This is a genomic window from Kribbella sp. NPDC004536 (assembly GCF_042873835.1).
In the GTDB taxonomy this organism is placed as follows: Bacteria; Actinomycetota; Actinomycetes; order Propionibacteriales; family Kribbellaceae; genus Kribbella.
Genome location: NZ_JBIALY010000003.1, coordinates 617,093 through 672,670, shown reverse-complemented (window position 1 = coordinate 672,670; position 55,578 = coordinate 617,093). Strand labels below are relative to the sequence as shown.

Sequence of the window (55,578 nt, the reverse complement as noted above, 5' to 3'; positions counted from 1 at the left end):
GAGGATGCCGAGGAACAACGGCACCAGGATCGTCGACACCAGCACGAAGTCGACGACAGCCGCGCCCCGCTCGCCGCGGGCTCTCCGCATTACTTATTGGTGACCGAGGACAGGGCGTCGCTGAGCATCTTGGCGAGCTGGTCGCCGGCCAGCTTCCAGATCGCGACGACCAGGCCGGCCGTCATCACGGTGATCAGCACCCAGCCGGGTACGTCGCCGCGCTCGGTCCGCGCCGGACGTGGCTTCAGCAGCAACGTCAGGAACAGCCTCGTCAGGTACAGGGACATGACCTCTCCTCAGTTCATCCGGCGATCAGCCGGATTCCGACAGCGCCCGGGTAGAAGGCGAACGCGATGGTCACCGGAAGGACCAGGAAGATCACCGGGACCATCATGGCGACCTCACGGCGGGCACCGGACTCGATCAGCTCGCGGCGCCCGGCTTCCCGGATGTCACCGGCCTGCGCGCGCAGCACGTCGGCCAGCGGGGTGCCACGCTCCAGCGCCACCGCCAGCCCGTCCGCGAAGCGCGACAGCGCCAGCAACCCGGTCCGGTCCGCGAGCGCGTCGAGCGCGCGGACCAGAGTCTCTCCTGCCCTGGTCTCGGCCAGGACACGTTTCAGTTCGTTCGCCAGCTCGCCGCGGGACGTCCGCGCAAGCCGGTCGAGTGCGGCGGCCGGGCCTTCGCCGGCGGCGACCGACAACGCCAGCAGCTCGGCAACGGTCGGCAGCTCCGCGAGCAGCCGTCGCTCACGTCGCCGTACCTGGGAGGTCAGGTAGGTGTCGCGACCGAGTACCGCGGTGATCCCGAGCACCAGGCAGAACACCAGCAGCGCGACCGGATCGCCGAGGCCCACCGCGACCGCGACGATCGAGATCACCAGCCCGGCGCCGAACGCGATCGCGCCCCAGAGCAGCTGCTCGATCCGGAACTCCTCGACCGTCCGGTCCAGCCCGGCCCGCTGGAGTCTTCGGCGGATCGTGTTCGCACCGCCGAGGATCCGTTCCAGCCGTTGCGCAGCGGATCGCAGCGACGGGCCGAACAACCGCAGGATCGCGTAGAACGGCGACCGCGAGTCGATCACCCCGACGAACACGTCCGGCGCCCCGAGATCCCGCAGGTACGGCGAGATCCGCTCGTCCACGGTCGGCTTCCGCAGGAACGGCAGCCGTACGACGACGAGCAGCAGGCCGCCGCCGAGCACCGCGCCGAGGAAACCACCGAGCAGCATCGGGTTCATCGCAACACCCGCTCGGGTTCGGGCAGCCGGCCGATCCGCAGCATCACCCGGTACGCGATCACGCAGACGACGGCGCCGACCGCGATGATCGCCGCACCGACCGGCGAGTTGTACCGCTGGATGACGTCGCCCTGGAAGGACAGCAACAACAGCACGAGCCACGGCGCCGCGACCGCGACCCGGGCTCCGTTCACCGACCACGACTGCCGGGACTCGAGCTCGGACCTGGTCCGCGCGTCGTCGCGCAGGAACGACGACAGCGAGCGCAGCAACCGTCCGAGGTCGCCACCACCGACCTCGCGCGCGATCCGCAACGCCTCCACGACGCGGTCGCCGACCGGATCGGCCAGCCGCGCCTTCAACCGGTCGAGCGACTCGGCGAACCGGCCCGTCGACGCATAGTCCGCACCGAACCGCCGGAACGGGTCGCGCAACGGCATCGGCCCGCGCTCGCCCACCTGGGCCAGCGCCTCCGACAGCGACAGGCCCGCCCGCACGGCGGACGCGATGTTGTCCACCACGTCCGGCCACAGGTCGCGGAACTCAGCCAGCCGCTTCCGTGCCCGGGACCGGACGATCGCGATCGGCAACCAGCCGGCCATCAACGCGAACACCAATGCCACTGGCAACGTCTTCGACACCACGAACATCAGCAGGAACGCGACCAACGCCAGGACCACGCACGCGCCCATGAACGCGCCTGGCGTCAGCCCTTCGATCCCCGCGCTCGCCAGCAGGTCCCGTGCCTTGCTCCGCAACCGTCCGTCCGCGCCCGGCACCACCTCGGCCGGCGCCACGAACGCAGCGATGATCAGCAACAGCCCGACCCCGAAGAACAGCCCGATCAACAGCCCCATCAGCTCGCCGCCCCTCGCGGCAGCTCGGTAAGCAGACCGGCCACGTTGTACCCGCCCTGCTGGAAGCGCTCCGGATGCGGCAGCTGCCCCTCGGCGCGACGCAGGTACCCGTCGTAGGTCTGGAACAGCGTCTCGGTCTCGATCGCCTGCTCCTCGACGCGCCCGGTGACCGCGACGATCTCCCGCACCCGCCGGCGCCCGTCCGCCGCGACCCCGAGGTGCACGACGAGGTCGACGCAGCCGGCCACCGTCGGCAGCACGAAGCGGGAGCCGATGTTCTCCCCGGCGAGCAACGGCAGCGTGCACATCTTCGTCAGCGCCTCGCGCGCCGAGTTGGCGTGGATCGTGCACATCCCCGGCAGGCCACTGTTCAGCGCGAGCAGCAGGTCGAGGCACTCCTCGCCGCGGACCTCGCCGACGATCACCCGGGACGGGCGCATCCGCAGCGACTCCTTCACCAGGTCGCGCAGCCGCACCTCGCCGGTGCCCTCCAGTCCGGCCTGCCGGGTCTGCATCGAGACCCAGTCGGGGATCGGCAGCTTGATCTCGAAGACCTCTTCGCAGCTGATCACCCGCTCGCTGCCGGGAATCGAACCGGCCAGCGCGTTCAGCATCGTGGTCTTGCCGGCCTGGGTGCCGCCGGACACCAGCACATTGAGGCCGACGGCAACGGACGCCTCCAGCACGGCGGCCGCGTGCGGGGTCAGCGAACCGAGCTGCACCATGTCGGTCAGCCGGGTCGCGCGGACGGTGAACTTGCGGATGTTGATCGCGGCGTACCGCTGGGTGATGCCGCCGAGCACGATGTGCACCCGGCTGCCGTCCGGCAGCCGGGCGTCGGTGAACGGCTGGGAGACGTCGATCCGCCGGCCGGTGGTCTTCAGCATCCGCTCGACCAGATCGCTGACCTCCTCCTCGGTCAGCACGGTCGTGGTCAGCTCGTGCCGGCCCTCGCGGGCGATGAACACCCGGCTCGGCTCGTTGATCCAGATCTCCTCGACGCTCGGGTCGTCCAGGTAGCGCTGCAGCGGCCCGAAGCCGGCGACCCGGTCGTGCACCTCCCGGCTGATCGCCTCCAGATCGCCGATCGGCGGCACGACCCCGGTAAGGCTGCGCTCGTCGTACTCCCGGACGACGGTGGCGACGATCGCGTTCACGGCGCCGGGGTCGCGGAGCGGGTCGATCCCCTCCCGGCGGACCACGTCGCGGACCTGGGCGTCGATCAGCTCGATGGCGCCGTTCCAGCTGGAACGGTGCGCGTCGAGCCTGTCCGCAGTCATCGATCTCCCCGTGTAAGTCCCGTCCGGCGACCACCCTCGGTCACCATTCGCGACATCCTTTCAACTCCTGCGCACCGGGCGCCACTCGTGTTCGCCGTGCCTGTGGATAACCGTGACACGCGGATGGCTCACTCACCGTATCGAGCGGGTCACGGCAGGTCCAGAATTCTGCAGCTTGTTGCAATCCGGCAGGTAACAGAATCGCGACTCGCGGCGTCGAACCGGGTGAAAGAGGGCTCGGGGAGGGGTGCTGTGACACGGTCGACGCACGATTTCGAGGAGTTCGCGAGGGCGCGGACCCCGCAGCTGTACCGGTCCGCCTGGTTGCTGGCCGGAGAGCACCACCTCGCCGAGGACCTGGTCCAGGAGACGCTGGCCAAGCTGTATCGGGCGTGGCGGCGGGTGGAGCAGACCGACAACCCGGCGGCGTACGCGCAGACTGTGCTGGTCCGCACCTACATCTCGCAACGACGTCGCAGGAGCTCGACAGAACGTCCGGTGGAGCACACGCCCGACCGTGCGGATCAGCCCGGCGACCATGCCCTCCGCTTGTCGTTGCTACAGGCACTGGCCGAGCTGTCCCCTCTCGACAGAGCAGTGCTGGTACTGCGGTACTTCGAGGACCGTAGCGCGGAGCAGGTCGCGTACGACCTCGGCAAGAACACCGGTGCGATCAGAACCCGCACGTCCCGCGCCCTGGGCCGCCTCCGCGCGGTCCTGGGCGACGAAGCCGTCCATCTGGCCGCACGATGACCCGGGAGCCCCGCCGATGACCCATGACCTCCCCGACCTGATGCGCCGGGCCACCGAAGACCTCCAGCCGGACACGACAGCACTCGTTGCCCGCGGCATCCGTCGCGGCAGGGTACTGCGCCGCCGCCGGACCGTACTGGCCGGGCTGTCCGGCGTGACCGCAGTACTGGCCACGGTCGGCATCTTGATCGGTGCTAACCAGGCCGTGAACACCGGAGTCCCACCGGCGACGACCCCGACCGTCAAGCCGTCTCAGGCTGCTGTGGCCGGACCTGTGACACCTGCTCAGACTCTCGCGACGCTGACTGGGCTGCTGCCGGCCGGTCTGACCCCAGCGAGTAGCACAACCTCCGGCGGCTACGGCTTGGGCACCAACGAGGCCACGGTGCTCCTGGACGACGGCGCAGGTGCCTCTCTGCTCACCTTGAGCATCACCACCGCCCAGGCGATCACCGACTGCAACCCGTTCCCACCCAGCTCCTGCACGATCAAGCCCGACCACAGCGTGCATGTGCGCTACAACAGCTCGGCCGGCGCGCTACGGCAGACAACCGTGGAACTGTTCTATCCGAACGGCACGCAGATCAGCTTGAGCAACTACAACGCCAAGAGCGAGAAGAGCAGGCCGACCCGCCCCGCGCCGCTCCTGACCGCCACGCAGCTCGCCAAGATCGCAGCGAGCAAGCGGTGGGCGTTTCCGCCACCACAGGCGCCCGACTTCCAGCCCCCTCCCGACCCGAACGATCCGGCAGCCGGTCACCCGCCCGTACCGGTCAAGCAGACGCTGGCGACCCTCAAGAACGTCCTGCCCGACGTCAAGCTGTCCCGGCCGAAGACCTGGACCGGCGGATTCAACGCGGCCTCGTACGTCGTGGACGGTACGTCGATCATCACCGTGCTGGTGCAGATCGACGTACCGAAGACGGCCTGCGGAGAGGGATACGCGGACTGCACGGTCCGTACCGATCACGCGGTCGTCAGCTGGACCAAGGAGGAGAAGGAGATCGCCCGTCGCGGTGGAGCGTCCTGCAACAAGGTGGAGATCGCGTACCCGGACGGACGCCGGATCTCGATGGACAGCTGCAACGCGGTGCAGACGGAAGACGCGGCTCCGGCCAGGGCGAAGCCGGCGTTCACCACCGACCAGTTGCTGACGTTCGCCGGTAACGCTGCGTGGAAGTTCCCTGGTTCCTAGCGGTGGACGAGCGTGTGCTCGAACGAGTACCGGCTGGCTCGGTACAGGTGGGACCCGTACTCAACGGGCTGCCCGTGGTCGTCGTAGGTGATGCGTGTGGTCGCCAGGAGCGGCGACCCCGGTTCTTCCGACAACAGACGGGCCTGCTCGACAGTCGCAGGTGTCGCGGAGATGGTCTGGTGCGCGACCTTCAATCGCACCCCCTCTGCTCGCAGCAGTTGGTAGAGCCCACGCTCGGCAAGCGTCGCGGGGTCGGTCTCCAGCATCTCCGGCGGCAGCCAGTTCCGCATGAGTGCGAGTGGTTCGCCATCTGCACGCCGGAGGCGTTCCAGCCTGAGTACCCGGTCGCCCTGCTCACACTGCAGTGCGGTAGCAACCTCCGCTGTTGCAGGAGAGATGCCGAAGCGCAGTACTTCGGTCTCGGGTTTGCGGTGCGCGGCGGTGAGGTCGTCGTACAGGCTCGTCAGCTCGAGCGAACGGCGGACCTGTCCGGAGCTGCCGACGACCTGGGTGCCGACGCCACGCTTGCGGACCAGCAGGCCTTGGTCGACCAGTCTGGCGATCGCCTGGCGGACGGTCGGCCGGCTGAGTCCGTACGCTTCGGCCAGGTCCACTTCGTTGCTCAGCCGGGAGCCGACGGGCAGTTCGCCGCCCTGGATGGCCGCCTCCAGCTGCTGCGCCAGCTGCACGTGCAACGGCGTACGGCTGTTCCGATCGACCTGGACCTGGACGGTACTCATGGCCTCATCCTGAAGGCTGGACCGGAATCCGTCGAGCCACCGTGGGGATTTGATCAGACCCCGTCGACCGGTGAACGTTCGGTGAACCGAGTCCGGATCACGGCCAACCGCTGTCCGGCGGCGCCGCCCGTCAGGCAGGATGGCACGTTCGCCGCCGCGACCGGGAGCTACCCTTACCGGCGGAACACGCCCCCTGGACGAACCCGCCGTACGGCATGCCGTGCGGCCGACCTCGAAGGAGAAGGCATGGAACCGCTGCGGATCGGCATCCTCGGTGCCGCCCGGATCGCCGGCCGGGCCATCGTCGAGCCGGCCAAGCTGACCGGCGCCCGGCTGGTCGCGGTCGCCGCGCGCGACACCGACCGGGCCGAGGCCTTCGCCGCCGAACACGGGGTCGAACGGGTCCATGCGTCATACCAGGCACTGATCGACGATCCCGAGATCGAGGCGATCTACAACCCGCTGGCCAACGCGCTGCACGGCCCGTGGAACCTGCGGGCGCTGGCAGCCGGCAAGCATGTCCTCACGGAGAAGCCCTCGGCCAGCAACGCTGCCGAGGCGCTGCAGGTACGAGACGCCGTCCACTCCTCCGGACTGGTGTTCATGGAGGGCTTCCACTACGCCTACCACCCGGTCATGCGGCGGCTGCAGGAACTGGTCGCCAAGGGCGAGCTGGGCGACCTGCAACACGTCGAGGCGACCATGGTGATGCCCCCGCCGGCCGACGAAGACCCGCGCTGGTCACTGCCACTGGCTGGCGGCGCGGTGATGGACATCGGTTGCTACGCGCTCCACGCGCAGCGCATGTTCGGGCAGTACGCCGGTGGTGCGCCCAAGCTGCTCAGTGCGCGTGCTGGTGAACGCAAGCGGCTGCCCGGTGTGGACGAGTGGCTCAACGCAGACCTGGAGTTCCCGAGCGGTGCAACCGGTTCCGTACGCACCAGCATGGCTTCCGAGAACCTCGACTTCAGCCTCAAGGTCGTCGGTAGTCGTGGCGAGGCCCTCGCGCCGTTCTACGTCCTGCCGCAGAACGACGACCGGGTGATCGTGACGACCAAGGAAGACACCTGGGTCGAGCACCTCGGCACGCGTACGACGTACACGTACCAACTGGAGGCGTTCGTCGGCGCGATCCGCAACGGTGCCCCGCTGCTCACCGACGCCGACGACGCACTGGCCACGCTGCAGCTCATCGACGAGTGCTACAGCGCCGCCGGGATGACCCCACGGCCTTCTTCCACGATCTGATCGTTGCGGCCGGCAACTGCATGCGCGAACGCCTGGATGAACGGGTGCGGACGGGTGCCGTCGCCGGCCAGCTCCGGCTGGAACAGAGTGGCCAGGAAGAACGGGTGACCGGGTAGCTCCGCGATCCGCGGCTCGCCCTCGTCGTCGTACCCGCTGAACACCATGCCGTGCTCCCGCAACAGGTCGAGCCTGCTGCTGTCCAGACCGTACGCACAGTGGTAACGCTCCATGGAGCGCTCCACGCCCAGCAGCCGAGCCGCCCTGGTGTTCGGCGTGACCTGTACGGCGCCCTCGTGCCCGACGAGTGAACACTGCATGGGGACGATCAGCAGGTCGTCGGCGTCCGGCGTACTCTCACCGTGCTGTACGCCCGTCGCACCGCAGACGTTGCGTGCGAACTCGAGCATGGCGTGCTGGAAGCCGGCACAGGTTCCGAGGAACGGGATGCCCTGTTCGCGGGCCGTACGGACAGCCTGGATCGCTCCGGCTTCACTGCGGTACGGGCTGCCCGGGAGCAGCCAGACCCCGTCGAAGCCTTCGACCGACTCGCCGGTGGGGATCCAGTAGACGTCGAGGTCGAGGTGGTCACGTTCTTCGAGCTGCCGGAGCAGACCGGGAATCCGAGCGTGCGAGCGAACATGCGGTGAGCGGTCACCGACCAGGGCGAGGCGTCCGGAGTAAGCGTTCATGGATCCATCCTGAGTGCGATCCGGGCATCAGCGCCAACGATGATCTCTGCATCCTCGATCAGAGATACTGATACTCGTGGATCCTCATCTGCTGCGGACCTTCGTCACGGTCGCCGAACGCGGCTCGTTCTCGGCCGCCGCCACCCAGCTCGGCTACACCCAGTCGGCCGTGTCCCAGCACATCGCCGCCCTGGAGACCGACCTCGGTACGCCGCTGCTCCGCCGCCGCCCGGTCGTCCCGACACCGGCCGGCGAGCGCCTCCTCGAACATGCCGGCCCCCTGCTCCTCCGCCTGGACGCCGCCAGAGCGGACGTACGCCGAACCGTCAGCGCCCCACCCAGCACGCTCACCCTCGCGGCCTCACCGCTCGCAGCAGCCTCCCTCGTCGGCTTGCTGGCCGAGGTCCGCCGTACTCACCCCGGCACGGAGATCACGCTGACTGTCTGCGGTCGCAGTGACGTGGTAGCAGGAGTAGCCGCCGGCACGTTCGCTCTGGGCGCCACCGACGGCATCGCCGCGCCCATGGATCCGCTACACCTCTCCGACGCCGTACAACTCCTCACGACTCCGCTGGCGCACGAAGACCTGGTGATAGCCCTTCCGCCGAACCATCCACTGACACGTGGTGTGTCCTTGCAGGAACTGGTTGACGCTCGTTGGATCGACGCACCCGACCTCGCCGCGCCGCTACCCGCTCTTCGTGCTGCCGCGGGCTCCGACGCGCTCCGTCCTGCCTTCACCTACAACGGCACGAACCTGCACACCCTCCACACGCTGATCGCCGCCGGTCACGGTCTCGCCGTACTCCCGCGCTCCGCAGCCGCGCAGGAGCTCGCCACCGTCCCGCTGACCAGCCCCCGCCTGGTACATCGGACCGAGCTCCTGCACGGCCACCTCACCGAACCAGCAGCCGAAGCCCTGGCCGCGGCACTCTCAATCGCGGAGTAGTTGCTCCAGGCCCCTACAACCCATCGGCCGGTCGAGTACGCCGACAGCCTCCCGCTCCGCGAACACCGCCCGATCCGCGTCCCCTGGATCGATCGCCTCACAGATCGCGTTGTAGGCCCAGTTCAACCACCCGGAGATCCCCACCGCGAACGCGCCCAGGTCCAGCTTCGGCCAGTTCGCCCCGTATCCCTCCCGAAACGCCCGCAGTCCTTTCGCATTGACGTCCGGCCGCATCACCCACTGCGTCAGCGCCGCCGCGACCTCGAGCTCCGGGGTCAAGGCTCCAGCGAAATCCCATTCCATGACGACAACTTGCCCGCCACGGCCCAATCGCACATGCGTCGGGATCAGGTTCCGATTGCAGAGCCACGTCTTCTCGGGAACCTCCAGCTCCACTGCCGCGAGCTCCCGCCACTGCGGCAACATCGCCTCGAGCCGATCGGCCCAGGGTTTCCCCGCCGACCGCGCCCGGCCGAGCAACTCGGCCCACTCGTCCTCCGAGCGCCGGTACGTCAGATACGCGTGGATCGGCTCCGAGCTGGGAATCGCCAACGAGTGCAGCCTTCCGAGCACCTCCCCTGCCAGCTTGGTGGTCCTCGCGGACACCGGCAACGCCGGCGACAGCCCGACCTCGAGCCACTCGTGCACCCGCCAGTTCTCGTCCCGCACGCTCTCGATCAGCAGCCCTCGCGGACTCCGCACCGAGACCGGTGAACACACCCCCACCGCCCCGGCCGCGTCCTTCAACCGAGCACCAAGCTCAGCCTGTTCAGGAGTGATCCAGGCGTAAACCGTGACGGCCAACCACCGCCCACGGTCCGTCGTGACCTCCCAGCACCGCCCCATCGCCGTGAGGACGACAGGGGTCGCCGGCGCCACCACCCTTCCGAGCCCGAACGCCTCGGCCAGCTCTTCCGCCAGCCCGTCCGGCGCCGCGGGCGCCTCCGCCACGCGACGCTCGACCTCGGCCTTCAACGCAGGCCAGTCGCGTTCGCCGTACTCCGCAGCCAACGCCCGCTGCGCCTCAGCGAGCGACGTCTCCGCCCTGGACTCCCGCAACACTCCCAGCAGGTCCTTCGCTTCCTTGCGCAGGAACTCGATACTGGGCCGATCCGGCAGGAGTTTCACAACGCGTCCTCTCGCGCCCGGACTCGCACGGGCCTCAAGAGAGCGTCACCCACCGCACTCGGTTGTGGAGTTGAGGTGGCTTCCAGCCTTCCGGCGAGTCTCGGCGCGCCCTCACGCGCCCCTCGAAGCTACCCAACGAGCCGGTGGGTGGTCAATCAGTCGTGGGTTGGGAAGCCCAGGTTGATTCCTCCGTGGGACGGGTCCAGCCAGCGTGAGGTGACGACCTTGCCGCGGGTGAAGAAGTGGACGCCTTCGGTCCCGTGCGCGTGGGTGTCGCCGAACAGCGAGTTCTTCCAGCCGCCGAACGAGTAGTACGCCATCGGCACCGGGATCGGCACGTTGATGCCGACCATCCCGACCTCGACCTCGTTCTGGAACCGCCGCGCCGCACCGCCGTCGTTGGTGAAGATCGCCGTACCGTTCCCGTACGCGTTCGAGTTCACCAGGTCGAGCGCCGCGTCGTACGACGTCGTCCGCACCACGGACAGCACCGGCCCGAAGATCTCGTCGGTGTAGATCGACATCTCCGGCGTCACCTTGTCGAACAGCGTCGGCCCGAGCCAGAAGCCGTCGTCGGCGCCGTCGAAGTCTCCCTCGCGTCCGTCGACGACCAGTTCCGCGCCGGCTTCGACGCCGGCCGCGACGTACGCGGCGACCTTGTCCCGGTGCGCGCCCGTGACCAGCGGACCCATGTCGCACCCGCGCGTGCCGTCACCGGTCCTGAGCGTGGCCATCCGCTCCTTGATCTTGCCGATCAGCTCGTCCGCGATCGGCTCGACCGCGACCAGCGCGGAGATCGCCATGCAACGCTCACCGGCCGACCCGAACCCGGCGTTCACCGCGGCGTCCGCGGCGAGATCGAGGTCCGCGTCCGGCAGCACGATCATGTGGTTCTTCGCGCCGCCGAGCGCCTGTACCCGCTTGCCGTTCTTCGTACCGTTCTCGTAGACGTACTTGGCGATCGGTGTCGACCCGACGAACGAGACCGACTTCACGTCCGGGTGCTCGAGCAGCCGGTCGACAGCCTCCTTGTCGCCGTGCACGACGTTCACCACGCCGTCCGGCAGGCCGGCTTCCTTCCACAGCTCGGCCATCGCGTTCGCCGCGGACGGGTCCTTCTCGGACGGCTTGATCACCACACTGTTGCCGCAGGCAACCGCAATCGGGACGAACCACATCGGCACCATGGCGGGGAAGTTGAACGGCGAGATCACGGCGCAGACGCCGAGCGGCTGGCGGATCGAGTACACGTCGACGTTCGTCGAGACGCCCTCGCTGTACCCGCCCTTGAGCAGGTGCGGGATGCCGCAGGCGAACTCGATCACCTCGAGACCGCGGGTCACCTCACCGACCGCGTCGGACAGCACCTTGCCGTGTTCGGCGGTGATCAGCGCCGCGATCCGCTCCTTGTTCCGGCTGACCAGCTCGCGGTACGCGAACAGGATCTGCGCGCGCTTGGTCAGCGAGGTCTGCGCCCACGCCTTCGACGCGTCATGCGCGACCTTGACGACCTCGTCGACGGTCGCCGCCGAGGCGAGGTCGAGCTCGCCGGTGACCTGGCCGGTGGCCGGGTTGTAGACGTTGCTGGTCCGCTCGGCGACCCCCGTCCACGGGCTGCCGCCGACGAGGTGGGTGATGCGCTTGGTGTCAGTACTCACGATGCTTCCTCACTGCCATGGTGTCTTTATCCGAGGACCTTGCTGCGGTCGGCCAGTGCGACGTCGACCGGTTTGCCGCTGCTCAACGACTCGATCCCGGCCTCACAGACGGCCGCCGCGGCGTACCCGTCCCAGGCGCTCGGCCCGTCGATCTCGCCGCGCGCGGTAGCGTCGATCCACCGCTGTACCTCGAGGTCGTACGCCTGCTCGAACCGGACCCGGAAGTCGGCCGGCATCGCGCCGCCCCAGTGCTCGCCCGCGCGGGTGAAGACGCCGGACCCGAGCCCGATCGTCGCGCTGCCCCGCTCCGCGACGGCCTCACACCGGACCTCGTACCCGACCTGGAAGTTCACGAACACCTCCACGTCGGCCATCGCACCGCTCGCCAGCTCGAACACCGCCAGCTGCGGATCGAACGCGCCCGCGGCGACCAGGCTCGTCGGCTTCGGCGTGTACACGGTGATCCGGGTGATCTCCTCGCCGAACAGCCAGCGGGCCACGTCGACCTCGTGCACCATCGAGTCCCGGACGATCATCTCGCTGCGGAACGACGGCGGGACGGACCTGTTCCGGTGCACGTTGTGCAGCAGCAGCGTCCGGCCGAGGTCACCCGAGTCGAGCAGCTGCTTCAGCGCCGCGTACTCCGGATCGAAGCGGCGCATGAACCCGACCTGGATGAGCTGCCGTCCGACCTTGTGCTCGGCCTCGACGACGCGCAGCGCCGACGCGGCGTCCATCGTCAGCGGCTTCTCGCAGAGCACCGGCTTCCCGTGCTCGAGACACGCGAACAACTGCTCGGCATGCGCGAACCCCGGCGACGCGAGGATCACCGCGTCGACGTCGTCGGCCGCGATCAGGTCCAGCGGATCTTCCACCACCCGGATCCCGTCTCCGTACGACGATCCGCCTGCGTGCCGCGCAGCACTGCCGACGCCTTGGGTCTCCGGCAACCGGTCCGCGAGCTCCTCCGCGCGGGCCTGATCGGCGTCCGAGACCGCGACCAGCCGCGCTCCCGACGTCTTCCGTACGACGCGCTCGGCGTGGTCGGCGCCCATCACCCCGACACCGACGATGCCGACCCGCACGTCACTCATCGTCCCTCCCCTGTGGTTCGTCCACGACCACTCCAGGATCGATCTCCCGCAGCTCGTGACTCAAGGCCTCCAGCTCGGAACCGCCCGCCATCTCGGTGGTCAGCTGCTCCAGCGTGATCTCCGACCGGTGCGTGTCCAGCGCCACCCGGCCGAGCTTCAGTACGACGAAGTGGTTGCCGACCAGGTACGCGTGGTGCGGGTTGTGGGTGATGAAGATGACCCCGATCCCGGCGTCCCGCGCCTTCACGACGTACTTCAGCACCACGCCGGACTGATTCACGCCGAGCGCCGCGGTCGGCTCGTCCAGGATCAGCACCTTGGCGCCGAAATGGATCGCCCGCGCGATCGCGACGCACTGCCGCTGACCGCCGGACAGCTTTCCGACCGGCTGCTCGAGGTCGGGGATCGAGATCCCCATCTTCGACAGCTCCTCCTGGGCGATCCGCTTCATCCTGGTCGCGTCGAGCTGCCGGAACGGACCCTTGGTGATCTCGTTACCGAGGAAGAAGTTCCGCCAGACCGACATCAGCGGCGCCAGCGCGAGGTCCTGGTAGACGGTCGCGATCCCGCTGTCGAGCGACTCGCGCGGCGAGGAGAAGTGCCGCTCCTCGCCGTTCACCGACATCCGGCCCGAGGTGTAGTCGTGCAGGCCGGCGATGATCTTGATCAGCGTCGACTTGCCCGCGCCGTTGTCGCCCAGTACGCAGGTGATCTCGCCCTGCCGGACCGCCAGCGACACCCCGCGCAGCGCGTTGATGTTGCCGTAGCTCTTGCCGACGTCCTCGAGCAGCACGATCGGTGAGTTCGGGCTGGCCGCGGCCTCGTCCGCGAACGACTCCGTGGTGGTCATCGTGCCTCCGCCCTGTTCTTGACGACCAGGTTCACAATCGTTGCCAGCAGCAACATCGCGCCCAGGAACGCCTTGAACCAGTCCGGGTTCCAGCCGGCGTACACGACGCCGAGCTGGACCATCGCGAAGATCAGCGCTCCGACCGCGCCGCCCAGGACGGAGCCGTACCCGCCGGTCAGCAGGCAACCGCCGACGACCGCGGCGATGATGTACAAGAACTCCTTGCCGACACCTTCACCGGATTGCACGACGCCGTTGGAGTTGAACAGCAACTGCATGCCGGTGAACCACGCGAAGAACCCGACCGCCATGAACAGCCCGATCTTCACCTTCTTCACCGGTACGCCGACCGCCCGCGCGGCCGCCGCGTCGCCGCCGGCGGCGAAGATCCAGTTGCCGATCTGCGTCTTCAGCAGCACCCACGCGGCGATCGCCACGAACACGATCCACCAGACGACGATGATCTTGACCGTGATGCCGCCGAGTTTGAACTCCGAGGCGAACACAGCCTTGGCCGCGCCGAACCCGTCCATGTCGCCGATCGAGTTCGACGCGACGGCGCCGGAAGCACTCCGGGTGACCGCGATGTTCAGGCCCTGCAGGATGAAGAACGTGCTCAGCGACACCAGGAAACTGGGCAGTCCGGTCCGCATCAGCAGCCAGCCGTTGAACGCACCGATCGCCAGCGAGAACACCAGGGCGACGACCACGCCGACCCAGACGTTCAAGCTGAACTGGTAGGAGAAGAGGCCCGCGGTCAGGCCGGACGTCGTCACCGCGACGCCGGCCGACAGGTCGAACTCGCCGCCGATCATCAGCAGCGAGACCGGCACCGCCATCACCCCGATCAGCGCGGCCTGGTACAGGATCGTGCCGGTGTTGTCGATGTTGCGGAACGGCGGCGCCGCGATCAGGAAGAACACCAGGATCACGGCCGCGCCGACCAGCGACCCGATCTCGGGCCGGCTGAGCAGCCGGGCGCCGAGGGACCGGGCGGAGACGCGGTCGTCCGCCGATGCGGGTGAGGTGATGGTCGATGCCATGGCGCTACCTCAGCGGGTTCCGGCTTCGGCGTACTTCTGGACCGCCGCGATGTTCGACTTGTCGATGAACGCCGGACCGGTCAGTGTCGCCTGGCCACCGCCGATGGTGTCGCCGTTGTTCTTGTACAGCCAGATCGCGTCGATCGCGAGGTAGCCCTGCAGATACGGCTGCTGGTCGACGGCGAACTGCACGGTGCCGTCCTGGACCGCCTTGGCCATCTCCTTGCTCATGTCGAAGCTGCCGACCTTCGCCGACGAACCCGCGTCCTTGACCGCCTGGACCGCGGTCAGCGCGATGCCGGCGTTCAGCGCGACGACGTAGTCAACTGACTTGTCGGCCTGCAGCTTCGAGGTCAGCGTCGCCTGGGTCCCGGGCTGGTCGGTGCCGTTGACGTTCACGTTCTCGACGTTGCCGAACTTGTCCTTGATGCCCTGGCAGCGGGCCTCCAGGCTGACGTTGCCCTGCTCGTGGATGACGCACAGGACCTTCTTGGCGCCGAGTTCCTTGAGCTTCTCGCCGGTCGCCTGGCCGGCGATCCGCTCGTCCTGGCCGAAGTACCCGAGCGCGCCGGTGGTCTTCCACTGGTCCAGGCCGCCGTTCAGAATCGTCACCGGGATACCGGCCGCGATCGCCTTCTTGACGTTCGGGATCACCGCGTCCGGCTTGTTCAGCGTGACCGCGATGCCGTCGACCTTGGAGTCGATCGCGGTCTGCACCAGGTTCGCCTGGGCGGCGCCGTCCGGATCGGCGGAGTACTGCAGCTCGATGTTGTCCTTCTTCGCGGCCGCCTCGGCGCCGCGCCGGACGATGTCCCAGAAGGTGTCACCAGGCCCTGAATGGGTGATCAGGGCAACCTTCATCCGCGGCGTGTCGGCGACGTTACCGCCGCTGCCGCCGGAGCTCTGCTCCTTCTGCTTGCCGCCGGAGGAGCTGCACGCGGCCAGAGCCGCGGCAAGTGCGACGGCCGCGATCGCGGCCACCGCCTTCTTCTGCCACCGAACCATGACTTGCTACCAGCCTTTCGGGTGTTCCGCTGAGTTGCTTGGGACCAGAGAGTTTCACACTCTGCTGGCCGTCATCCCGATTCGCCACCCCCATGTGACTTCAGATACGTGAGTGTGCGCTGCGCGATCGGCATCGGCACGTCGGGCGCGCACGGATACATGTCCTGCTCGACGATCGCGAACACGTCCACGTCCAACTTGGCAAGCGCTTCCAGCACTGGTGGCAGCTCTGGTACGCCGTACGGCGGCTCGCAGAACACACCGCGTCGTACCATCTCGTCGACACTGACACCGTTGCCGCCCGCAAGGACCTCGGGGTCCACCTGCTTGAGATGTACGTAGCCGATCCGGTCGGGGTACTTCCGGATCAGCTCGAGATTGTCGCCGCCGCAGTAGCTGATGTGGCCGGTGTCCAGGCACAGGTTCACGTACGCGCTGTCGGTCTCTTCGAGGAAGCGCTCGACCGTGTCCTGGGTATCGACATGCCCGTCCGCATGCGGGTGGTACTGCGTCTGCAGCCCGAACTCCTCCTTGAGGCGCCTGCCAAGCTCCGTCACCGCCTGCCCGTGCTTGGCCTGTCCCTCGTGATCCAGCCGTTCCTCGACGATCTCGCCGTTGTCGCCACGCCACATCGACGGCATCACGACCAGGTGCTTCGCTCCCATCGCCGCAGTCAGCTCGGCCGTCTTCACGACGTCGCGCCAGGTCGGCTCCCACCCGTCGGGACGGTGCAACTGCTCGAACGTCGTCCCGGCGGTCATCGTGAGGCCGCGCTGGTCGAGCTCGTCCTTCAACCGGACCGGATCCGTCGGGAGGTAGCCGTACGGACCGAGCTCAATCCGCGTGTATCCGGCCGCGGCGGCCTCGTCGAGGAACCGCGTCCACGACGTCTGCTGCGGGTCGTCGGCGAACCAGACACCCCACGAGTCCGGCGCCGTACCGATACGGACCATCAGCTGTCCCCCTCGGTCGGGGACAGATACGGACGCTGCGCCTTCTTGCTCTCCTCGTACGACGCCGCGGCGGCCTGCGTGCTCCGCAGTTCCGAGACCTCGCTGACCGGGACGTCCCACCACGAGTCGCTGTCCGGGCCGCCGATCAGCGGATCGGTGGTCACGTGGATCGCGATCGGACCGGTCGCCGCCTTCGCGGTCCGGATCGCCTTCTCCAGCTCGGACCTGCTCCGTACGTCGATCACGTCGACGCCGAAGCTGCGCACGTTCGCCGCGAGGTCTACGGGCAGGTAGTCGCCGTCCAGCCGGCCGTCTCCGGTGCGCTTGCGGTAGGCCGTACCGAACCGCTGGGAGCCGAGCGACTCCGAGAGCGCGCCGATCGACGCGAAGCCGTGGTTCTGCACCAGCACCACGATGATCTTCAGGTTCTCCTGGACCGCGGTGGCCAGTTCGCTGGACATCATCAGGTACGACCCGTCGCCGACCAGGACGAAGACGTCGCGATCCGGTGCGCCGAGCCGGACCCCCAGGCCGCCGGCGATCTCGTAACCCATGCAGGAGTAGCCATATTCGACGTGGTATCCCTTCGGGTCGCGGGTCCGCCACAGCTTGTGGAGGTCGCCCGGCATCGAACCGGCCGCACACACAACCACATCAGACGCCGCCGACAATTCGTTGACGGTGCCGATCACCTCGCCCTGGGTGAGCAGTCCTTCGGCCGCGGTCCGGTCGGCGGCGGGCCGGAAAACTGCGTCCACAGTTCCGTTCCAGGTCCTGGTGAGTTCCTGGGTCTCGGCTGTGTAATGGGCATCCACGGACCACTCGCCGAGCGCAGAACCCAACGAAACAAGGGTTTCTCGCGCATCGGCCACTACGGGGAGGCCTGCATGCTTGGCACTGTCGAAACGCGCGACGTTGATGTTGAGGAACCGCACGTTCGGGTTCTGGAAGGCCGTCCGCGACGCCGTCGTGAAGTCGCTGTAGCGGGTGCCGATCCCGATCACGAGGTCGGCGTCCCGGGCCAGCGCGTTGGCTGCCGTGGTCCCGGTCGAGCCGACGGCACCCACCGACTGCGGATGATCCCAGCTCAGAGATCCCTTACCTGCTTGGGTTTCCGACACCGGCACGCCTGTGCGCTCGGCGAACTCCCGCAACGCGTCCTCGGCGCCGGAGTAGTGCACACCACCGCCGGCCACGATCAGCGGCCGCTCCGCGGACCGTAGGAGAGCTACGGCCTTGTCGACAATCGATGCCTCCGGCAAGGGCCGCGCGACGTACCAGGTGCGCTCCTCGAAGAGCTCGTCCGGCCAGTCGTAGGCCTCGGCCTGGACGTCCTGCGGCAGGGCCAGCGTCACCGCGCCGGTCTCGACCGGATCCGTCAGCACCCGCATCGCGTTCATCAGTGCCGACGGCAACTGTTCGGGCCGCCAGACGCGGTCGAAGTACTTCGACACCGGGCGGAACGCGTCGTTGACCGAGAGGTCACCGGCGCCGAAGCTCTCCAGCTCCTGCAGCACGGGTGTCGTCACCCGGGTCGCGAACACGTCCGAAGGGAGGATCAGCACCGGCAGCCGGTTGATCGTGGCGAGTGCCGCACCGGTCACCATGTTGGTCGAGCCCGGACCGACGCTCGCCGTACAGGCATAGGTCTGCAGCCTGTCACGCGTGCGGGCGAAGGCCGCCGCGGTGTGCACCATGGCCTGCTCGTTCCGGGCCAGGATGTACGGCAGCGCCTTCGGGTCCTGGAGCTCCGACTGCAGCAACGCCTGGCCGACCCCAGCCACGTTGCCGTGACCGAAGATGCCGAGGCACCCCTCGATCAACCGCTGCCGGGCCCCGTCCCGCTCCGAGTACTGGACGCTCAGGAATCGCACCAGCGCCTGCGCGACCGTGAGACGCACCGTCATGAGTCTTCCCCTCCAAAAGGCAACCGAGGATCGATATGTTGCGAACTCCACAACTCACGGACCCACGCGTGCTGCGGATCGTCAGTGATCAGCCACTGGCGTTCGGTGCCGGGGCCTGCCATCACGTTCAGGTAGTACATGTCGTAGCCGGGCGGCGCCATCGCCGGCCCGTGCCAACCGTGCGGGACCAGCACCACGTCACCGCTGTGCACCTCGGCGAGCACGTCGATCGGGCGCTCCGGCGTACCGTAGACCCGCTGGTAGCCGATCGGATCGTTGCCCTTGACACCTTCCGGTACGTCGTCGGACAGCTGCAGCTCGAAGTAGTAGATCTCCTCGAGCTCGCTCTCCTTCCCCGGCCGGTGCTCGTCGTGCTTGTGCGGCGGGTAGGACGACCAGTTCCCGGCCGGCGTGATCACCTCGCAGGCGATGATCGAGTCCGCCTCGAGAACTCCGGGCGTACCGAAGTTGCGGACCTGACGGGACGCGACCCCGGCGCCCCGCAGCTCGGTCTCGACATCCTCGACACCGATCCGACGGAACGGGTGGTCCGCGGCTGCTTTCGCGTGTGGGAAGGCGATCCGCGCGCCACCGGCGCTCACCACCGCGAAGGTCGAGTTCCGCGGCACGTAGGCGAGATCCGTCGCGCCCGCGAACACGTCCGCCCGGCCGCCGAGCGGCACCGACTCACCGTCGACGATGACCTCGGCCGAACCGTTCAGCGGAAGGACGATGTACTCGCAGTCCCCGGTGTCGATCTCCACCGACTGCCCGGGCAACAGCGTCCGGACCAGGAGGCCGCTGTGATGCCACTGCGGCTCGCTCGGCCGCACCACCACGTCGTACCCGTCGTCCACCGCCGTACCGGCCGGCCGAACCCATTCAGTCATCCCAACCGTCCTTCGTCAGAAGCCCCGAGCCTCCGGGGACCGGTCATCAGTTGCTGCCGTGCACCAGCGCGGCCGCGTGATCGACCGCCGCGGCCACATCACCGTCCGGCGGGAACAGCAACGCCCGTCCCACCACGAGTCCACGGACCGACGGCAGCTCGAGCGCCTTGCCCCACGAGGCGTACGTCGCTTCCGGAGCCGCCGTCGGATCGCCACCGAGCAGCAACGTCGGGAGGGTCGTTGCCTCCATCACCCGTTCGAGTTCGTCGACGACCGGCAGCTTCAGCCACGTGTACGCACTGGTCGCACCGAGCCCGGACGCGATCTGGATCGACTTGATCACCGAGTCGGGATCGAGCAGGTTCGTCACCCGCCCGTCCTCGCCCCGCGTCGACCAGAACGGCTCGACCATCGCCATCAACTTGTGCTCGGCCAACCCGGTCACCGCCGCGGCGCTGCTCTCCAGCGTCGCCACGGTCCCCGGATCGGCCAGATCGATCCGCGTGAGCATCTTCCCGCCGTCAAGGCGTCGCGCCGCGATCTCGTCCGCCGTCCGGTAAGCCGTGAACCGATCGTCCAACTCGAAGGAGGCCCCTTGCAGACCGCCCCGGTTCATGGACCCGATAACGACCTTGCCCTCCAACGCCCCGAGCAACAACAAATCCTCGAGCACATCAGGAGTAGCCAGCACGCCATCGACCCCAGGCCGCTGCAACGCCACCACCAGCCGGGCCACCAACTCCACCCGGCTCCCCATCGCCATCCGATCACCACGAACTCCCAGCGCCCCCCGAGCCGGATGATCCGCAGCCACTATCAACAGCCGCCCGTCATCCCCCACCAACGCCCGAGTCCGCCGCCCCAACCACCCCTCGACCACCCGCTCCGGAAACCGAACCCGAACCTCAGTCAACTCCCCCAACCGCCCCCGAACCCCCTCCAACAAATCCCCCCGACCACCAGCAACCACACCGCCCGCAGCCCCACCACCCGCAACCGCGCCCCCACCACTTCCCGCGGCCCCACCACCCGCAACCGCACCCACCCCAGCAGCCGCAACCACCACCGCCTCGCCACCAACTTCAGCACCGCCGCGAACCTCAGCACCGTCCCCGGCCTCAGCACCGCCGCGAACCTCAACACCGTCCCCGACCTCAGCACCGTCCCCGACCTCAGCACCGCCACCCGACCGGACAACCGTGCCACCGCGCACGCCTTCCGCAGTGTCATCGTCTGCGCCCTGCGCCGGGCCGCCGCCAGCCTGCCCAGCGTCACTCACCGACTCGGACTCCTGCTGACCGCGCTCGGCCCCACCACCAACCGCCGGATAAACCTGAGTCTCAGCAAACGCATCGTCGCCAGCGTGCTCGCCCCCAACACCCCCGCCGTCCGCCTTCAACCCACCAGCCACAGCCCCCGCCAACCCACCAACAACAACCCCACCCACAACCGAACCCACACCAGCCGCAACCCGCGCAGCACCTCCACCAGCTGCACCAACTGCGGCTCCACCACCGGTCGCCCCACCAGCCGCCGCAGCAGACGAACCCACGCCACCGGCCGACTCGGCCACATCACCAACGCCCGAGGCGGACGGACCGGGCCCGCTGAAACCACCCGCACCTACAGCATCCGCAGCATCCGTGCTCACAGCGCTGCCCAGCGAAGGCCTGTCACTCACGCCCTCTCCGTCAGCCGCCGGACCACCCAGCGGCAGCTCCCCCGGCCCCTCCTCCGCCCGCACCTGCTCGGCCGCGGCATGATCGGCCCGCTCAACCTGGTCCTGCTCAAGGCCGACCCGCTCAACCCGAGCCTGCTCAGCCCTTGCCCGCTCGACCTGAGCCTGCTCATCCTTGGCCCGGTCGACTTGGGCCTGCTCGTCCCGGGCCTGCTCAGTCCCCTCTGCTCGCGACGGCTCGACCCCCGCCTGCTCCGCCTGCAAGGGCTCAGCCTGCAACTGCCCGTCCCGAGCCCGATCAGCCCAGGTCTCATCGTCCAGCGACCGCTCATGCCGCATCTGCGCGCCCGGCACCTGCTCAACCCCAGCAGGCGCCGCGTCCTCCCGCCCAGAGCCAGCTCCCCCGGGCCCGGCCTGCGCCGCGCCCAGGGATGCCCCATCAACGGAAGCCGCCTCAGCGCGAACCTGCTGCACACCAGCCCGCCCTCCACCAGACTGCTCTACCGCGATCTGGTCTGCGGCCAACTCTGCGTGACCCTGCTGCGCCCGTGCCCGCTCCGCGCCAGCTTCCTCCACGCGAGCTTGCTCCGCGCCGGCCTGCTCCACGCGAGCTTGCTCCGCGCCGGCCTGCTCCACGCGAGCTTGCTCTGCGTCAGCCTCCTCGCCGCCGGCCCGCGCCGCGCGAACGTGCTCCGCGCCAGCCTGCTCCGTTCGAGGCTGCTCGACGCCAGCCTGCTCCACACCAGGCTGCTGCGCGCGGGCTTGCTCCGTACCGGCCGCCTCCGCGCGAGTCTGATCGGCCCGGGCTGGATCTGTCTGGGGCTGTTGTGTGTCGGCGACCGGCTGGTCGGCTGGACGTTGGGTGGACGGCTTGCGGGGCGAGAGGGTCGCCTGTTGGGTGCCGCGGAGGGTCTGCCCGGTCAGCTGATGTCCGGGCGGGGCTTGAGGAGTATCAGCGTTCCGCGCACCTGTGGACTGCTCTGCTGGAAGGTTCAGGTTGGCAATCACCGTGGTCTGACCGTCCGCACTCACAGACGGCGAGGCGCTCATGAGAACCGTCGCATCATCGGGCCCGGGGACGTCGCTCCGACTTACTGCAACAGTCGGCTCGTTCGCCCCAAGGTTCACGTCGGTCGGATCCGCGATCACGGTGACGTCATCCGGCCCAGCCACATCAGCCCGCCGCGCCGCGCTCGTCGGCTCATCGGCCCCAAGTACCGCAGCCTGTCTTGCCCCGGCCGTCGGTTCATCAGCCCCAGGTACGTCAGCCCGTCCCGCGGCGACCCCCCGGACCCCCGCCCCAGGTACGTCACCACCGAGCGCTGCACCCTCGCGGACATTAGCTCCGGGTGCGTCGTCTCCGAGCCCCGCACCGTCGCGAACGCCAGCCCCAGACACATCGCCTTGGAGCCCTGCACCCTCGCGAACATCGGCCCGAGGTGCGTTGTCTTCGCGCGCTGCATGCTCGCGGGACGCAGCCTCGGGTACGTCGCGTCGGGGCGCCGCATTTTCGCGGGCGGCATGGGCGGGTGTGTCTGCACCGCGTTGCGCGGTCGTGGGATCGTTTGGTGCTGGTACGCCGGAGCGGTGGGCCGCAGTGCTGTGGGTGTCAGGTGCTGGAGCGGTAGGTCGGCTCGTGGCGATCGTGGGGTCGTTCGCGCCGAAGTCTGGGTCTGAGATGACGGTGATGTCGTCGGCGCCTGGTACGTGGGGTGTCCCGGGGTGGCGGGAGATCACAGTTGGGTCGTTCTGTTCGGCGTACGTTGCTGCGCTCAGGTCGTGGGGACGGTGTGCGATCACCGTCGGGTCGTTCGGCTCAATACCACCGGCCGTCGCGTCACTCGGCCCCATACCGCGGGACGTTGCATCGCTTGGTGCTGGGCCGCGGGGCGTTGGGTCAGTGTGCCCTGCGGCGCGAAGCGTTGGGTCGCTCGGCGGTGTGGTGCGCGTTGTTGGGGTGCTCGGTGTTGGGGTGCTCGGTGACGTACCGGGAGGTGTTGGTTCGTTCGGGGTCCGGCCTCGGAGCATGCGGTCGTTCGGGGACGGGGTGCGGGTGGGTGGGGTGGTTGGGGATGGGGTTACCCACCAGGTGGCGGCTTGTGGGGCGGGGTCTGGTGCGGGGCGGGGGGTGGTTGCCGCGGGTGTGATGAGTGTGGGGTCGTCGGGGGCCGGCGACCGGGTGGCTTCGAACGTGGGGTCGTTGGAGCCCGGAGTGCGCGTAGGGGTGGTGGACCGGATGGTCCGGTCGCTGGAGACCGCAGGGCGCGTCGACCGGATCGTCGGGTCATTGGGCGCTGTCGGGTGGGTGGACCGGATGGTCGGGTCGTTAGAGGCCGTGGGGCCCGTCGAGCGGATGGTCGGGTCATTCGAGGCGGTGGGGTGTGTCGACTGGATCGTCGGGTCGTTGGACGCCGTGGGGCGGGTGGACCGGATGGTCGGGTCGTTGGACGCTGCGGGGCGCGTCGACTGGATCGTTGGGTCGTTGGGGGCCGCGGCGTGGGTGGAGCGGATTGTCGGGTCGTTGGACGCCGTGGGGCGCGTCGACTGGATCGTTGGGTCGTTGGGTGCGGCGGCGTGGGTGGAGGGGGTGGTGCGCGGGACTCGGATGGTGGGGTCGTTCGGGCCTGGGGTTTGGATGGTGGCGTCCGGGTCTTCGGTGGGGCGGGGGCGGATGGGGAGAGGGCGGGCGTTCTCGGAGTACTGGTCTTCGTCCTGGGGGGTCATGCTTCGGCTCCCAGGTGGGCGAGGACCTCGGCGGTCGTGGGCATGGCGGTGGAGCATTCGAGGCGGGAGGCGACGATCGCGCCGGCGGTGTTCGCGAAGCGGATGATCTCCTCGAGCGGCCAGCCGGCGAGGAGGCCGTGGCAGAGCGCGCCGCCGAAGCCGTCGCCGGCGCCTAGGCCGTTGACCACTTCTACTGGGTACGGCGGTACTTCGACGCGCTCGTCGCGGGTCCGGGCGAGGGTGCCGCGGGGGCCTTGTTTGACGACGGCGAGTTCGAGGCCGCGGTCGAGGAGCGCTTGCGCGGCCTTGTCCGGGTCGGTCTCGCCGACGGCGACCTCGCACTCCTCACGGTTGCCGACAGCAACCGTGCAGTGCTCCAGCGCCCGCGCAACCTGCTCGTGCGCCTCCGAAGGATCCGCCCAGAACATCGGCCGGTAGTCGAGGTCGAGCACGGTGAACGCGTCGTCGGCAGGCTTCCGGCCGCGGGCTTCCCAGGCCGTGAAGTGGGCGGTGCGGGAGGGGTCGGCGGAGAGGCCGGTGACGGTGGACCAGTAGATGCGGGCGTTGCGGATGGCTTCGAGGTCGAGCTCCGACGGGTTGATGACCAGGTCGGGGGCTTTGGGGAAGCGGTAGAAGTACAGGGGGAAGTTGTCCGGGGGGAAGATCTCGCAGAACGTGATCGGGGTCGGGAGGCCGTCGACGGGCGTGACGAAGCGGTCGTCGACGCCGAGTTCGCCCAGCGCGCGGTGGATGAAGGTACCGAACGGGTCGTTGCCGGTTCGGCTGATCACCGCCGACCTGCGGCCGTGCCGGGCCGCGGCGACGGCGACGTTGGTCGCGCTGCCGCCGAGGAACTTCCCGAACGAGGTCACGTCCTCGAGGTGCGTGCCGAGCTGCAGCGGGTACAGGTCGACCCCGATCCGCCCGATCGTCAGTACGTCCAGCTGTCCGTCCACCATCAGACCTTCCCATCCCGCCGGTCCGTCGGGACCTCGCGTCCCGCGGAACCACGCAGCGTCATCGGACCGTCGCGGCGATCCCGTGCAAGTGGGCGATGCTCGCCCGTACGTCGGCCACCGGGCCGTCGTCGGCCGGCCGGGCCTGCAGGATCGTGTCCTGTTCGAGGACGTACCAACCGTCGTACCCGGACTTCTCGAGCGTGCCGACGATCGTGGCGATGTCGATGTCGCCCGAGCCCAACGGCCGGTAGAGACCTGCCCGAACGGCGTCCGTGTACGTGACCTCGCCCGACTGCACCCGTACGGCCCAGGCGGCGTCCACGTCCTTCAGATGCGTGTGCCGGATCCGCGCGGCGTTCTCGACGGCCAGCGCCACCGGGTCGACCCCGCCGATCAGCAGATGCCCGGTATCGAGCGTCAGACCGATCGACGAACCCTCCAGCACCCGCGCGACGTCGTCGGCGTTCTCGACCATCGTGCCGACATGCGGATGGATCGTCGCCAGCACCCCGCGGGACGCGGCCAGCGAAGACAGCTCGTCGAGCCGGCGCAGCAACGTACTCCAACCGGCCGAGTCCAGCACCGGACGATCGTCGTACCCCTCGGCACCTGTCGCCGCAGCGAGCACCAGCGTCCCCGCGCCGGCCGCCACGAACCCCTCCAGAGCCGAAGAAACCTCAGGAGCGGGGTCGACAGCGGGATCATGCAGTACGACAGGAACGAACCCGCCGACCGCCCGCAGGCCGGCGTCGGCGAGCGTCTTCGCCTTGTCGGACGGGTCGTCGGGCAGGAACCCGTCGGGCCCGAACTCGGTCGCCGCCAGCCCGACCTCGCGCATCTCGGCGAGTACGGTCGCGGCGTCGTACTGCCATCCCCAGCCGGGCACCTCGCAGACACCCCACGAGATCGGGGCCCCGGCGATCCGGGCAGCAAGTTCAGTCATCTCGAAACCCTTCACAGCGTGACGATGCGGTTCTCGTGGCGGGACAGTTCGCAGGCGTCGGCGATCCGGAACGCGGCGAGCGCGTCGCGGACGGTGCACGGTACCTCGCGGGTGCCTGCGACGACCTCGGTGAACGCGGTCAACTCGGCGACGTACGCCGGCTGGAACCGATCCATGAAGGTCATGTGCGGCGGTCCTTCGGGGAACGTGACACCAGGTTCGGCCGAACGGAGCGCGGTGTGGGAGTCGAGGCCGACGGCGAGCGAACCGAGGCTGCCGTGGAGCTCCATCCGTACGTCGTGACCGGCGCCGTTGTACCTGGTACCGCTGACCGCGACGAACGTGCTGTCGTCGAGGGTGAGCAGCGCCGCGGCCGAGTCGACGTCGCCGTACTCGCCGAAGAAGGCCTCGCCACGGTTCGCGCCGGTCGCGTACACACTGACCACCTCGCGGCCGGTGACGTACCGGATGATGTCGAAGTCGTGCACCGTGCAGTCGCGGAAGAAGCCGCCGCTCTGCGGGATGTACTCGTGGTGCGGCGGGAACGCGTCGTTGGTGTTCGCGCGAATGTGGTGCACGAACCCGAGCTCACCCGACTGCACCGCGGCCCGGGCAGCCTGGTACCCGGCGTCGAAGCGGCGCTGGAAACCGATGTGTACCGGCACCGTCGACGCCTCGACCAGCTCCACCACCCGCGACGTCTCCGCCAGGTCGAGCGCCACCGGCTTCTCGCAGAACGTCGGTACGCCGGCCTCGAGCCCCGCCGCGATCAGCGAGGCGTGCGCGGCCGTCGCAGCCGCGATCACGAACCCGTCGAGGCCGGACGCGAGCAGCGCCGGTACGTCCGGGGCCGACGACACGCCGAGCTCCTTCGCGATCGCCTCGGCCCGGGCCGGGTCCGCGTCGGCGACGACCACCTGATCCACCGCCGGCAAGTCCTTCAGCGTCGCGGCGTGGAACGCCCCGATCCGCCCGACCCCGACCAACCCGATCCGCATCCGCGCAGCCCCTCTCAAGTCTCGAGCGCGCGACGGCGCGCCGGTCCGCCCGTCAGCTTTCCGGCCCCGCCCCGGGGTGTCAATACTTTGTTAACACATTCTCACGTCTGGACATGAGCAGGTACGATCCGCCCATGACTGCGCTGATGCCGATCCAGCTCGATCGGAGCAGCCCGGTGCCGTTGTACCACCAACTGGCCGAGCAGCTGACCGCTGCCATCACCGACGGGCGGCTGCGGCCGGGTGATCCGTTCGAGAACGAGATCGGCATGTCCGACCGGCTCAGCCTGTCCCGGCCGACGGTCCGCCGGGCGATCTCCGAACTGGTCAACCAGGGCCTACTGGTCCGGCGGCGCGGAATCGGAACGACCGTCGCGAACCAGATGGTGCACCGCAAGGCCGAGCTCACCAGCCTGTACGACGACCTCGCCCGCGAGGGCCGGACGCCGCGGACCGAAGTACTCACGCTGGACTGCGCCGCGCAGGACGAACGCGCCGCCGCCGTACTCGAACTCCCGCCCGGTACGCCGCTGGTGTCGATCGTGCGACTTCGGTACGCCGACGACCTGCCGCTCGCGATCATGCGCAACTGGTTGCCTCCGGCCCTCAAAGACCTCACGCTCGAACAGCTCACGAACGAGGGCCTGTACGCCGTCCTCCGCGCCCGCGGCATCCGCCCGACGGTGGCCCGCCAGCGCATCGGCGCCCGCAACGCCACCGCCGAGGAACGCCGCACCCTGCACATGTCCAAGGCCGAGCCCCTCATCACCATGACCCGCTCCGCCTACGCCGCCGACGGAACCCCGGTCGAATACGGCAGCCACTGCTACCGAGCCGACCAGTACTCCGTCGACGTCGTCGTCTCGGAACGTTAGGCCTGGTTGGCGATCAGGGTTCGGACCAGGCGGAGGCCTACTGATAGTTGGGCTAGTTCGGGGCCTTCGGTTTCGACGATTTCTTCGAGCATGGAGGAGGCGCGGGACAGGGCTACGGCGTTCTGGTCCTGCCAGGTGATGACGCGGTCCTCGGGTTCGGCGGAGGCATCGGTGCCGGCCAGGACCTGGCGGGTCAGGCGGGCGTGGACGGCGTGCAGGTCGTCGCGGAGGGCGGCGCGGGCCATCGTCTGCCAGCGGTCGGTGCGGGGCAGGCCGATGATCCGTTCCAGGAAGCGGCCGAGCTGCAGCCGCTCCCCGAGCGCGAAGTGCACCTTGGCGACCTCGAGGATGTCGATGTCGTCGCGGGACGCGGTCTCCACGATCCCGAGCCCAGCGTACGCAGGCGGCAGGACTGCGATCCGCGTCGCGAAATCCTCCGGAACCCCCTTCTGGACAAGGGCTTCGCGCCGCTGCTCGAACAGCGCGAGCTCACGGCCCCGCAGTACGTCGGGCAGCGCCGCGGTCAGCTTCGCGATCCCCGGCCCGAAGAACTCGATCAGTTCCTCGATGTCCACCGGTGGCCGCCTGTTCGACACCAGCCAGCGGGTCGCCCGCTCGACCAGCGTGCGCGTCTCCAGCCGCATCCCGGTCTGCGTCTCGGCGTCGACGACATTGTCCAGCTCAGCGTTGCGCGACAACAGCTCCGGCTGCGCGAAGATCCGCGACGCCGCGAGGTTCGCACGCACGACGTCCTCCTCGGTGCCGCCGGTCTCCAGCGAGAGCCGGTGGTACGCGGTGATGCCGGACGTGTTCACGAACTCGTTGACGACCTGCGTCGTGATGATCTCGCGGCGCAGCTGGTGGCTCTGGATCTGGTCGCCGAAGCGTTCCTGGATCGCCTTCGGGAAGTAGCTGGCGAGCTTGTGCTTCAGGAACGGGTCGTCGGGCAGCGAGGTCTTGAGCAGCTCGGCTTCCATCACGATCTTGGTGTACGCGATCAGCACCGACAGCTCCGGCGAGGTCAGCCCGCGTCCCTCGGCCTTGCGCCGCTTGAACTCGGTCACGCTCGGCAGGAACTCCAGTTCGCGGTCGAGCAGGCCCTGCCGCTCCAGCCGCCGGACCCAGTCCTGGTGGACGTGCATCAGTGCGGCCGCCTGCGCACTGGCGTTGGCGAGCGCGATGTTCTGCCGGTAGTTGCTCTTGAGTACGAGTGCGCCGACCTCGTCGGTCATCGACGCGATGATGTCGTTGCGCTGCTTCTCGGTCAGGTCGCCGTCCGCGACCACCTTGTCGAGCAGGATCTTGATGTTCACCTCGTGGTCGGAGGTGTCCACGCCGGCGACGTTGTCGATGAAGTCGGTGTTGATCCGGCCGCCGGCCGCGGCGTACTCGATCCGGCCGAGCTGGGTGCACCCGAGGTTGCCGCCTTCGCCGACGGCGCGGGCGCGCAGCTCGGAACCGTTCACCCGGATCGCGTCGTTGGCCTTGTCGCCAACGTCGGCGTTCGTCTCGCCGGTCGACTTCACGTACGTCCCGATGCCGCCGTTCCAGAACAGGTCGACCGGGGCTTTCAGGATCGCGTTCATCAGCTCGGCCGGCGTCAGCGTCGGCGCGCTGCTCTCGATCCCCAGTACGGAACGGATCTCGGGCGAGATCGGGATCGCCTTGTCGGTGCGTGGGTACACGCCACCGCCGGCGGAGATCAGCGCCGAGTCGTAGTCCGCCCACGATGACCGCGGCAGCTCGAACAGCCGGCGGCGTTCGGCAAACGAGACGGCCGCGTCCGGTGCCGGGTCCAGGAAGATGTGCCGGTGGTCGAACGCCGCGACCAGCCGGATGTGCTCCGACAGCAGCATCCCGTTGCCGAACACGTCACCGGACATGTCGCCGACGCCGACGACGGTGAAGTCCTCGCTCTGGCAATCGACACCCATCTCCCGGAAGTGCCGCTTGACCGACTCCCACGCGCCGCGGGCGGTGATCCCCATCGCCTTGTGGTCGTAGCCGACCGAGCCGCCGGACGCGAACGCGTCGCCGAGCCAGAACCCGTACTCCTTCGCGACCCCGTTCGCGATGTCCGAGAACGTCGCCGTGCCCTTGTCCGCGGCGACCACCAGGTACGCGTCGTCGCCGTCGTACCGCACAACGGAAGCAGGCGGAACGATGTCACCGGCAACGATGTTGTCGGTGATGTCCAGCAGCCCGGAAATGAACGTCTTGTACGACGAGATGCCCTCGGCCAGCCACGCGTCCCGGTCCACCGACGGGTCGGGCAGCTGCTTGGCGTAGAACCCGCCCTTCGCGCCGACCGGCACGATCACCGAGTTCTTCACCATCTGCGCCTTGACCAGGCCGAGCACCTCGGTGCGGAAGTCCTCGCGCCGGTCCGACCAGCGCAGACCGCCACGTGCGACCGCGCCGAACCGCAGGTGCACACCTTCGACCTGCGGCGAGTACACGAAGATCTCGTACGCCGGCCGCGGCTGCGGCAGGTCCGGGATCGCCTTCGGCTCCAGCTTCAGCGAGATGTACGACCGCGGCTGCCCGTCCGGACCCGGCTGGAAGTAGTTCGTCCGCAGGGTCGCCTTCATCACGGTCAGGTACGACCGGAGGATGCGGTCCTCGTCCAGGCTCTGCACCGTGTCCAGCGCAGCGAGAATCTCCTTCTCCAGCTGGTCCGTACGCATCGTCCGGTCCGGGTCGTCGGCCGGACCACGCCCCGGGTCGAAGCTGGTCTCGAACAGCTGTACCAGCAGCCTCGCCACGTCCACGTGGTTCAAGAAGGTGTTCTGGATGTAGCCCTGGCTGAACGGCGTGCCGCCCTGGCGCATGTAGCGCTGGTACGCCCGCAGGATCGACACCTGCCGCCAGCTCAGGCTGCCCCGCAGCACGAGCGCGTTGAGTTTGTCGGACTCGGCCCGTCCGTCCCAGACCGCACGGAACGTGTCGGAGAACAGTGAGCGCAGTTCGTCGCGCTCCTCGGTGTCCTGCGGCACCTTCAGACCGAAGTCGTAGATGTAGGCCATCGTGCCGTCGCCACAGCGGATCTCGTACGGGCGTTCGTCGACCACCTCGACGCCCATCGCGCTCAGGTGCGGCAGGACCTGCGAGAGCGACAACGCCGAACCGGTGCGGTACACCTTGAAGCGGCGCTCGCCCTCCCACTCCTCGTCGATCGGGCTGTACAGCGACATGGCCAGCCCGTTGTCCGCGGGCAGCCCCTCGAGGATGTGCACGTCGTTGACCGCGACGCGCGCGTCGAAGTCCTCCTTGTACGCCTCGGGGAACGCCTGGGCGTACCGCCTGAACAGCTTCGTGACCGCACCGTCGCCGCCCTGTGCGTGGAGTGCCGCGGTGAAGTCGTCCTCCCAGGCACGCGTCGCCTCGATGACCTTCTGCTCCAGGGTGTCGGCGTCGTAGTCCCCGACAGTCTCACCCTGCTTCATGCGGACGACGAAGTGCACGCGGGCCAGGACGGACTCCGTCACGTACGCGGCGTACGTGACACTCTCAGCGCCGATGGCGTCTTTCAGGATCTGCTGCATCTTCAGCCGGACGGCCGTGGTGTAGCGGTCGCGCGGCAGGTACACCAGGCAGGACAGGTACCGGTTGTAGACGTCACGGCGTACGAACAGCTTGACCGCGCGCCGCTCCTGGAGGTGCAGCACCGACTGGACGATCGGGAGCAGGTCCTCCACCGGTGCTTGCAGCAGCTCGTCACGCGGGTACGTCTCCAGCACGTCCAGCAGGCCCTTGCCGCTGTGGCTGTTCGGGTCGAACCCGGTGAGGCGGAACAGCTCCAGTGCCTTACGGCGCAGTACGGGCACCTGCATGACGCTCTCGGTGTACGCCGTCGACGACAGCAGGCCGATGAACCGGCACTCGCGAATCGGCTCGCCGTTCTCGTCGAACTGCTTGATGCCGACGTAGTCCAGGTAGGTCGAGCGGTGCACCGTGGAGCGGGAGTTCGCCTTGGTGAGGATCAGCAGCTTCCGCTCCTGCGCCTTGGCGCTCACCTCCGGCGGCAGCTTGCCGGAGCCCGGCTTCGGGTCCGGCCGCAGGATGCCCAGGCCGGTCCCCGGGCTACCCCGCAGGATGCCCTGGTCGCCCTCCATGGTGAAGTCGTACTCGCGGTAGCCGAGGAAGGTGAAGTGCTCGTCGGCCAGCCACTCGAGCAGCTCGCGCGCCTCCTCCACCTCGCTCTCCGGCACCGGCAGGTCGGCGGCGTTCAGCCCGGCGGCGATGGTGACCGCCTTCTCGTGCATCTTCGGCCAGTCCTCGACCGCCTCGCGGACGTCGTTCAGGACCTTCTGCAGCTCCTGCTCGAGCGCGCGGTGCTCGGCGACGTCGGCGATCCGCTCGATCTCGAGGTGCATCCAGCTCTCGCGGACCAGGTCGTGCCCGTCCGCGGCGGTGGTGTCGTCCAGCACTTCCTGCAGCGTGCCGGCGACGTCGCGGCGGACCACGAACTGCGGGTGGATCAGCAGCTGCAGCTCGAGGTTGCGCTCGGTGATCGCCATCGACGCGCTGTCCACCAGGAACGGCATGTCGTCGACCACGATCTCCACCACGGTGCGCCCGGAGGCGGACCAGCCGTTCTCCTCCGGCGTCGGGGTGAACACGTGTACCTTCGCCGTGCCCTGCGGCCGGGACATGGCCGACTTGTAGTGGTGCCGTGCGGCACCGAGACAGTCGTTCGGCTGGCGCTCGGCGACGTCCTCGGCGGCTACGTGCCGGTAGTACTGCTCGAGGAAGGTCTTCAGCTTGACCGGGTCGACCATTTTGTCGTGCCCATGAGTTCCCGTGGCCACCGCTTTGGCGATCACATCGGCCTTCAGAACGTCCAGCTTGCTCTGCATTCCCCACCGTCTCCACACGTGACTTCGGCGTCGCTCCCGCCGGACCGCACGACATTGTGCGGTCACTCAGAGATTAGTCCACCTTTGTCACTGGTGTGGTGTCGGGACGGGCCTGTCATCGTTTGGTGAGACGTAGCGCGAGGGCCGGGCAGGCGAGGACGGCGCGGCGTGCATCCGGGAGCTCACCGCCGGTGATTTCGCGGCCCCGCAGGACTGGGAAACCCCACTCGTCGAGGACCACGTCCTCCGGCAACAGGCCAGCACACAAGCCGTGTCCGTCGCACCGCGTCCAGTCGATCTCCAGCTTGCTCCCTGGCTTGCTCCCTGGCTTGCTCACGGCGTCCCTCCGAGTACTCCGAGCACGGGCCGTCCGCACCCCTGACCGTTCAGGTGACGCCGTACGTCCTGGTCGAACACCTCGAGCGCCGATGTGAGGAACCTCGCAACGCCGTCCGGGTGCGCGCACGCTCCGCGGCCCGGAACCAGCCCGAGATGCCGCTGCGCGTCGTACCAGCCGTCCGGATCGCCGACGGTGATCCTGGCGAAGTCGTCGACGAGCGACGCCAGCCCGAAGACACAGGGACCGCACTGGCCGGCCGACTGACCTCTCAGCCACTCGGCCACCCGAGTGACCTCTCCCAGCGGGCAGGTATCGGAGCCGAGCGCCAGGATGATGCCCGCGGACACCTCAGGTCGCTGCAGCGTCACGCCTTCGGTCTGCGGTAGCCAGCGGCCGTGGTACCCACCCAGCAGGACAGGGCCTGGCTCTGCACCGGCGTACTGCAGGACTGTGTCCAGTGGGACACCGGTCGGTGTCTCGATCACACCTGGCCGCCGTACGGCGCCACTGATCGTCAGGAGCTGCGTGCCCGGCTCGCTGATCAGCCCGGTACTGCTGAATCCACGGGACCCGAGCCGCGCCAGCACGGCGAGCTGGGCGTACGTCTCCACGTTGGACAGGAACGTCGGCCGCCGGTGGTACCCCTTACGCGTCGGCAGCACCCTGCGCCCCGGTGGTACGGCAGTACCGCCTTCCAGCACGCTCAGCACCGCACGGGCCTCCCCCGCGACGAAGCGGCCAGGCGTCTCCCGTACTTCGATCGCGAGCCGGTCGTCACGCTCCACCAGCGCCTCCCGCAGCGAGGTCGCCGCAGCGGTGTCGTGGACGGCGATCAGCACGTGCGGTGCTCCCAGTGCGTGCGCCAGACCAACTGCGCCATCAAGAACGAGGTGGGGCGAGTGTGTGAGGAGGAGGCGGTCCTTGCGGCTCGCAGGCTCGCTCTCGGAACCGTTGACCACCACTGCCTCCACACCGCGTGCCGGGAGGTCTTGCAGCTTCAGTGCGACCGGAAAGGCTGCACCACCACGCCCCCTGAGCCCTACCGCTTCACAGAGCCGCGTGTATTCGTCCCGGGTCAACGAGGGCTGAGGACCGTGTGTCATGACGTGTCGCTGGAGGTCCAGACGGCCCTGGTCGAGTCCGGCGAGGACTCTGGCCTCACCGATCACCCTGGTCTCGTCAATGGTGATCACTGTGTCCTCCAAGCAGCTGTCGTGTTGAGGCGGTACACACCCGCAGTCGCGACTGCAGCCAGACAGCCGACCGTGATGCCGAGCATCCACGGCGTACTGCGGTCCGTACCGGCCAGCAATGCATGTCCGATCGACAGCAGCCAGCCGACCGACGCAGCAATGTGGAGCTTGCGCCAGTACTTCGTGAACTTCTCGGACGAAGCCAGTCGGCCGCGGGCAGCTCCGACGAGCGCGGCGAGCACCAAGCCGTACAGCGCCAACGCACCGACGGCCATGGCGAACGGCCGGTAGCCGGCACCGAAGGGCCAAACAAGAACGAGCGGGCTGATGCTCACGTAGCTGTCGGCGAACACCGCGACCAGGTGCGTCACCAGCAACACCAGACCGGTCACGGCCGCCGAGCGGTGTACGTACTGCAACCAGAACCGCCACCCGGCCGACCTGACGCGAGGCATCACCATGCCGAGCACGGCGGACAGCGTGAACATGATCATCGTGACCACACCCGCTGCCCGCGCCAGGTACCAGAGCGTCATCAGGCGGCCCTGCTCGCAGTCGGCCAGCCCGACAGCTCGGTGACGTCGCCGTCGGTGTCGACCAGCCGCGCGGGGTGCCCCGCCAGCTTCAGCCGTCCCAGCGCGGCCTCCCCGGTCGCGACGAGCGCAGTACTGAAGGTGTTCGCCCGTACGGCGGTCGGCGCCCAGACGGACGCGGTCCGGTACGGCCCGGCTGCGGGACAACCGGTCCGCGGGTCGATGACGTGGTGGCCCGTCTGCCAGCTCCGTACCGTGCGAGTGGACGTGGTCAGACCGCCGTGGGCCAGCGTGACGAGCACACCTGGCTCACCAGCGCGCTCCGCGACCGTGATGATCCACGGCTTCTCCGGCACACCCGCGGCCCGCAGGTCACCGCCGATCTCGACCAGAACCGCACAGCCGTACCGCTTGCTCAGCAGGTTGGCCGCGCGATCCGCGGTCCACGCCTTCGCGGTGGCGCCGAGATCCAGCGCGCAGTCCTTCGGTACGCCGAGCAATGCGAGCTTCCGGTTCAGCCGGACGTCCTGCCAGCCAGCGACCGTCGCCGGCTCGCCGGCAGGCTGCGGGAAACGCCGCCGTACGGTCTCGATGTCCGCGTCGTACCCGGCCGCTATCACCGCGGTCCCGACCGTCGGGTCGACCGCGCCGCCACTGACCTGCGCCGCGACCAGGCTGACGTCGACCAGGTCGACGAGCAGCCGCGACACCGGTACCAACGCACCGGCGCGATGGTTGACGATCGACAGCTCGGAGTCCGGCCGGAACCGGCTCGCGGCCTTGTCGACGCGGTCCATCAGCGCCTTGAGCTCACCGCACGCAGCGCCGAGTACGGCGGGGTCGCCGACGGTCAGCCGGACCGTACAACTCCACGCGGACCACGTACGCGACGCGGTCATGACCCGTTGCTCCCACCCTGCGAACTGGAGGAGCCGGAGTCGGTCGAGCCGAGGCCACTGGAACTGGAACTGGAGCCGCTGCTCGAACTGGAGCCGCTGCTGGAGCTGGACGAGCTGTTGCCGCTGTCGTCGTCGGAGCTCGTCGACGTTGTCGTACCCGACGACGTGCTCGAGTGCTTCGACGAGACGACCGCGACCGAGACGCCGGTGGCGCCGACGCCGAGGACGGCGGTCGCTATCGCAGCGGCGGAGGCGCGGCGCAACCAGCGCGGCCGCTTGGGCTGGGATTCGTCTGTGCTGACCATGCCCCAAGCCTCGGCCGGAGCCCCTCAGCCGCACTCCAAGAGAAGATCAAGCCACCGTCAAGTCTTCCTGAAAGCTCCCTGAAACCAGTTCTCAGGAGGTCAACGGACAGTCGGTGTCACAGTGCTTCCCGATCGTCTCCACGACCTCGTCCGCGACCTCACCCAACATCGCGAACCGCTCCGCCCCGAACACGTCCACGAAGAACTCCCGCACCCGCGCCGCATGCGCCGGCGCACACTCCTTGATCGCCGCCATCCCTTCCTCGGTGATGACGATCTCCGGATACCGCGACTCGCAGGCCTCCTTGCGGATCAGGCCGCGCTTCTCCATCCGGGTCAGGTGATGCGACAACCGGCTCTTCTCCCACTGCGTCGCCCGGCTCAGCTGATGAGCTCGCATCCGGCCGTGCTCGGACTCCGACAGATTCACCAGGATCTCGAAGTCCGACTTGGACAGGCCGAAGTCCCGCTGCAGGTGCCGTTCCAGGTGCGTCTCCAGCGTCCGCTGCATCAACAGATAGCTGCGCCACGCCTTCTGCTCGCCGTCGTCGAGCCACGGTCCGTTGCCCATGCCCTCCATCGTACAAGCTCGGGTTGACACATCAACCCGATTGAGTAGGGTGGTCCGCGCGATCCGGCGCAGGGCTAGGCGGAGCGGCGGGTCGGGGGTTCGAGGCCGAGGGAGGATGCGGCGGCGAGCAAGGTAACGCGGGAGGCGGTTACGTGTTCGACGAGCGTGAAGTTCTCGCCTTGCGGGCCTTGGAGTAGGGCGATCCGTCCTGCCCGCGTGTCGCGGGGCCCGGAGCGAACTACCGCGCCTAGGCGTAAGGCCAGTTCGACGGAGCGGTCGCAGTTCGGTACGGCGAAGTGTGGTTCCCAGGTCGACTTCACCGCGTCGGGGAGATCCGTCTCACACGGGCGGACCGAGGCGATCGGCGAGCGTCCTACCGCGAGGATCGCCGAGACCCGCTCGTCCTCGTCGGTGCGGCCGTACTCGTAGCCGAGGAGACCGCGATAGAAGTCCAGGGCGACGGGCAGCGCGCGAGTGCTGAGTTCGGTCCAGCAGGGTAGACCGAACTCAGCGTCCTCGGGCAGTGCGTCCGCGGCACCGGAACGCATCCCGAAGACGGCACCGACCGGATCGGCCGCGATCGTCACGGTGCCGAGCGCGCCGAGCGTTCGACCGGTCTCGAGCACGTCTCCGCCGGCGGCACGCACGCTCGCCACCAGGGGTACGGCGCCGTGCACCGGGAAGACCGTGATCCAGGTCGACCGGGTCGGTACACCGTCCGGCTTCGGCCCGATCGCCGCGATCGGCTCCGCCGCGACCCAGGCCGGGTGGTACCCGTCGCCGACCGGATCGGCCGCGACGTGCCACCCGAACAGCTTCGAATAGAAGTCCGAAGCCTCCTCAGGGTCGTCCACGTGACAGACCACCAGACATCGGCCGCCGGACCAGCGCTCTCCCAGACCCATACGTTTCTCCCCGTTCACTTGTTTGTTCAGTTAGCAAGAGACCGCGGACCGCGACCGATGACGCGAAGATCGCGAAGTTTCGCGGTTTCGCGTCACGGCCGGCGGCTTCAGGTCTCAGGTTGGTTGAGGACAGGCGGTGCACGGGGTCCGCCTGGAGCGGCGCCTGCTACCCCCACCCCAGGGGCGCCGCAACGCCGACCGCTGGGACGCCGGGGAGCTATCCCGGCGGTCGGCGCTTCGCCGCTTGCTCGGTCTTGCCGTGCGAGGCCGCAGGCAGTCTGACCGTGCAGGTCGCGGCGAACTGCCGCGTGCTCACGACCTGCGTCCCGGCAAGCGCTTCGGCAGTCCCGTCGAACGAGGCTCGCGGTTGCCGTGGATAGCTCAGCTCGACCTCGACGAAGGTCGTTCCCTGCGCGCCGGCGGGAAGGTCACACGTCAGCCGGGCACCTGACGTCCGGCATTGCCGATCCCGCCCCGCGGCAGGCGTGGTGCCGGTCGGCAGCAGCAGTACGACACGTACTGCCGACACTCCAGGTGCTGTCCGTACAGCGACGCGGGCGTCGAAGTTCTGGGAGGTACCGCGCTGGGTCAGCGATGCGCTCACGGCAGGCGCCGGCCTGGGCCGCTCGATCGTGGATGGCGGCTTCGCCGGAGACGGACGCTCAGTCGGAGACGGACTCGCGGTTGTCGCCGGCCGTACGGTCGAGGGACGGCGTGGCGTGGCTGCCACGCTGACGGTCGGACGGACCGAGGACGGCGTGGGCGTGGGCGTGGGCTGCCCTGACGGCGTCGGGTCGCGCGGTGTCGACGGCGGGGCCGTCGGGTGGGTCACCGGCAAGGAAGGGATCAACGCCTCGGTCCGATCGCGGTATCCGCCCGACGGGCTGACCAGCGCGGCCAGCACCACCGCGACGGCGATCCCGCTCAGCCCCACCACGGCAACGGCAACCTTCACGCCGGCGAGGTTGGACTTCAGGGCGTGCAGCGCCCGGCCGATCAGCGGTACGGGGATCGCCCCGGGCAGCTGAGCGGCGTACCCGGCGACCACCAGCGCCGGCAGCAGCAGGACACCGAGCCGCGAGTTGACCTCGACCAGCTCACGGTACGCGGCCTCGCAGTTCTCACAGGTCGGAAGATGCGCCTCGATCCGCGCGACAGCCCGCTGCGATGCCGTGCCGCGGACGTACGACGGGAGATCGTCGGCGATGCTTCGGCAGACGACGAGCGCTACATGTTGACGCAGGTACGCCTGCCGCAATCCCTCCCGCGCCCGGATCGCCAACGCCGACACGGCGTTCGCCGACAGCCCGAACTCCGGTGCGATCTCGGAGACCGTCCGCTGCTCGACGTCCACCAGCCACAGCACCCGCTGCCAGCGCTCCGGCAACGACCGCAACGCCGCCACAGCCGACGCACGGTCGAACGCGTCGACAGCCGCGTCCGTACTCTCGACCGGAGCGTCCAACGTCTCCTCGCTGTCGGTCAGTACGAGCTTGCGATCCTGCCGCGACCTGCGGATGTGCAGATTCCTGATCGTGGTCATCAGATACGGGCGCAAGACGGTGTCCGGGCCGGCACCACGGCGCAACTGCCCGAAGACCAGCACGAACCCCTCGGCGACCAGGTCCTCGCCGTCGGCGTCCGGCGAAAGTCCTCTGGCGAACGCCGCCGCGGCGACCCGATGCCGCTCGAACAGGACGGCAAAGGCCGCCACCTCCGCGTCCCGGACCCGCGCGATCAGCTCCGCGTCCGGCAGGCCACTGAGATCAGTGGACATGCTTCCCCGTCCTCCCGTGTCGCAGCCCCCGTGCTGCGTCCTGCGGACGCTAGCACGCGCCGGGGGCCGCCCCAACCCCCCGGAAAACCCAACAGGCAACCGATTTCTCGCCAGCGAGACGGCTGTCTCAACTCCTGAGCACCACCACTGGCCGAGTTGAGTAGTTGTACAGATCCCAGTTGTCGCGGGCGGCGGGACGATGCCGGTATGGCGAAGGTTTGGGTGTTGGGTGGGGCGTTGGTGGTCACCGTGGTGGCGGTTGTGTTGGTGGTGATTGCTGGTGTGTCGCTCGCGGAGATTCTGACGTTGTTGCTTGCGGTGGTCTGTCTGCTGTGGCTGGTGCTGTTGTTGACGGTGCCTTGGAATCTGTCGTTCCAGGCGCAGGCGCTGATCCACGAGATTCGGATCAGCCGGGAGCGTGGGATCGACGTACCGGCGGAGCGGGAGCCGGAGGCGCGGCGGATTGCGGGGCGGATGCGGTGGTTCGCGGTCGGGGCGCATCTGGTGTCTGCGGGGATCGTTGCCCTGATCACCTATATGTCGGGTGGGGCGATCGGGTACTACCTCGCCGGGCTGTATCTGATCAGTACGTTCTTCCGGCCTGCCGGTGCGTACTTCGCGTATCTGCGGGAGCGGATGACCAGCATGCTGCGCGAGGTCAAACATCCCCGTGACGACCTGATCGAGACGCTCCGGCAACTGGAGGTCCTCAAGGCGGAACTGGAGCTGCTGAAGCACAGCTCGACTGAACACGACCAGCACCTCGCCAGGCTCGAGCACGGTCAGGCGGCCGCGGCTGCTCTCGCCGAGACGCGGGAACGGGCCTTGCATACCAAGGTCGATGCGCACGCCCGTCAGTTCGAGCACTCCCTCTCCCGGCTGACTGACAACCAGGAGGTCATCGCGGGCCTGAAGGCGTTCCTCCGCCTGGTCCGCGAAGACCCCGCGTCATACCGGTAGACCGTCGTCGTCGGTCGTGAGGGACTGTGGTTTGAACTTGGTGAGGAAGGCGGTCAGTTCGCCGTCGGAGCGGTGGATGATGGTGCCGCCGTCCAGCAGATCCAGCGCGTTGTCGGCCGTACTGTCGACCCAGCCGATGCGCGGTGATCGCAGGATCGCGTTCAGCCAGGCGAAGAGCGGGCTGTAGACGACGGTCAGGCATCCGCCGGATCCCCGCAGCAGCGGGGACCTGATGTAGTCCAGCGCACCGGACGTCGGCGTACTGGCCAGCGGATGCCAACCGTCGGGCAGGGCGGCGGTCGACGTGAACAGTTGCGGGTCGAGGCGTCGTACCTCCCGGTACTGCACCGGTATCCCCCTCGGGTCAATCGTCACCGTTCGGAGCTACGTGGTCCAGACCTGGAGCTCGGAGATCTGGGCGGCCGGCCAGCCAGTGTTGGCGGTGACGTTGAGGCGGAAGTAGCGCTGGGTCGTGGCCGGGAACGTGATGGCAACGGTGTTGTCGTTGCTGGGGGCAAAGGTGTAGGTGGCGGAGGCAACGACAGTGTCGAAGGCGGTTCCGTTGGTGCTGCCCGCGAGTGACAGGGTTTGAGTGCGGGACCCCCAGCTGGCAGGCAGTTGGAGGACGACTCGCGCGGCGGTCGCGGGAGCACCGAGGTCGACCTGGATCCATTGCGGGAAAGCGTTGTTCGCGCTTTCCCAGTAGGTTGACTGGTTGCCGTCGGTGACGTTCCCTGACTGGTAGACGTCGTTGTGACTGGACTCGGTGGTTGGTTTGCCAATGGAAAGGTTCGTGGGCCCGGTGGTGCCGCTCGAGTAGACCTCTAGCTCCGAGGCTTGCGCGGCGGGCCAGCCGGTGTTGGCGGTGACGTTGACGCGGACGTAGCGCGCGGTCGTGGTCGGTACGGGGATGTTCACCACGTTGGTGGGAGAGGTGAAGGTGTAAGCAGCCGACGCGACCGCGGTGCTGAACGTGTTGCCGTCGGTGCTGGTTTGGACAGAAAGCGTTTGCGTGCGCGTTCCCCACGCGGAACTCGGCGGGAGCTTCAGCGTGACCTTGCCGATGCTGCGCGCGGCGCCGAGGTCGACCTGCAGCCACTGCGGGAAGGCGTTGTTCGCACTTTCCCAGTAGGTGTTCGCATCGCCGTCGGTTGCCGTGCTGGCGGTCTGGGTGCCGTTCACCTGGCTGCTGGCCGTGGCCGGCTTTCCGAGGGCGAGGTTGGTGTCGGTACCGATCCCGTTCCCGGTCAGGGAAATGACCGACGGGCTGTTGTTCGCGTTGCTGGTGACCGAGACGCTGCCGGTCCGGGCTCCGGATGCGGTCGGCCGGAACGTGACGGTCACCGTGCAAGACGCACCGACCGCAAGAGTCCCGCAGTTGTTGGTCTGGCTGAAGTCACCCGTCGCGGCAACCCCGGAGACGGCCGCCGAGGACGTACCGGAGTTCGTCAGCGTGACCGTCTGGCCGGAGGACGCGCTGCCCACCAAGGTGTCCGCGAAGGACAGGCTGCCCGGGTTCGCGTTCAGGACCGGACCCGGCGCGACGCCCGTACCCGACAACGGAACGGTGTTCACCACCCCGGACGCGTTGATGGTCAGGTTCCCGGTACGGCTCCCGGCCGCCGCCGGGCTGAACGTCACGTTCACAGTGCACGACGCACCGGCCGCGATACTGCTCCCACAGTTGTTCGTCTGCGTGAAGTCCCCAGTGATCGCGACCGACGCAACCGGGGCCGCGGCCGTACCGCTGTTCGTCACGGTCACCGCCTGCACCGCACTCGACGTACCGGTCGCGACCGAACCGAAGCTCAACGCGGTCGGGCTGATCGAGAGCTGCGAACCGTTGTCCGGAAGGTACGGCGGGAACGCCGGCGCCGTGATGTTCTGGCATTGCGCCGGTCCGAAGATCCCGGAGTTGCCGCCGCCATCGGTGAGCGTGAAGCCGACGCCGCAGCTGTAGATCGGACCAGGCGCCTGCGTCCCGGTGGCCGTGCTGTTGGTGATCGTTGCCGAGCCACCGACCTGTTCCTGCACCACCCAGGTCCCCGTGTTCTGGATCGTCGCGTTGTTGATCTTGACGTTGCTGATATTCGAGCCGGAGACGAACTGGATCGCCTCGTACGGGCTCTGCTGGATCAGCAGGTTGTCGACGTTCGTCAACCCGGACATCGCGCCGTCGCGGGCGTCGAACCAGAGCGCGCCGACGCCGAACTGCCAGTTCGGGTCCAGGCTGCCGGAGCGGATGATCGTGTTCCGCAGTACGTCGGTCCGCCCGAGCGTCGTCGAGTTGAAGCGCTGCGCGACGTGGATGCCGCCGCCCTGGGTGAGGCCGGCGTCGATCACCCGGTTGTCGGTCACGAAGTTGTCGTGCCCGCCGTAGATCGCGATGCCGTTGGCGAGGATCGGGTACTGCACGGTGTTGTGGTCGAACGAGTCGTTCGCGTCCGCGTTCTGGTCCGACCACGTCGCCAGGCCGTCGTCACCCAGGTTGCGCAGATCGCTGTCGGTCACCTTGGAGTTCGTGACGCCGACGTGGAAGTTGATGCCGTCGGCGGTCACGTTGCGGATCCGCATCCCGTTGAACACCAGGTTGGTGAACGGCCCGTCCATCCACGCGCCGACCTTCTCGTGCTCGATCCACACCCGGTCCACGGTCGAGTTGTTCAGCGCGCCGCCGATGCCGTTCACCTGGGCACCGTCGTTGCGCTCCTGCACGTCGCCGAAGATCGCGAAGTCCGACAGGTGTACGCCGCTGCTCGCGTTCGGCGCGTAGTTGCCGTAGAAACCGGGGGCCGCACCAACGATCGTCGAGCGCCACATCCCGGCGCCCTTGAAGGTGATGTTGTTCAGGATCAGGTGCCCCGGAATCTTGAACGTCCCCTCCGGGATCCACACCGTGCCGCCGGATCCGGCCGCGGCCATCGCCGCATTGAACGCGTTGGTGGAGTCCGCGACGCCGGTCGGGTCCGCTCCCTGGCTGGTCACCGACACCGAACCGGCCGGCTGCGACAACGCGCCGGGAACGTTCTCGAAGTCGGCGAAGTCGATCGTGTACGAGCCGGCCGTGTCCTCGGCGTCGATCTGCAGCCGGAACTTCGTACCGGTCGGGTACGTCGTCGCGAACAGCCGGTGCACCTCGTCGTAGAAGTGGTGCGGGTTGCCGCCCGGCGAATTCGTGAACGGATAGCCGCCGTAGTACCAGCTGTACGCGTTGGTCAGCATGAAGTTCGACTGCTTCGAACCGTTCACGTAGAACGACAACTGCGGCGTGTAGACCGAGCCCGACCCGGTGTCCGGGATGCTGTAGCGGAACACGATCGAGTTCGTCGCCACCGGCGTCGTGAACTCGACGTACTTCCCGCCGCCCTGCAACGTGACGGCTTTGCGGTACGACGCCTCGGCCGCGAGCGTGTTGTACGCGGCGCTCGGACCGATCACCGTCCCGTTGGTGGACGAGTTCTCGGCCTGCACCTCGACGTACGGCAACGTCGCGCCGACGCCGCCGGACGCCGCGGCCCAGGCCGGAGCGGAGGCTACGACGCTGAGACTCGCGGCGACCAGCGCACCGCAGGCGGCGAGCACGCCGTGGCGCGCCCTCCGTTTGATCGACCGGAACATGGGCGGCTCACTCTCGATGGGGGCGGTAGTGGCGAGACCGTAACCTGCGAGAAACAAGCGCGCAATATCTCGATCGATCTTTGCAAGAATTCGACTCGCTACGGAATGGTGACCGCGAGCTTGCCGACAGTGCCCGCCACGAAGTCGGTAATGCCCTGGGGTGCGTCGGGCAGCGCGTACGCCTTGGCAAGCGGAACCCGCAGCCGGCCCTCGACCACCTCCGTCGCCAGCTGCGACAACGTCTCAGCGCTGGGATCCGCCATGACAGCGGTCGTCTCGAGGTCCGACCCTGAGGGCTGGAAGTGCAGTGTCGACGCGATCCGGCCGCCCGGGGCGATCAGCCCAGCCACGGTGTCCCCGTCGCCGGCCAGGTGCAGCGCAGCCTGTACGCCGTCCGGCGCGATCCGGCCGACCTGCTCGACCAGTTCGGCCGGGTCGACCACCCACGTCGCACCGAGCGCGCGAACGAACGCCGACTGCGCGCCAGGTTCGGCCGTCGCGATCACCGTTGCCCCGCGAGCCGCGGCCAGCTGGATCGCGTACGCCCCGACTCCGCCGGTCGCGCCGGAGACCAGGACGAGCTCGCCGGCTCCCGGATCGACCGCGTCGATCGCGTTCAGCGCCGCGGTGCCGGCCAGGCCGAGTGCACCGGCCCGGGCGTGGTCGAGTTCCGCCGGCATCCGCGCCAGCCCGTACCGCGAGTCGACCACCACGTACTCCGCGAAGCCGCCCTGCCCGAGCGCCGGCCGCATCACCACTCCGAACACGCGATCGCCGACCCCGACCGTGGTCACCTCGTCGCCGACCGCCGCGACCACGCCCGCGAAGTCCTTGCCGAGTACGACCGGGAACTCGTACTCGTACACGCCCTTCAGATATCCACCGAGGACGCCGAGGTCGAACCCGTTCACCGACGAGGCCCGCACCTCGACGAGCACCTCGCCCGGGCCCGGCTCCGGCACCGGCAGCTCCGTCAGCACAGGCGCCGCACCGAATTCGGGGAATGCCACTGCACGCATCTGTCTCTACTCCTTGTTGGTTGCCTGCAGCCACGAGGCGTGCAGGGCGGCGGTCGCCAGGGTCAGTTCGGCCTCGCCTCGCGGGGCGTACAGCATGACGATCGTGTCCGGCCACTCCGGCCGCCGGCTGATCGGATGCGGCTCGACCCACCCGGCCGCTTCCAGCGGGCCGATCAGCTCGATGGGCAGTGTCAAATGCAAGAAGCCGACGCGGTGGATGTGCCCGAACTCGTCGCGGCTCGGATGCAGGAACGCTTCCCACGGGCCGGCCGGCTCGGTCAGCCGCAGGGCCAGCGACGACGGCTCCGAAACCTGGCTCGGGCCGGTGAAGACGCCGGGCAGCGCCTGCGCCTCCTTGACGAGGGCTGCCCTGATCTCCGGCGGCGAGAACTGGTCGAGCTGGTCGTGCGGGATCTCCCGGCCGGTGGTCAGCGGCCGGGGTCCGGGTCGCGGCGGCGGCGCCGCGAGGTCGACAGTCATGGGTACCTTCTGTTCGCTGGTTACTTCTTGTGCGTACAGAAAGCGTGCGACAGACTGCCGGTATGGCGGAAGAAGGCACTTTGAACCGCGTAGCGAACACCGGTGTGCGTGGGCGGATCGGCCACGGCCATCCGACCTGTCAACTGCGGGACGTCCTGGACCGGGTCGGCGACAAGTGGAGCGTGCTCGTCCTCGACCTGCTCGGCGACGGCCCCAAGCGGTACTCCGAACTCCAGCGAACCATCGAGGGCATCTCGCAGCGGATGCTGACGCTGACCCTGCGCAGCCTCGAACGCGACGGCCTCGTCACCCGCAGCGTCACGCCGACCTCACCGCCGCGCGTCGACTACGCACTGACGCCCGTCGGCGAGACGCTGTCCGGCCAGGTCGCCGGGCTGATCACCTGGGCCGAGAACCACCGGCAGTACGTGGCCGACTCGCGCGACCGGTACGACAACTCCTGAGTCCGGGGACGCTGCTGGTGCAGCGTCCCCGGAGGTCGTTACAACGTGACGCCGATGGACGGGCCACGGTTGCCGTTGGCACCGATCGGGACCAGATCGAAGGTGCGACCAACGGTCAGGTCGACGGACTCGGCGAAGAACACGTCACGGTGGACGCGGCCCAGCCACCGTCCCTTCTGGAGTACGTCGTACGCAGCGGCGTCGGGCTGCAGCGTCCACTCGAAGGTCAGGTGGCGGGTGGATCCGGCGCCCGGGCCGGCGTCCGCGACCGCGAAGGCCCGCGGACGGGACGGGATGACGTCGACGGTGCGGCTGTCGGCGAGCAGGACCTTGCCGAGGTGCCCGGATCCGCTGGTACGCAAGGAGATCCGGGCGATCCGGTCGCCGCCGCGCGCGATCCTGCCGCGGTACTCGATCCAGCCGCCCACCCGCCGAGCCGGGGTCAACCCGATCCACGCGACGCGCGACGGATCGGTACGACGAGTCACCCCGACCTCCGGCGTCGAAAGACCTTGTGCGACGACGCGCACCTCGGTCGCAGCTGCTTGCGCGAGGTCGGTCTTGAACAGGTGCATGACGCCGTTGCCCGACAGAGCGAGGCTGTGCGCGCCCTCGTACGCCGTGCTCTCGTCGAGAGTCACCGTCACGCCGTCGGTCCAGTACTGCCAGGTCAGCGCGCGGTCCGCGCAGCCCTGGTTGTCCCAGCCGCTGTCGCGGACCTGCTTACTGTCGAGGTAGAACGTGCTGCCGACGCCGATGTTGAACGTCGTCACGATCGGCAGCCCGCCGTACGGCGACCGCTCGACGATGCCGTGCGCGATGCCGTCCCAGCGCTTGTAGTTCAGGACATCCGTACGGTACGGCGGGGTGCGCGACTCGAGCCGGCCGGACGTCGCCGGGTTGCCGGTCGGGCCGGACCAGAAGCGCTGTTCGAGATCGCGGTACTTCGCCCGCCCGGCCACTGTCGACGTTTCGCCGGACCAGGCCGCGTTCGCCCAGAACTGGTCCTCGACGAACAGGCCGACCGAGACCGGGCCCGGGTGGCCCGGGTACGCGTAGTCGGTGAAGCACTCCTCCGGGTTGAAGCCGCCCTGCTGGTGTTCGACCCCGGCGAACACCACCGCGCGCGGGTCGAACCCGGCGTCGGTCGCGGTTTTCGCGCTGCCGGTCAGGTCTGCGTCGACGTACGGCCAGCCGTAGTTTACGAAGATCGAATCGACGGTCTGGTCGCCAGGGGTCCCGAGCCACGGGACGTTCTTCTTGTTGAGGGTGTTCTGGTAGTCGAGGTCGCCGTTCGGCAGGTCGGCGTCGTAGTACTGCAGGTAGAAGCCCGGGTCGTGCGCCTTGATGTAGCGGAACAGGTCGCGGAGCTTGCCGGCCTGGGCGGCGGTGATGGTGGCTTCCTGGTTGATGAACAGGCCGTCGAAGCCGAAGTACCGGCGGATCTCGATCAGCTTGTCGCCGACCGGGAACGAGCCGTCCGCGGCCTGCACCAGGAACTCGCCGAAGTCGACGCCGGTACGCGGCCAGAACCAGCCACCGATGATCCGCACGCCGTTCTTGTGCGCGGCCTCGGTCCAGCCCGGGTTCGGGATGTCGATGACGCCGTACGTGCGACCCGGGGCACTGGGGTCCGCGACCACGTCGCTCGGCACCGACGGCAGTACTTGACCGTGCCAGGTCCCCCAGACGTCGATGTACGGCCAGAACCGCTGTGTATACGTATGCCCTTCGAGACCGATCGGCTGGTTGCGGCCCTCGTAGATCGTGCCGGCGTCGTCCAGGCTGAGCGTCGACAGGCGCACGCCCGGGTCGAGGTCGGGATGCGCCTGGGTCGGCGCGAACGGTGCGATCCGCGGCGCCAGCGGGACCAGGCAGCGCAGGTGCCGGCCCCACGGGTGTGTCGCCGGGTCGAACTCGAGCAGGTCCGCCGGATCCCAGCCGTACGTCGACGGCCCCGGCGGAATCCCACCCGACCCCGGCCTCGGCGCGACGCCCCCGCCCGCCCCACTCGCTCCCACCGCTCCGCCCGCTCCGCCTGCTCCGGCCACTCCGGCCGCTCCACCCGCTCCGCCCGCGCCGGCGGTACCGGTTGCGGCTGCAGGCAACGGATTGATGCCGGCCAGCGCCGCCGCGAGCCCCGCGCCGCCGACCGTGATCAGAGTCCTCCGGGAAACCCGCACCGGATCCGACATCGCCTCACACTCCCCAGATATACCGGTTTAGCTTGCCCGGCATCCTAGGAGCAGGATCCCCCCGGGAAAAGAGGCCCGCCTGGCCCAAATCAAACAGCACGCCTACCGCACCCCAAGCGACCCCGCACGAACAAACAGCCCGGACAAGGCACCGGTACGCCCAGGCACCACCGAGGTCGTCGTCCACCTCACCGACCACACCCTCGCCACCCGCACCGGTGTGCTGCGGGTCGAGTCCATTGGTCCTCTCCTCGCGACCCAACTCACCGAGCTTGTCGGCCACGGCCCCTACGTCGTCAAACCCGTCATCGACCTCAACGACGCCGTCAGCGTCAACGCCTACGAAATCCCCACCCGCATCCGCGAACGCATCAAACTCATCCACCCCGTGGAACTCTTCCCCTACGGCACCCGCGAAACCACCAACACCATCGACCTCGACCACATCCAGCCCTACAACCCACTCGGCCCACCCGGCCAAACCAGCACCACCAAGCTTGTGCCTTGCTAGATGTATCGTGGACGGCATGACCACCACCGCGAGCACCACCGCGCGGGAATACCTGCGTGTGAGCGTCGACAAGTCCGGCCGGCAGCGGTCGCCTGAGGAACAGCACGACGACAATGCGCAGGCCGCCGGCGCGCTCGGGGTGACGCTGGGCGAGCCGTACCGCGACGTGGGCTCGGCGAGTCGCTACGCCCGGAAGGGGCGGGAGGATTTTGTCCGGCTTGTTGGCGACCTGAAGGCCGGCCGGTTCGATGCGGACATTCTCTGGCTCTGGGAATCCTCGCGTGGATCGCGCAAGGTAAGTGAATGGGCCGAGCTGATCGAGCTGTGCGAGGAATGCGGTGTCCGGATTCATGTCACGACGCACGCCCGGACGTACGATCCGGCGAACCACCGCGACCGCCGGTCGCTGCAGGAGGACGCCGTGGACTCTGAGTACGACTCCGCGAAACGCTCGGATCAGGTCAATCGCGCCATGCAGGCGAACGCCAAGCTCGGCCTGCCGCACGGACGGACCCCGCTCGGGTACCGCCGGATCTACGACCCGACTACTCGGAAGCTCGTCCGCCAGGAACCGGACCCCGCGACCGCGCCACTGATCCGCGAGTTGTTCGCGCGACTGGAGGCCGGCCACAGCCTGCGGGGGATCGCCACCGACTGGGAAGCGCGGGGGATTACGAACGCGTCCTCGCGTCCGTTCACGCCGGCGCACCTGCGGACGATCGCGGCGTGCCGGGCGTACGTCGGTGAGCGCGAGCACACGCCGGGCCGGCGGGGCAGTCACACCAAGCCCGGCCAGAAACCCGTCACGGTGGTGCAGGGCAACTGGGAAGCGCTGGTGCCGAAGGCAACCTTCCTGGCTGTGCAGCACATCCTGTCCGCGCCCGAGCGCAAGACCACGCGGCCGGGCCGGGGTGTGCACCTGTTGTCGATGGTCGCGCGCTGTGGCGTCTGCGGTGGCAAGCTCTGCGCCCGGATGAAGAACGGCGTACCGGTTTACATCTGTCACCCGAGCTCCGGGCATGTGTCGATTTCGAAACCCGAGCTCGACAAATACGCCGAAAATGTTGTCCTCGGGTATTTGGCCCGCGACGACGTTTACCAGGCGCTGACCGCGCAGGCGAGCGACGGCGGCGAGAAACTGCGGGTGGTGCGCGACGAAATCGCCGGCATCCGCGACGAGCTCGCAGACCTCGGGGACCAGTTGGCCGCCGGGGCGATCTCCGCGACGCTCGCCGGGCAGGCCGAGAAGGGCATCCAGGCGCGGCTGAAGGCTGCCGAGGACCAAGAGGCCGAGCTCACCACGCCGCCGCGTCTACGCGGCCTCCTGGCCCCGGGGAAGGACGTACGCCGCCGGTGGGGCGCCGCACCGATGGCCACCAAGCGCGAGGTGCTGCGCATCCTGCTCGCGCCCGACCTGCTCGGAGAACTGCGGGTGCTGCCAGGAATGCGCGTCCCGGTGGCGGATCGTGTCGAATGGCGCCGGGATTAAGTTTGCGTTGTCGAACTGCGCACCTTACTGTGAATTTTGTTGTACCCGTACGGTCGCACCACTGAACTCCGACGCCCTCACGTTCTCACGCCCTTAACGCCTGATTGAGCGACCCTTCACCGAAGGGCTGGGCCGAAAGTGGCCGCACGCAACAAATCTCACCGGGTGGTAACCGCTCGGATCGCCATGGCCAAGCGCTGGCATCCCGACAACACCGAAGGAATCGCCCAACTGGAGGCCCAACTGGAGGCCGCCCGCGTCGAATCTTGGCTCGATGGGGTCGTCGCATCCGCACCCCCACTCACGCAGGAACAGGCCGCGCGGCTCGCCGGCCTGCTGTTTCGCGACGCAGTAATTCGCTGACCCGGAATCTCCCGGTCGAGCGGATCAAGGGTCAGGGCCGCTCGACGCCCTCGAAAGGGGTAACCCCTGTGTCACCTGACCCCGAAATTGAAGCCGCCGGCCCTGAGGAGACCGGCGGCAATGTGAGCGGCCACCACAGCAAGCTCAAGTCCACTGTAACTCGTGTCAGCACCGCCGACATGACCGAGCGCGAATATTTGGAATGGTGCATGGCCTGGAAGCCGGCGCCGACCTCGCTCGCCCTGTATCGGCGTGCGCGGCGTGCGACGCGGGGGCACCCGTGAGCGAGCCTCGGCGAATCCAGGTTTACCGCGAAATCAGCGACGAGGAACATACGGCCTATCTCGCGGAGGAGAACGAGCGCGAGGTACGGCGCCGTGGCAGGCGCGGCCTGAAGCTGTACGGCCTGTCCCGCCATGCCGACACCGAGTGGTGGGCGATTATCGACGCGCTGGTTGACCATGGCGCCATCGAGGAGGCGGACCGCCATCAGGCGCGGATCTCGGAGAAGGTGAAAGATTTTGCGTGCCCGTACTGCGGTTCAGATAGCGGATACATGCTGCGTGGCAGGTACTGCAAGTACAGCGATGGCCGTGTCATCACCTGCGGCCGACGCTGCAAGATGGGCGATGTACTGGTCGAGCTCGGCGTGCGCGTCGTGGACAACCCGTGGGATTTGACCAGTGTTCCCGGAACGCTCCCGAGGAACGAGGAACGCCGGGAGACCGGTCCTGAGCGACAGGATGACCAAGGCAACGAACAGCGGTCGCCGTACCCCTTCAAGGTCATCGACTGGAAGGAATTGTGGCAGCAGGAGCCGGGTGAGAAATGGATCCTGCAGCCGCTCGTCTCGACCGGTCGCGGGGTTGCGATCTGGTCGAAGCCGAAGGTGGGTAAGAGCCTGCTGATGCTGGAAATCGCGGTGGGGATTTCCACGGGTGAGCGAACGCTCGGTGTGGTGCCCGACCGGGCACACAGGGTGCTGTACGTCGACCACGAGAACGACCCGCGCGGCGACATCCGGACCCGACTTGAGGATATGGCGTACGGCCCGGGCGACCTGGAGAACCTCAAGTACCTGTCGTTTCCGGCAATGGATCCGCTCGACACCCCGCTCGGCGCGGCGCAGATTCTCGACGCGGCAGAGCACTACGACTGCGACGTGGTTGTCGTTGACACCGTCTCGCGTGCGGTCGGTGGCAAGGAGAACGAAAACGACACCTGGCTCGCGCTGTACCGCCTCACCGGGGTTGCACTGAAGAAGGCCGGCATTGCGTTCATCCGCCTCGACCATCCTGGCAAGGATGAGGAGAAGGGGATGCGTGGTGCGTCGGCGAAGTACGGCGACGTGGATGCGGTGTGGAAGCTCACCAAGGAAGCCGCGACGACATACAAGCTGACCTGCACCGATAAGCGGTTTCAGATCGCAGAGACCGAACTGGTGCTCACCCGCCAGGCGAATCCACTCCGGCACAAGGTCGAGGGTGGTGGTTGGGCGGTCGCGGCCGATGCCCGATACAACGATCTGTTCGAACAGTTGTCGCGGCTCGGCGTCGCGCAGAACGTCGGCCGTGTGACCGCCGCGAAGGTGCTCCGCGCTGACGGAGTACAGGTCCGCGACAGGGACCTGGAGAAGGTGATTCGACACCGGAAATCCTGCGCCAACTGGGCTGGCGCAGGGGTCGATCACACGCGCTGCATCGACCTGTTTGGCGCAGCTTGGCGCAGCGACGACGAATCATGACAAAACCGCAGGTCAAAGGCGCATTCGACCTGCGCCCGGTCGTTTGGCGCAGCCTGGCGCAGGGTGCATGGCGAGACCTGCGCCAGCGACCGCCGCTCTTAGAGCGGGCGCAGGTCTCGCACCGGGCGCAGCCAATCAACCTGTAGGAGGCAACACGAACAACCGCGAACAACCGCGTACGTCGATCTCCGGGCTTGTCCCCGGTGGCAGGCACGAACACCCGTCTTGGTGGCCAATCGTGCGCGAGGTGGAAGACCAGCGGCGGCGATCTCGCGAGCTCGCATCGCCGCCAAGGGGAGGGGTGGGTCAAAAGGTCACCGCTGGCCCCATCACACCTGCGCTTCGATGCCATCTCTCCCCGGAAGGTTGCGAAAAGCAACGAAATATTTGGAGGTTCCCGTTGATCTGTACAGGCTGTGGCTGCGATTTCTGGCCACCACCCCAGCACCCGAACGGCGGCAAACGTCGGTCCCGGTGCGACGATTGCCGAGGGCCACGGGCACATCTCGACGGCCGGGAATACCGCGCACTGCGGAAACAGGTACTCGCCGAGGAGACGCATTGCCACATTTGCAAAATGCCGGTGGATAAATCCATCACCGACCGCTTCGATCCGGCCGTTGCTCAGATCGATCACGTGATCCCGGTGGCCGCACGTCCGGACCTCGCGAACGAGCGCAGCAACCTCCGACTCGCGCATCGGCTGTGCAACCAGCGCAAGGCCAAGGGTAAGCCGGTGGCGTCCGTGCTGAGACCGCGTACGGCATCCCTGAACGCCGACCGGGATCGGGTGTACCCCACGTGCGACCACCCGCCGGACTGCCCGTGCATGCGGGTCCAGCCTGGCTCGACCATGTGGACGGGTCCGGGGCATGCCCGGCACCACCGGTGGATCGTGTGCGATGACTGAGCCGATGGTCTACGTCACGCGCCGGCCGGACGATGACCGCTGGCACGGTGACCAGCGCGTGACGCTGCCGTGCGTGGCCTGCGGCAACGAACGTCCTTACCTGCCCGACCCCTCCGAGCCGGCTACGTGGCCTAATCCCGAGGACAATCCCGAGGACGACGACCCCGGCACGGTCTGGGCGTGGCTGCGCCGACCGAGCGACCGCCGCGATCCGAACAACTGCCCGCATTGCGGGGCGACATGACCAGCGAACGGGATCGGGCTGTGTCGGTGGCCCTGCGGTTGAAGGCTGCCGCAAAGCTTGCCCGGCACGCTGACCCGATGTGGTACGTCGTCGTCCAGGAGGCGGAACGGTTGCTCGCGGCACCCGATGGCTGTCCCGGCTGCGGCGGGGAAATCCCCGTGAATACCGGCCGCGGTCGCCCTCGCAAATACTGCGAGAAATGTTCGCCTCGGAAAAATAGCGGAAAAATCGTGGATTCGGAGATTGTTGCTTGAGAGGAGGCAACAATGCTCGTACGTATCGGCGAAATCTTGGAGGCCGAACAGCGGCTCGATGAGGCGCTACGGGAGGAGCGCGCGGCCAGTGATGCCGGGAATCAGCCACGGACTAAGAACGAGTTCGGCATCACGACCCTCCATCTGTCGCCGGCCTACCTTGACCGCCAGGAACGCGCCCGCAACGCGGTACAGCGCGCCGAAGAGAACCTGCGTGCCCTGTGGCGCGCAGCGGTGGAGGGCTGATCGATGATTCTCGTGCCCTTCGTCCCGAACGACGGCCGGCGCGTCGCGCGCCCCGCCGCCCTGAGCGTTTCGGCTGCCCGCGCGGTGGTCGAGGCGACGGCGTCCCCCGCCGGCACGGCTGACAAGGCCTCCGCTGGCACGGTCGCCACAAGTGCGGCGCCGGTGGCCCTTTCCTCCAGTCTGCCGGCGCCGCACTCGGTCCCCACCATCGTCGAGCGCATCGCCTGCCTGGACGGGTTCATCGAGAAGCGCAGCGACGGTAGCCGGAGCTACAACGGCGATCAGTTGCGCCGAGCGCACCTGCGGTTGCGTCGGTCCGGTGTTCGCGGTTTCGAGCGGATGCTGAAGGAACTACGCCGCATGAACCCCGACGAGGTTTCCGGTGGTGGCGACGTACGCGAGGTTCGCGCCGGCGGTACGTGGACGCTGCGATGAGCGCCCTGACGCCGCGCGAACGCGCGTACGACTGCTTCCACCTCGCGCGGTCCGCGTCGACCCGCGTACCCCTCGGCGGCCAGCGGTACGGCATGACGATCGAGGGCGTACGGCGCAACCGCGAGGACCTGTTCCGTCAGGCCGAGCGCGCTGTCACCGAGGCGCTGAACGGCCCACCGAAGGTCATCCTGCGCGAACCGGACGACGACGCGCTACGGGCAATGCTCGCGGTCTGCGGACGCGAACTTGCCGCGAGCAACGAAGAGGCGAGGTGACCTGGTGGCTGACTGGTTGCAGGATGCCGCTGAGCAGTACGCGGCCGATTGGCGCGACTGGCTGATCGAACACAGCGACCTGAGTCAGCGCGATCTCGATGTGTGGCTGCAGGGGTATGTCCGTGGCCTGGTGAACGGGTTCCGGCTGCAGCAGTTCATCGCCCCCGAGATGACCGATGCCGCGCTGCACGCATTGATCGAGGCCGAGACCGGCGAACCCCACTGACCGGCGGCGACCCCCCAATCCTCGGGATTCCAGCGCCGAAATCTGGGCGGCGTGGGGTCGCCGCCGCCCCTCCTCCCGAAAGTTCTGATCGATGGCTGACGAGCGCCTGTCCTTCATTGTCGAGGTTCGCGACCGTGGCACCGCGATCCTCAGCGCGGTCGCTAGCAAGCTCGACGGTGTCGACTCTGCACAGAAACGGGTCACCAAATCGACCCGCCAGTACGCGGACAGCGCCGCGAAGCTCACCGGCCTGGAGGACAAACACGCCGACATGCTCGGCCGCGTCACGGTGGCCGAGCAGCGGCTGTCGGAGGTGCGTGGTAACGCGAACGCGAAACTGTCGCAGATCGCGCGGGCCGAACAGTCGTTGCTGAAGGCAAGGCGTGATGCCGCGCGGGCCGCGAAGACCGTGGCGCGCGAGATCGAGAAGGCCGCCACACCCGACGGCCAGAAGTCCGGCCGGAGCTTCGTGCAGGGTTTGCTGCACTGGCTGGGCAAGGGTGCCGGCGACCTGGAGGCCGCCGGCAAGGCCGCCGGCGAGGACGTGAATGCCAGACTGATCGGCGCACTGAAGACGCCCTACGTCGGGCCGATATTGGCCGGTGTCATCACGGCTGCCGCGCTCACAGTGCTACCTGCGGCGGGCGCCGTGGCCGGCGGTGCGATTGTTGCCGGCGTCGGCGCTGGGCTCGCTGCCTTGCCGATCGTGTTCGCGGCGAAGTCGCAGCGGGTCCGGGACGCCTGGCGCTCGACGCTGGCCGACATGGGCGCCGACGTACGCGTACTGAGCAAGCCGTTCGAGACCGTGCTTGTTGCCTTGTCGGTCGTTGCCAGGCGCACCCTTGCGAATCTCAAGCCCGAGCTCGCTGGCGCGTTCAAGGATCTTGCACCCGGACTCGCGAGTTTCGGTGACCAGATCGGCCGCACGTTCGAGCGGATCGGCCCCGCGATCCGGCCGGTCTCGCAGGCGTTTGCTGCGGTACTGGTTGCCCTCGGCCCCGGACTGCAGAGCGCGATCAACAGCATCGCCGGCGGGCTGATCCGGTTGTCGCAGTCGGTCAAGGCGAACCCGACCGCGCTCGCGGATTTCGTTCGTGGCATCGGCGC

54 protein-coding genes (2 of these 54 only partly in view) are annotated in these 55,578 nt (G+C 68.3%); 20 read left to right on the top strand and 34 right to left on the bottom strand.

Annotation, left to right across the window (positions count from 1 at the left end):
* The 5 genes in view from ACFYRU_RS28440 to ACFYRU_RS28420 are tightly spaced (at most 14 nt apart) and all read right to left on the bottom strand, a layout consistent with a single transcriptional unit that may run on beyond the window.
* Positions 1 to 90: the beginning of a TadE/TadG family type IV pilus assembly protein gene (locus ACFYRU_RS28440; RefSeq protein ID WP_387663914.1), read on the bottom strand. The gene continues 297 nt to the left of window position 1, outside the view; the window shows 90 of its 387 coding nt (coding positions 1-90); it begins with the start codon at positions 88 to 90; its stop codon lies beyond the left edge, outside the window.
* Entirely contained in the window at positions 90 to 287 is a 198-nt protein-coding gene (locus ACFYRU_RS28435) for a hypothetical protein (RefSeq protein WP_387663912.1), read from the bottom strand. The genes ACFYRU_RS28440 and ACFYRU_RS28435 overlap by 1 nt, the downstream gene beginning before the upstream one ends.
* A 14-nt stretch (positions 288 to 301) precedes the next feature.
* Positions 302 to 1,240 (bottom strand): type II secretion system F family protein, encoded by a 939-nt coding sequence (locus tag ACFYRU_RS28430; RefSeq protein WP_387663910.1) that lies wholly within the window; start codon positions 1,238 to 1,240, stop codon positions 302 to 304.
* Positions 1,237 to 2,097, bottom strand: coding sequence for a type II secretion system F family protein (locus ACFYRU_RS28425; RefSeq protein WP_387663908.1), 861 nt, complete (start codon positions 2,095 to 2,097; stop codon positions 1,237 to 1,239). The genes ACFYRU_RS28430 and ACFYRU_RS28425 overlap by 4 nt, the downstream gene beginning before the upstream one ends.
* Positions 2,097 to 3,377 carry a CpaF family protein gene (locus ACFYRU_RS28420; RefSeq protein WP_387663906.1) on the bottom strand — a complete coding sequence of 427 codons (1,281 nt, stop codon included), beginning with the start codon at positions 3,375 to 3,377 and terminating at the stop codon, positions 2,097 to 2,099. The genes ACFYRU_RS28425 and ACFYRU_RS28420 overlap by 1 nt, the downstream gene beginning before the upstream one ends.
* Positions 3,378 to 3,629: 252 nt before the next feature.
* On the opposite strand from ACFYRU_RS28420, the gene ACFYRU_RS28415 reads away from it, so the two are divergent.
* Together ACFYRU_RS28415 and ACFYRU_RS28410 are read left to right on the top strand one after the other, a co-directional pair.
* Complete coding sequence (locus tag ACFYRU_RS28415; RefSeq protein ID WP_387663904.1) at positions 3,630 to 4,130, top strand: SigE family RNA polymerase sigma factor; 501 nt, start codon at positions 3,630 to 3,632, stop codon at positions 4,128 to 4,130.
* Between the two features lie 16 nt (positions 4,131 to 4,146).
* A complete protein-coding gene (locus ACFYRU_RS28410; protein ID WP_387663903.1) occupies positions 4,147 to 5,325 on the top strand; it encodes a hypothetical protein in 1,179 nt (392 codons plus the stop codon).
* On the opposite strand, the gene ACFYRU_RS28405 is transcribed toward ACFYRU_RS28410, so the two are convergent.
* A complete protein-coding gene (locus ACFYRU_RS28405; protein WP_387663901.1) occupies positions 5,322 to 6,065 on the bottom strand; it encodes a GntR family transcriptional regulator in 744 nt (247 codons plus the stop codon). The genes ACFYRU_RS28410 and ACFYRU_RS28405 overlap by 4 nt on opposite strands.
* 246 nt (positions 6,066 to 6,311) lie before the next feature.
* Between ACFYRU_RS28405 and ACFYRU_RS28400 the strand changes: the two genes are divergently transcribed.
* A complete protein-coding gene (locus tag ACFYRU_RS28400; protein WP_387663899.1) occupies positions 6,312 to 7,313 on the top strand; it encodes a Gfo/Idh/MocA family protein in 1,002 nt (333 codons plus the stop codon).
* Here the strand turns inward: ACFYRU_RS28400 and ACFYRU_RS28395 are convergent.
* Positions 7,268 to 8,002 (bottom strand): hypothetical protein, encoded by a 735-nt coding sequence (locus ACFYRU_RS28395; protein ID WP_387663897.1) that lies wholly within the window; start codon positions 8,000 to 8,002, stop codon positions 7,268 to 7,270. The genes ACFYRU_RS28400 and ACFYRU_RS28395 overlap by 46 nt on opposite strands.
* Positions 8,003 to 8,078: 76 nt before the next feature.
* Between ACFYRU_RS28395 and ACFYRU_RS28390 the strand changes: the two genes are divergently transcribed.
* A complete protein-coding gene (locus ACFYRU_RS28390) occupies positions 8,079 to 8,951 on the top strand; it encodes a LysR family transcriptional regulator (protein WP_387663895.1) in 873 nt (290 codons plus the stop codon).
* Here ACFYRU_RS28390 and ACFYRU_RS28385 read toward each other — a convergent pair.
* The 11 genes from ACFYRU_RS28385 to ACFYRU_RS28335 form a co-directional block, all read right to left on the bottom strand.
* Complete coding sequence (locus tag ACFYRU_RS28385) at positions 8,937 to 10,079, bottom strand: hypothetical protein (protein WP_387663893.1); 1,143 nt, start codon at positions 10,077 to 10,079, stop codon at positions 8,937 to 8,939. The genes ACFYRU_RS28390 and ACFYRU_RS28385 overlap by 15 nt on opposite strands.
* Positions 10,080 to 10,234: 155 nt before the next feature.
* Positions 10,235 to 11,737 (bottom strand): CoA-acylating methylmalonate-semialdehyde dehydrogenase, encoded by a 1,503-nt coding sequence (locus ACFYRU_RS28380; RefSeq protein ID WP_387663891.1) that lies wholly within the window; start codon positions 11,735 to 11,737, stop codon positions 10,235 to 10,237.
* A gap of 26 nt (positions 11,738 to 11,763) precedes the next feature.
* A complete protein-coding gene (locus tag ACFYRU_RS28375) occupies positions 11,764 to 12,831 on the bottom strand; it encodes a Gfo/Idh/MocA family protein (RefSeq protein ID WP_387663889.1) in 1,068 nt (355 codons plus the stop codon).
* On the bottom strand, positions 12,824 to 13,681 hold the full coding sequence (locus tag ACFYRU_RS28370) for an ATP-binding cassette domain-containing protein (protein WP_387663887.1): 858 nt from the start codon (positions 13,679 to 13,681) through the stop codon (positions 12,824 to 12,826). The genes ACFYRU_RS28375 and ACFYRU_RS28370 overlap by 8 nt, the downstream gene beginning before the upstream one ends.
* Entirely contained in the window at positions 13,678 to 14,724 is a 1,047-nt protein-coding gene (locus ACFYRU_RS28365; protein ID WP_387663885.1) for an ABC transporter permease, read from the bottom strand. The genes ACFYRU_RS28370 and ACFYRU_RS28365 overlap by 4 nt, the downstream gene beginning before the upstream one ends.
* Before the next feature lie 9 nt (positions 14,725 to 14,733).
* Positions 14,734 to 15,729 (bottom strand): sugar ABC transporter substrate-binding protein, encoded by a 996-nt coding sequence (locus tag ACFYRU_RS28360; RefSeq protein WP_387663883.1) that lies wholly within the window; start codon positions 15,727 to 15,729, stop codon positions 14,734 to 14,736.
* Positions 15,730 to 15,800: 71 nt separating this feature from the next.
* Positions 15,801 to 16,682: a sugar phosphate isomerase/epimerase family protein gene (locus ACFYRU_RS28355; protein ID WP_387663881.1), complete on the bottom strand. Its 882-nt coding sequence runs from the start codon at positions 16,680 to 16,682 to the stop codon at positions 15,801 to 15,803.
* Positions 16,682 to 18,589 carry a 3D-(3,5/4)-trihydroxycyclohexane-1,2-dione acylhydrolase (decyclizing) gene (gene iolD, locus ACFYRU_RS28350; protein WP_387663879.1) on the bottom strand — a complete coding sequence of 636 codons (1,908 nt, stop codon included), beginning with the start codon at positions 18,587 to 18,589 and terminating at the stop codon, positions 16,682 to 16,684. Before iolD ends, ACFYRU_RS28355 begins: the two co-directional genes overlap by 1 nt.
* Positions 18,586 to 19,479, bottom strand: a complete 894-nt coding sequence (iolB, locus tag ACFYRU_RS28345) for a 5-deoxy-glucuronate isomerase (protein ID WP_387663877.1) — start codon at positions 19,477 to 19,479, stop codon at positions 18,586 to 18,588. Before iolB ends, iolD begins: the two co-directional genes overlap by 4 nt.
* A gap of 46 nt (positions 19,480 to 19,525) precedes the next feature.
* A complete protein-coding gene (locus ACFYRU_RS28340) occupies positions 19,526 to 20,392 on the bottom strand; it encodes a deoxyribose-phosphate aldolase (RefSeq protein ID WP_387663875.1) in 867 nt (288 codons plus the stop codon).
* A gap of 482 nt (positions 20,393 to 20,874) precedes the next feature.
* Positions 20,875 to 21,036, bottom strand: coding sequence for a hypothetical protein (locus ACFYRU_RS28335; protein WP_387663873.1), 162 nt, complete (start codon positions 21,034 to 21,036; stop codon positions 20,875 to 20,877).
* 202 nt (positions 21,037 to 21,238) lie between these two features.
* Here ACFYRU_RS28335 and ACFYRU_RS28330 point away from each other — a divergent pair, with 202 nt between their 5' ends.
* Positions 21,239 to 22,834 carry a hypothetical protein gene (locus ACFYRU_RS28330; RefSeq protein WP_387663871.1) on the top strand — a complete coding sequence of 532 codons (1,596 nt, stop codon included), beginning with the start codon at positions 21,239 to 21,241 and terminating at the stop codon, positions 22,832 to 22,834.
* A 1,043-nt stretch (positions 22,835 to 23,877) separates the two neighbouring features.
* Here the strand turns inward: ACFYRU_RS28330 and iolC are convergent.
* The 3 genes from iolC to ACFYRU_RS28315 are packed head-to-tail and all read right to left on the bottom strand — an operon-like array spanning position 23,878 to position 26,781.
* A complete protein-coding gene (iolC, locus tag ACFYRU_RS28325; RefSeq protein WP_387663869.1) occupies positions 23,878 to 24,840 on the bottom strand; it encodes a 5-dehydro-2-deoxygluconokinase in 963 nt (320 codons plus the stop codon).
* A 58-nt stretch (positions 24,841 to 24,898) separates the two neighbouring features.
* Positions 24,899 to 25,783 (bottom strand): sugar phosphate isomerase/epimerase family protein, encoded by an 885-nt coding sequence (locus ACFYRU_RS28320; RefSeq protein ID WP_387663867.1) that lies wholly within the window; start codon positions 25,781 to 25,783, stop codon positions 24,899 to 24,901.
* An 11-nt stretch (positions 25,784 to 25,794) separates the two neighbouring features.
* On the bottom strand, positions 25,795 to 26,781 hold the full coding sequence (locus tag ACFYRU_RS28315) for a Gfo/Idh/MocA family oxidoreductase (RefSeq protein WP_387663865.1): 987 nt from the start codon (positions 26,779 to 26,781) through the stop codon (positions 25,795 to 25,797).
* Positions 26,782 to 26,915: 134 nt separating this feature from the next.
* Here ACFYRU_RS28315 and ACFYRU_RS28310 point away from each other — a divergent pair, with 134 nt between their 5' ends.
* On the top strand, positions 26,916 to 27,656 hold the full coding sequence (locus tag ACFYRU_RS28310) for a GntR family transcriptional regulator (RefSeq protein ID WP_387663863.1): 741 nt from the start codon (positions 26,916 to 26,918) through the stop codon (positions 27,654 to 27,656).
* Here the strand turns inward: ACFYRU_RS28310 and ACFYRU_RS28305 are convergent.
* The 5 genes from ACFYRU_RS28305 to ACFYRU_RS28285 form a co-directional block, all read right to left on the bottom strand.
* Entirely contained in the window at positions 27,653 to 32,515 is a 4,863-nt protein-coding gene (locus tag ACFYRU_RS28305; RefSeq protein WP_387663861.1) for an NAD-glutamate dehydrogenase, read from the bottom strand. The genes ACFYRU_RS28310 and ACFYRU_RS28305 overlap by 4 nt on opposite strands.
* Before the next feature lie 115 nt (positions 32,516 to 32,630).
* Positions 32,631 to 32,852 carry a ferredoxin gene (locus ACFYRU_RS28300; RefSeq protein WP_387663859.1) on the bottom strand — a complete coding sequence of 74 codons (222 nt, stop codon included), beginning with the start codon at positions 32,850 to 32,852 and terminating at the stop codon, positions 32,631 to 32,633.
* A complete protein-coding gene (locus tag ACFYRU_RS28295) occupies positions 32,849 to 33,958 on the bottom strand; it encodes an NADH-ubiquinone oxidoreductase-F iron-sulfur binding region domain-containing protein (RefSeq protein WP_387666029.1) in 1,110 nt (369 codons plus the stop codon). Before ACFYRU_RS28295 ends, ACFYRU_RS28300 begins: the two co-directional genes overlap by 4 nt.
* Positions 33,959 to 34,044: 86 nt before the next feature.
* Positions 34,045 to 34,584 carry a hypothetical protein gene (locus tag ACFYRU_RS28290; RefSeq protein ID WP_387663857.1) on the bottom strand — a complete coding sequence of 180 codons (540 nt, stop codon included), beginning with the start codon at positions 34,582 to 34,584 and terminating at the stop codon, positions 34,045 to 34,047.
* On the bottom strand, positions 34,584 to 35,480 hold the full coding sequence (locus ACFYRU_RS28285) for an FAD:protein FMN transferase (protein WP_387663855.1): 897 nt from the start codon (positions 35,478 to 35,480) through the stop codon (positions 34,584 to 34,586). Before ACFYRU_RS28285 ends, ACFYRU_RS28290 begins: the two co-directional genes overlap by 1 nt.
* Before the next feature lie 6 nt (positions 35,481 to 35,486).
* Between ACFYRU_RS28285 and ACFYRU_RS28280 the strand changes: the two genes are divergently transcribed.
* Positions 35,487 to 35,867, top strand: coding sequence for a hypothetical protein (locus ACFYRU_RS28280; RefSeq protein ID WP_387663853.1), 381 nt, complete (start codon positions 35,487 to 35,489; stop codon positions 35,865 to 35,867).
* A gap of 9 nt (positions 35,868 to 35,876) precedes the next feature.
* Here ACFYRU_RS28280 and ACFYRU_RS28275 read toward each other — a convergent pair whose 3' ends face one another.
* The 3 genes from ACFYRU_RS28275 to ACFYRU_RS28265 form a co-directional block, all read right to left on the bottom strand.
* Positions 35,877 to 36,356, bottom strand: coding sequence for a MarR family winged helix-turn-helix transcriptional regulator (locus tag ACFYRU_RS28275; protein WP_387663851.1), 480 nt, complete (start codon positions 36,354 to 36,356; stop codon positions 35,877 to 35,879).
* Positions 36,357 to 36,430: 74 nt separating this feature from the next.
* Positions 36,431 to 37,210, bottom strand: coding sequence for a VOC family protein (locus ACFYRU_RS28270; protein ID WP_387663849.1), 780 nt, complete (start codon positions 37,208 to 37,210; stop codon positions 36,431 to 36,433).
* A gap of 268 nt (positions 37,211 to 37,478) precedes the next feature.
* Positions 37,479 to 39,038 carry a sigma-70 family RNA polymerase sigma factor gene (locus ACFYRU_RS28265; protein ID WP_387663847.1) on the bottom strand — a complete coding sequence of 520 codons (1,560 nt, stop codon included), beginning with the start codon at positions 39,036 to 39,038 and terminating at the stop codon, positions 37,479 to 37,481.
* Between the two features lie 207 nt (positions 39,039 to 39,245).
* Here ACFYRU_RS28265 and ACFYRU_RS28260 point away from each other — a divergent pair, with 207 nt between their 5' ends.
* Positions 39,246 to 39,998, top strand: a complete 753-nt coding sequence (locus ACFYRU_RS28260) for a hypothetical protein (RefSeq protein WP_387663845.1) — start codon at positions 39,246 to 39,248, stop codon at positions 39,996 to 39,998.
* Here ACFYRU_RS28260 and ACFYRU_RS28255 read toward each other — a convergent pair.
* The 4 genes from ACFYRU_RS28255 to ACFYRU_RS28240 form a co-directional block, all read right to left on the bottom strand.
* Entirely contained in the window at positions 39,987 to 40,346 is a 360-nt protein-coding gene (locus ACFYRU_RS28255; protein ID WP_387663843.1) for a DUF2278 family protein, read from the bottom strand. The two genes, ACFYRU_RS28260 and ACFYRU_RS28255, sit on opposite strands and share 12 nt — an antisense overlap.
* A 36-nt stretch (positions 40,347 to 40,382) precedes the next feature.
* Entirely contained in the window at positions 40,383 to 43,616 is a 3,234-nt protein-coding gene (locus ACFYRU_RS28250; RefSeq protein ID WP_387663841.1) for a discoidin domain-containing protein, read from the bottom strand.
* A gap of 98 nt (positions 43,617 to 43,714) precedes the next feature.
* On the bottom strand, positions 43,715 to 44,635 hold the full coding sequence (locus tag ACFYRU_RS28245; protein ID WP_387663839.1) for an NADP-dependent oxidoreductase: 921 nt from the start codon (positions 44,633 to 44,635) through the stop codon (positions 43,715 to 43,717).
* 6 nt (positions 44,636 to 44,641) lie between these two features.
* Positions 44,642 to 45,115, bottom strand: a complete 474-nt coding sequence (locus ACFYRU_RS28240; RefSeq protein WP_387663837.1) for a luciferase family protein — start codon at positions 45,113 to 45,115, stop codon at positions 44,642 to 44,644.
* Positions 45,116 to 45,195: 80 nt separating this feature from the next.
* Here ACFYRU_RS28240 and ACFYRU_RS28235 point away from each other — a divergent pair, with 80 nt between their 5' ends.
* Positions 45,196 to 45,579 carry a winged helix-turn-helix transcriptional regulator gene (locus ACFYRU_RS28235; protein ID WP_387663835.1) on the top strand — a complete coding sequence of 128 codons (384 nt, stop codon included), beginning with the start codon at positions 45,196 to 45,198 and terminating at the stop codon, positions 45,577 to 45,579.
* A gap of 38 nt (positions 45,580 to 45,617) precedes the next feature.
* Here the strand turns inward: ACFYRU_RS28235 and ACFYRU_RS28230 are convergent, their stop codons facing one another.
* Entirely contained in the window at positions 45,618 to 47,774 is a 2,157-nt protein-coding gene (locus ACFYRU_RS28230) for a hypothetical protein (protein ID WP_387663833.1), read from the bottom strand.
* 220 nt (positions 47,775 to 47,994) lie between these two features.
* Here ACFYRU_RS28230 and ACFYRU_RS28225 point away from each other — a divergent pair, with 220 nt between their 5' ends.
* The 11 genes from ACFYRU_RS28225 to ACFYRU_RS28175 form a co-directional block, all read left to right on the top strand.
* The gene (locus ACFYRU_RS28225; RefSeq protein ID WP_387663831.1) at positions 47,995 to 48,285 is read left to right on the top strand and encodes a hypothetical protein; all 291 of its coding nucleotides are present in this window, start codon (positions 47,995 to 47,997) and stop codon (positions 48,283 to 48,285) included.
* Between the two features lie 16 nt (positions 48,286 to 48,301).
* Positions 48,302 to 49,774 (top strand): recombinase family protein, encoded by a 1,473-nt coding sequence (locus tag ACFYRU_RS28220; protein WP_387663829.1) that lies wholly within the window; start codon positions 48,302 to 48,304, stop codon positions 49,772 to 49,774.
* Positions 49,775 to 49,960: 186 nt separating this feature from the next.
* Positions 49,961 to 50,137: a hypothetical protein gene (locus tag ACFYRU_RS28215; protein WP_387663827.1), complete on the top strand. Its 177-nt coding sequence runs from the start codon at positions 49,961 to 49,963 to the stop codon at positions 50,135 to 50,137.
* Positions 50,138 to 50,417: 280 nt separating this feature from the next.
* A complete protein-coding gene (locus ACFYRU_RS28210; protein WP_387663825.1) occupies positions 50,418 to 51,881 on the top strand; it encodes an AAA family ATPase in 1,464 nt (487 codons plus the stop codon).
* 67 nt (positions 51,882 to 51,948) lie between these two features.
* Positions 51,949 to 52,791: an HNH endonuclease gene (locus ACFYRU_RS28205; protein ID WP_387663824.1), complete on the top strand. Its 843-nt coding sequence runs from the start codon at positions 51,949 to 51,951 to the stop codon at positions 52,789 to 52,791.
* Positions 52,784 to 53,035 carry a hypothetical protein gene (locus ACFYRU_RS28200; protein ID WP_387663822.1) on the top strand — a complete coding sequence of 84 codons (252 nt, stop codon included), beginning with the start codon at positions 52,784 to 52,786 and terminating at the stop codon, positions 53,033 to 53,035. The genes ACFYRU_RS28205 and ACFYRU_RS28200 overlap by 8 nt, the downstream gene beginning before the upstream one ends.
* 266 nt (positions 53,036 to 53,301) lie before the next feature.
* Positions 53,302 to 53,535, top strand: a complete 234-nt coding sequence (locus ACFYRU_RS28195) for a hypothetical protein (RefSeq protein WP_387663820.1) — start codon at positions 53,302 to 53,304, stop codon at positions 53,533 to 53,535.
* Positions 53,536 to 53,538: 3 nt separating this feature from the next.
* On the top strand, positions 53,539 to 53,970 hold the full coding sequence (locus ACFYRU_RS28190; RefSeq protein ID WP_387663818.1) for a hypothetical protein: 432 nt from the start codon (positions 53,539 to 53,541) through the stop codon (positions 53,968 to 53,970).
* Positions 53,967 to 54,245 carry a hypothetical protein gene (locus ACFYRU_RS28185; protein WP_387663817.1) on the top strand — a complete coding sequence of 93 codons (279 nt, stop codon included), beginning with the start codon at positions 53,967 to 53,969 and terminating at the stop codon, positions 54,243 to 54,245. The genes ACFYRU_RS28190 and ACFYRU_RS28185 overlap by 4 nt, the downstream gene beginning before the upstream one ends.
* A gap of 4 nt (positions 54,246 to 54,249) precedes the next feature.
* Entirely contained in the window at positions 54,250 to 54,471 is a 222-nt protein-coding gene (locus ACFYRU_RS28180) for a hypothetical protein (RefSeq protein ID WP_387663815.1), read from the top strand.
* A 91-nt stretch (positions 54,472 to 54,562) separates the two neighbouring features.
* Positions 54,563 to 55,578: the beginning of a transglycosylase SLT domain-containing protein gene (locus ACFYRU_RS28175; protein WP_387663813.1), read on the top strand. The gene runs 1,633 nt beyond the window's last position; only the first 1,016 of its 2,649 coding nucleotides appear in the window; the start codon lies at positions 54,563 to 54,565; the stop codon falls past the right edge of the window.

What these genes read in the sequence shown, in the direction of transcription:
- ACFYRU_RS28425 (WP_387663908.1), bottom strand. Translation starts at nt 2,097, where the DNA reads ATGGGGCTGTTGATCGGGCTGTTCTTCGGGGTCGGGCTGTTGCTGATC.
- iolB (WP_387663877.1), bottom strand. Translation starts at nt 19,479, where the DNA reads ATGACTGAATGGGTTCGGCCGGCCGGTACGGCGGTGGACGACGGGTAC.
- ACFYRU_RS28285 (WP_387663855.1), bottom strand. Translation starts at nt 35,480, where the DNA reads ATGACCGCGTCGCGTACGTGGTCCGCGTGGAGTTGTACGGTCCGGCTG.
- ACFYRU_RS28215 (WP_387663827.1), top strand. Translation starts at nt 49,961, where the DNA reads ATGGCCAAGCGCTGGCATCCCGACAACACCGAAGGAATCGCCCAACTG.
- iolC (WP_387663869.1), bottom strand. Translation starts at nt 24,840, where the DNA reads ATGGTGGACGGACAGCTGGACGTACTGACGATCGGGCGGATCGGGGTC.
- ACFYRU_RS28205 (WP_387663824.1), top strand. Translation starts at nt 51,949, where the DNA reads ATGGCGAGACCTGCGCCAGCGACCGCCGCTCTTAGAGCGGGCGCAGGT.
- ACFYRU_RS28190 (WP_387663818.1), top strand. Translation starts at nt 53,539, where the DNA reads ATGATTCTCGTGCCCTTCGTCCCGAACGACGGCCGGCGCGTCGCGCGC.
- ACFYRU_RS28395 (WP_387663897.1), bottom strand. Translation starts at nt 8,002, where the DNA reads ATGAACGCTTACTCCGGACGCCTCGCCCTGGTCGGTGACCGCTCACCG.
- ACFYRU_RS28320 (WP_387663867.1), bottom strand. Translation starts at nt 25,783, where the DNA reads ATGACTGAACTTGCTGCCCGGATCGCCGGGGCCCCGATCTCGTGGGGT.
- ACFYRU_RS28355 (WP_387663881.1), bottom strand. Translation starts at nt 16,682, where the DNA reads ATGGTCCGTATCGGTACGGCGCCGGACTCGTGGGGTGTCTGGTTCGCC.
- ACFYRU_RS28290 (WP_387663857.1), bottom strand. Translation starts at nt 34,584, where the DNA reads ATGACGCTCTGGTACCTGGCGCGGGCAGCGGGTGTGGTCACGATGATC.
- ACFYRU_RS28430 (WP_387663910.1), bottom strand. Translation starts at nt 1,240, where the DNA reads ATGAACCCGATGCTGCTCGGTGGTTTCCTCGGCGCGGTGCTCGGCGGC.
- ACFYRU_RS28185 (WP_387663817.1), top strand. Translation starts at nt 53,967, where the DNA reads ATGAGCGCCCTGACGCCGCGCGAACGCGCGTACGACTGCTTCCACCTC.
- ACFYRU_RS28375 (WP_387663889.1), bottom strand. Translation starts at nt 12,831, where the DNA reads ATGAGTGACGTGCGGGTCGGCATCGTCGGTGTCGGGGTGATGGGCGCC.
- ACFYRU_RS28240 (WP_387663837.1), bottom strand. Translation starts at nt 45,115, where the DNA reads ATGACTGTCGACCTCGCGGCGCCGCCGCCGCGACCCGGACCCCGGCCG.
- ACFYRU_RS28230 (WP_387663833.1), bottom strand. Translation starts at nt 47,774, where the DNA reads ATGTCGGATCCGGTGCGGGTTTCCCGGAGGACTCTGATCACGGTCGGC.
- ACFYRU_RS28360 (WP_387663883.1), bottom strand. Translation starts at nt 15,729, where the DNA reads ATGGTTCGGTGGCAGAAGAAGGCGGTGGCCGCGATCGCGGCCGTCGCA.
- ACFYRU_RS28315 (WP_387663865.1), bottom strand. Translation starts at nt 26,781, where the DNA reads ATGCGGATCGGGTTGGTCGGGGTCGGGCGGATCGGGGCGTTCCACGCC.
- ACFYRU_RS28195 (WP_387663820.1), top strand. Translation starts at nt 53,302, where the DNA reads ATGCTCGTACGTATCGGCGAAATCTTGGAGGCCGAACAGCGGCTCGAT.
- ACFYRU_RS28220 (WP_387663829.1), top strand. Translation starts at nt 48,302, where the DNA reads ATGACCACCACCGCGAGCACCACCGCGCGGGAATACCTGCGTGTGAGC.
- ACFYRU_RS28365 (WP_387663885.1), bottom strand. Translation starts at nt 14,724, where the DNA reads ATGGCATCGACCATCACCTCACCCGCATCGGCGGACGACCGCGTCTCC.
- ACFYRU_RS28405 (WP_387663901.1), bottom strand. Translation starts at nt 6,065, where the DNA reads ATGAGTACCGTCCAGGTCCAGGTCGATCGGAACAGCCGTACGCCGTTG.
- ACFYRU_RS28370 (WP_387663887.1), bottom strand. Translation starts at nt 13,681, where the DNA reads ATGACCACCACGGAGTCGTTCGCGGACGAGGCCGCGGCCAGCCCGAAC.
- ACFYRU_RS28310 (WP_387663863.1), top strand. Translation starts at nt 26,916, where the DNA reads ATGACTGCGCTGATGCCGATCCAGCTCGATCGGAGCAGCCCGGTGCCG.
- iolD (WP_387663879.1), bottom strand. Translation starts at nt 18,589, where the DNA reads ATGACGGTGCGTCTCACGGTCGCGCAGGCGCTGGTGCGATTCCTGAGC.
- ACFYRU_RS28295 (WP_387666029.1), bottom strand. Translation starts at nt 33,958, where the DNA reads ATGACACACGGTCCTCAGCCCTCGTTGACCCGGGACGAATACACGCGG.
- ACFYRU_RS28275 (WP_387663851.1), bottom strand. Translation starts at nt 36,356, where the DNA reads ATGGGCAACGGACCGTGGCTCGACGACGGCGAGCAGAAGGCGTGGCGC.
- ACFYRU_RS28265 (WP_387663847.1), bottom strand. Translation starts at nt 39,038, where the DNA reads ATGTCCACTGATCTCAGTGGCCTGCCGGACGCGGAGCTGATCGCGCGG.
- ACFYRU_RS28200 (WP_387663822.1), top strand. Translation starts at nt 52,784, where the DNA reads ATGACTGAGCCGATGGTCTACGTCACGCGCCGGCCGGACGATGACCGC.
- ACFYRU_RS28260 (WP_387663845.1), top strand. Translation starts at nt 39,246, where the DNA reads ATGGCGAAGGTTTGGGTGTTGGGTGGGGCGTTGGTGGTCACCGTGGTG.
- ACFYRU_RS28410 (WP_387663903.1), top strand. Translation starts at nt 4,147, where the DNA reads ATGACCCATGACCTCCCCGACCTGATGCGCCGGGCCACCGAAGACCTC.
- ACFYRU_RS28245 (WP_387663839.1), bottom strand. Translation starts at nt 44,635, where the DNA reads ATGCGTGCAGTGGCATTCCCCGAATTCGGTGCGGCGCCTGTGCTGACG.
- ACFYRU_RS28435 (WP_387663912.1), bottom strand. Translation starts at nt 287, where the DNA reads ATGTCCCTGTACCTGACGAGGCTGTTCCTGACGTTGCTGCTGAAGCCA.
- ACFYRU_RS28250 (WP_387663841.1), bottom strand. Translation starts at nt 43,616, where the DNA reads ATGTTCCGGTCGATCAAACGGAGGGCGCGCCACGGCGTGCTCGCCGCC.
- ACFYRU_RS28305 (WP_387663861.1), bottom strand. Translation starts at nt 32,515, where the DNA reads ATGCAGAGCAAGCTGGACGTTCTGAAGGCCGATGTGATCGCCAAAGCG.
- ACFYRU_RS28420 (WP_387663906.1), bottom strand. Translation starts at nt 3,377, where the DNA reads ATGACTGCGGACAGGCTCGACGCGCACCGTTCCAGCTGGAACGGCGCC.
- ACFYRU_RS28330 (WP_387663871.1), top strand. Translation starts at nt 21,239, where the DNA reads ATGATCGGCCCGCTCAACCTGGTCCTGCTCAAGGCCGACCCGCTCAAC.
- ACFYRU_RS28400 (WP_387663899.1), top strand. Translation starts at nt 6,312, where the DNA reads ATGGAACCGCTGCGGATCGGCATCCTCGGTGCCGCCCGGATCGCCGGC.